This window comes from Belliella alkalica (assembly GCF_022549785.1).
GTDB lineage: Bacteria > Bacteroidota > Bacteroidia > Cytophagales > Cyclobacteriaceae > Belliella > Belliella alkalica.
Genome location: NZ_JAKZGO010000001.1, coordinates 519,044 through 576,714, shown reverse-complemented (window position 1 = coordinate 576,714; position 57,671 = coordinate 519,044). Strand labels below are relative to the sequence as shown.

The 57,671-nt window shown below is 35.1% G+C and carries 35 protein-coding genes (2 of these 35 running past the window's edge); 19 read left to right on the top strand and 16 right to left on the bottom strand.

Features of this window, described 5'->3' with window-relative positions; genetic code table 11:
• From MM213_RS02205 to trmB, 8 genes are all read left to right on the top strand, one after another.
• Nucleotides 1–2,096 carry the 3' portion of a tetratricopeptide repeat protein gene (locus tag MM213_RS02205; RefSeq protein ID WP_241409725.1) on the top strand. The gene continues 892 nt to the left of window position 1, outside the view, so 2,096 of the gene's 2,988 nt are visible here — the last part of the coding sequence; its start codon lies beyond the left edge, outside the window; it ends in the stop codon at nucleotides 2,094–2,096.
• A gap of 26 nt (nucleotides 2,097–2,122) precedes the next feature.
• Complete coding sequence (locus MM213_RS02200) at nucleotides 2,123–3,787, top strand: TonB-dependent receptor (protein ID WP_241409723.1); 1,665 nt, start codon at nucleotides 2,123–2,125, stop codon at nucleotides 3,785–3,787.
• A 92-nt stretch (nucleotides 3,788–3,879) separates the two neighbouring features.
• Nucleotides 3,880–4,632, top strand: coding sequence for an SPOR domain-containing protein (locus MM213_RS02195; protein WP_241409721.1), 753 nt, complete (start codon nucleotides 3,880–3,882; stop codon nucleotides 4,630–4,632).
• Between the two features lies 1 nt (nucleotide 4,633).
• Complete coding sequence (locus MM213_RS02190; RefSeq protein WP_241275955.1) at nucleotides 4,634–5,326, top strand: MotA/TolQ/ExbB proton channel family protein; 693 nt, start codon at nucleotides 4,634–4,636, stop codon at nucleotides 5,324–5,326.
• Between the two features lie 2 nt (nucleotides 5,327–5,328).
• Nucleotides 5,329–5,721, top strand: a complete 393-nt coding sequence (locus tag MM213_RS02185; RefSeq protein ID WP_241409719.1) for an ExbD/TolR family protein — start codon at nucleotides 5,329–5,331, stop codon at nucleotides 5,719–5,721.
• A 2-nt stretch (nucleotides 5,722–5,723) separates the two neighbouring features.
• Nucleotides 5,724–6,677 carry an energy transducer TonB gene (locus MM213_RS02180; RefSeq protein WP_241409717.1) on the top strand — a complete coding sequence of 318 codons (954 nt, stop codon included), beginning with the start codon at nucleotides 5,724–5,726 and terminating at the stop codon, nucleotides 6,675–6,677.
• A gap of 8 nt (nucleotides 6,678–6,685) precedes the next feature.
• Nucleotides 6,686–7,978, top strand: a complete 1,293-nt coding sequence (locus MM213_RS02175; protein WP_241409715.1) for a bifunctional folylpolyglutamate synthase/dihydrofolate synthase — start codon at nucleotides 6,686–6,688, stop codon at nucleotides 7,976–7,978.
• Nucleotides 7,979–7,980: 2 nt separating this feature from the next.
• Nucleotides 7,981–8,640 (top strand): tRNA (guanosine(46)-N7)-methyltransferase TrmB, encoded by a 660-nt coding sequence (gene trmB, locus MM213_RS02170; RefSeq protein WP_241409713.1) that lies wholly within the window; start codon nucleotides 7,981–7,983, stop codon nucleotides 8,638–8,640.
• A gap of 1 nt (nucleotide 8,641) precedes the next feature.
• On the opposite strand, the gene MM213_RS02165 is transcribed toward trmB, so the two are convergent.
• From MM213_RS02165 to MM213_RS02150, 4 genes are read right to left on the bottom strand one after another with little or no spacing between them, the layout of a single operon-like run.
• Nucleotides 8,642–8,935, bottom strand: coding sequence for an RES family NAD+ phosphorylase (locus tag MM213_RS02165; protein WP_241409711.1), 294 nt, complete (start codon nucleotides 8,933–8,935; stop codon nucleotides 8,642–8,644).
• Nucleotides 8,936–11,347 carry a hybrid sensor histidine kinase/response regulator gene (locus MM213_RS02160; RefSeq protein WP_241409709.1) on the bottom strand — a complete coding sequence of 804 codons (2,412 nt, stop codon included), beginning with the start codon at nucleotides 11,345–11,347 and terminating at the stop codon, nucleotides 8,936–8,938.
• Nucleotides 11,348–11,405: 58 nt separating this feature from the next.
• A complete protein-coding gene (locus tag MM213_RS02155) occupies nucleotides 11,406–12,284 on the bottom strand; it encodes a 3-hydroxyacyl-CoA dehydrogenase (protein WP_241409707.1) in 879 nt (292 codons plus the stop codon).
• 5 nt (nucleotides 12,285–12,289) lie between these two features.
• Nucleotides 12,290–13,057, bottom strand: coding sequence for an SDR family NAD(P)-dependent oxidoreductase (locus MM213_RS02150; protein ID WP_241409705.1), 768 nt, complete (start codon nucleotides 13,055–13,057; stop codon nucleotides 12,290–12,292).
• A 260-nt stretch (nucleotides 13,058–13,317) separates the two neighbouring features.
• Here MM213_RS02150 and MM213_RS02145 point away from each other — a divergent pair, with 260 nt between their 5' ends.
• Complete coding sequence (locus tag MM213_RS02145; RefSeq protein ID WP_241409701.1) at nucleotides 13,318–14,286, top strand: zinc-dependent alcohol dehydrogenase family protein; 969 nt, start codon at nucleotides 13,318–13,320, stop codon at nucleotides 14,284–14,286.
• Between the two features lie 393 nt (nucleotides 14,287–14,679).
• Here the strand turns inward: MM213_RS02145 and MM213_RS02140 are convergent, their stop codons facing one another.
• The 3 genes from MM213_RS02140 to MM213_RS02130 all read right to left on the bottom strand — a co-directional run bounded on the left by MM213_RS02140 (nucleotide 14,680) and on the right by MM213_RS02130 (nucleotide 18,469).
• Nucleotides 14,680–17,160, bottom strand: a complete 2,481-nt coding sequence (locus MM213_RS02140; RefSeq protein ID WP_241409699.1) for a S9 family peptidase — start codon at nucleotides 17,158–17,160, stop codon at nucleotides 14,680–14,682.
• 132 nt (nucleotides 17,161–17,292) lie between these two features.
• Entirely contained in the window at nucleotides 17,293–17,739 is a 447-nt protein-coding gene (locus MM213_RS02135; RefSeq protein WP_241409697.1) for a GNAT family N-acetyltransferase, read from the bottom strand.
• 28 nt (nucleotides 17,740–17,767) lie between these two features.
• On the bottom strand, nucleotides 17,768–18,469 hold the full coding sequence (locus MM213_RS02130; protein WP_241409695.1) for a TetR/AcrR family transcriptional regulator: 702 nt from the start codon (nucleotides 18,467–18,469) through the stop codon (nucleotides 17,768–17,770).
• Nucleotides 18,470–18,738: 269 nt separating this feature from the next.
• Between MM213_RS02130 and MM213_RS02125 the strand changes: the two genes are divergently transcribed.
• Entirely contained in the window at nucleotides 18,739–19,527 is a 789-nt protein-coding gene (locus tag MM213_RS02125) for a CRISPR-associated endoribonuclease Cas6 (RefSeq protein ID WP_241409693.1), read from the top strand.
• A 242-nt stretch (nucleotides 19,528–19,769) separates the two neighbouring features.
• On the top strand, nucleotides 19,770–25,616 hold the full coding sequence (gene proA / locus MM213_RS02120; protein WP_241409691.1) for an anti-phage protein ProA: 5,847 nt from the start codon (nucleotides 19,770–19,772) through the stop codon (nucleotides 25,614–25,616).
• Nucleotides 25,617–25,740: 124 nt separating this feature from the next.
• Here the strand turns inward: proA and MM213_RS02115 are convergent, their stop codons facing one another.
• The 8 genes from MM213_RS02115 to MM213_RS02080 all read right to left on the bottom strand — a co-directional run bounded on the left by MM213_RS02115 (nucleotide 25,741) and on the right by MM213_RS02080 (nucleotide 38,249).
• Complete coding sequence (locus MM213_RS02115) at nucleotides 25,741–26,148, bottom strand: response regulator (RefSeq protein ID WP_241409689.1); 408 nt, start codon at nucleotides 26,146–26,148, stop codon at nucleotides 25,741–25,743.
• Entirely contained in the window at nucleotides 26,145–27,158 is a 1,014-nt protein-coding gene (locus MM213_RS02110) for a PAS domain S-box protein (protein ID WP_241409687.1), read from the bottom strand. The genes MM213_RS02115 and MM213_RS02110 overlap by 4 nt, the downstream gene beginning before the upstream one ends.
• 6 nt (nucleotides 27,159–27,164) lie before the next feature.
• Complete coding sequence (locus MM213_RS02105; protein WP_241409685.1) at nucleotides 27,165–27,599, bottom strand: response regulator; 435 nt, start codon at nucleotides 27,597–27,599, stop codon at nucleotides 27,165–27,167.
• A gap of 449 nt (nucleotides 27,600–28,048) precedes the next feature.
• Nucleotides 28,049–28,483 (bottom strand): response regulator, encoded by a 435-nt coding sequence (locus tag MM213_RS02100; RefSeq protein ID WP_241409683.1) that lies wholly within the window; start codon nucleotides 28,481–28,483, stop codon nucleotides 28,049–28,051.
• A gap of 345 nt (nucleotides 28,484–28,828) precedes the next feature.
• A complete protein-coding gene (locus tag MM213_RS02095; protein ID WP_241409681.1) occupies nucleotides 28,829–31,909 on the bottom strand; it encodes a PAS domain S-box protein in 3,081 nt (1,026 codons plus the stop codon).
• A 12-nt stretch (nucleotides 31,910–31,921) separates the two neighbouring features.
• Complete coding sequence (locus MM213_RS02090; RefSeq protein WP_241409679.1) at nucleotides 31,922–33,910, bottom strand: ATP-binding protein; 1,989 nt, start codon at nucleotides 33,908–33,910, stop codon at nucleotides 31,922–31,924.
• Nucleotides 33,911–34,164: 254 nt separating this feature from the next.
• Nucleotides 34,165–36,693 (bottom strand): PAS domain-containing protein, encoded by a 2,529-nt coding sequence (locus MM213_RS02085; RefSeq protein WP_241409677.1) that lies wholly within the window; start codon nucleotides 36,691–36,693, stop codon nucleotides 34,165–34,167.
• A 485-nt stretch (nucleotides 36,694–37,178) separates the two neighbouring features.
• Nucleotides 37,179–38,249 carry a Gfo/Idh/MocA family oxidoreductase gene (locus tag MM213_RS02080; RefSeq protein ID WP_241409675.1) on the bottom strand — a complete coding sequence of 357 codons (1,071 nt, stop codon included), beginning with the start codon at nucleotides 38,247–38,249 and terminating at the stop codon, nucleotides 37,179–37,181.
• Nucleotides 38,250–38,324: 75 nt separating this feature from the next.
• On the opposite strand from MM213_RS02080, the gene MM213_RS02075 reads away from it, so the two are divergent.
• The 6 genes from MM213_RS02075 to MM213_RS02050 all read left to right on the top strand — a co-directional run bounded on the left by MM213_RS02075 (nucleotide 38,325) and on the right by MM213_RS02050 (nucleotide 53,088).
• On the top strand, nucleotides 38,325–39,182 hold the full coding sequence (locus MM213_RS02075) for a DUF4349 domain-containing protein (protein WP_241409673.1): 858 nt from the start codon (nucleotides 38,325–38,327) through the stop codon (nucleotides 39,180–39,182).
• 616 nt (nucleotides 39,183–39,798) lie between these two features.
• Nucleotides 39,799–42,198 (top strand): TonB-dependent receptor, encoded by a 2,400-nt coding sequence (locus tag MM213_RS02070; protein WP_439647561.1) that lies wholly within the window; start codon nucleotides 39,799–39,801, stop codon nucleotides 42,196–42,198.
• 1 nt (nucleotide 42,199) lies between these two features.
• The gene (locus MM213_RS02065) at nucleotides 42,200–43,036 is read left to right on the top strand and encodes a DUF4249 family protein (protein ID WP_241409670.1); all 837 of its coding nucleotides are present in this window, start codon (nucleotides 42,200–42,202) and stop codon (nucleotides 43,034–43,036) included.
• 44 nt (nucleotides 43,037–43,080) lie between these two features.
• Nucleotides 43,081–44,244, top strand: coding sequence for a THUMP domain-containing class I SAM-dependent RNA methyltransferase (locus tag MM213_RS02060; RefSeq protein ID WP_241409668.1), 1,164 nt, complete (start codon nucleotides 43,081–43,083; stop codon nucleotides 44,242–44,244).
• Nucleotides 44,245–44,345: 101 nt separating this feature from the next.
• Complete coding sequence (locus MM213_RS02055) at nucleotides 44,346–46,151, top strand: hypothetical protein (protein WP_241409660.1); 1,806 nt, start codon at nucleotides 44,346–44,348, stop codon at nucleotides 46,149–46,151.
• A gap of 448 nt (nucleotides 46,152–46,599) precedes the next feature.
• A complete protein-coding gene (locus MM213_RS02050; RefSeq protein WP_241409658.1) occupies nucleotides 46,600–53,088 on the top strand; it encodes an alpha-2-macroglobulin family protein in 6,489 nt (2,162 codons plus the stop codon).
• 247 nt (nucleotides 53,089–53,335) lie between these two features.
• On the opposite strand, the gene MM213_RS02045 is transcribed toward MM213_RS02050, so the two are convergent.
• Nucleotides 53,336–55,438 (bottom strand): M28 family peptidase, encoded by a 2,103-nt coding sequence (locus tag MM213_RS02045; protein ID WP_241409798.1) that lies wholly within the window; start codon nucleotides 55,436–55,438, stop codon nucleotides 53,336–53,338.
• 96 nt (nucleotides 55,439–55,534) lie between these two features.
• Between MM213_RS02045 and MM213_RS02040 the strand changes: the two genes are divergently transcribed.
• Nucleotides 55,535–56,626, top strand: a complete 1,092-nt coding sequence (locus tag MM213_RS02040; protein ID WP_241409653.1) for a 6-phosphofructokinase — start codon at nucleotides 55,535–55,537, stop codon at nucleotides 56,624–56,626.
• Nucleotides 56,627–56,710: 84 nt separating this feature from the next.
• A protein-coding gene (locus tag MM213_RS02035; protein WP_241409647.1) for an ABC transporter ATP-binding protein crosses the window boundary here: on the top strand, nucleotides 56,711–57,671 show its 5' portion. Its footprint extends 791 nt past the window's final position; only the first 961 of its 1,752 coding nucleotides appear in the window; the start codon lies at nucleotides 56,711–56,713; its stop codon lies off the right edge, out of view.

Genomic DNA, 57,671 nt, shown 5'->3' with positions numbered 1-57,671 from the left:
GTGCCACAGATTATTTCAAAGTTTCGGCAGTCGAAAATGATAAGATTGGACAGGTTTCTAGCTACTATCTCGGACATTCTTATCTGAAATTGAATAATCCCCAATTTGCTTCTACAAGTTTCAATGCCGCCTACAAAAGTGATGCAGATCCCAACATAAAGGAAGAAGCGTTGATCAATTATGCCAAGGTAAACCTCGAAAGGGGAAGTTTTCAAGAAGCAGTTACCGGGCTTGATACATATTTGGAGATTTATCCAAGAGGGCAATATGCTAAAGAAGCAGAGGACCTTTTGGCCGATGCATTGATCAATACTAGCAATTATTTGCGTGCTATTGAGCAAATTGAAAGAATGCCTAGCAAATCAACACGGATCAATGCAGCTTACCAGAAAGTTTCTTTTTATCAAGGGATTGTATATTATCGAGACAAAAGAAATGATTTAGCAACAGCGTATTTTGACAAGGCTATAAATACACCTGTTGATAAGGATTTGGTAAATCAGGCGCTTTTCTGGAAAGCAGAGAATTATGCAGCAAGAGAAAATCTTCCAGAAGCAATAAAGTCATATGAAAGACTACAAGCCCAAAGACCTCGATCAAATGACCCATATTTGATTAAATCACATTATGGATTGGGCTATGCATATTTTAACTCCCAGCAATATGTAAAGGCAGAATCACAATTTAAGCTTTATACAGACAAGCTTCAGAGAGCAGAAGATAAAGAAAATTATGATGATGCTATTATAAGATTGGGAGACACGTATTACGTTCAGAAGAAGTTTGCTGACGCTCTGAATACTTTCCAACGTGCTGTAAGGGAAGGTAATAATTACACTGATTATGCGCATTTTAGATCAGGAGTAGTTTATAATTTTCAAAACAATAATCAAGAAGCCATCAATCAACTGAATCGGGTGATTGATAACTTTCCATCAAGCTTATATTTGGAAGATGCAATCTTCCAAAAGGCTCAAATAAATATGGAGATGACAAGGTATGCTGAAGCAAAAAGTGGTTTTAGCAGATTAATCACGTCAAGGCCCAATAGCCAATTTATTCCATTTGCTTTGGAAGGTAGGGCTATCGCCAGTTATTCCCTACAGCAGTATGAAGAGACGATCAATGATTATAAGAAAATCCTAGAAAACCATCCAAACTCTTCCAATTCAGAATCTGCTTTGGTAGGTCTTCAAGAAGCTTTGGCTTTGCAAAACAGATCAGGGGAATTCTCCAACTATCTGTCTAGATACAGAAATGCTAATCCAGATAATAAAAGCTTACAAAATGTAGAATTTGAGGCAGCGAAAAATCTATTCTTCTCAAATTCAAACCAACAGGCCATACGAGCTTTTGAAGAATATTTGAAAAACTATCCGCAATCAGCCAACAGGGCAGAAGCGACCTATTTTATTGGTGACGCTCATTCAAAACTTGGTAATAAAACTGAAGCATTGAAGTTTTTCTATCAACTAGATAATTTGAAAGAATCTCCGCAAAGGCTTAGGGCGGTTCAAAGAATTGCAGCAATAGAAGTAGAGAATAAAAATTATGAGAAGGCGCTTCCATACTTGCGTGAATCTTCAAAAAGTGCGAGAAACAAACTGGAAGAGTACGAAGCTTTCAAAGGGTTGATGGATGCGCATTATTACACCAATAAATATGATTCAGCTGTTTTTTATGCTGACAGAATTATCAATTTGGGAAATGTAATGGCAGATGCAATCCCCTCTGCAATGTTGCTAAAAGCTAAAGCTTTTTTCCAAACAGGTAATGTGAACGCCGCTGAGGATGCTTTGATGACATTAATTAATGAATACAAAACGGTTCATGGCGCTGAAGGTCTATACCTTCTTGCAGAAAGCTACAATAAGAAGAAAAATTACAATCAATCTAACGATGCAATTTTCGATTTCTCAGCACCATTTTCTGCTCATGCTTATTGGTATGGCAAATGCTTTATCCTTCTTTCGGATAACTACCTTGCTTTGGGTGAAGATTTCCAAGCGAAAGCTACCTTGGAATCAGTAGTAGAGCAGGCCCAAGACGAAGGAATCAAAAAAATGGCTCAAGAAAAATTAGCTAAAATCAAATAAAATCCGAGAATTATATTTAAATAGTTATGAATAAGAATTTGATTTTCAGATATATACTTATTGTATTTTTCTTCGGATTGACTCTGCCAAGCTTTGCACAGCAAAGAGGTGAGGTTCAGGATCAAGAATTTGTGATAAGAAAGGATAGGGTTTTGACAGTGCCTGTTCAGCCGAGGAATTTCGAAAGAATTCCTGTATTGCCAACTCCTAAAAGCACAGCAAATTTCAACTATTTGGTCAAACCATTTTTTCTGAATTTACCGCCTTTAGAGATAGCACCAGAAGCTTCCCTCAAGCAATTTCCGAGAAGCAATGAAGAGTTGTTCCCAGGTTTTGTAAGAGTTGGTTATGGAAACTATTCTTCCCCAATTGTAGAAGCGAGATATAATCTATGGGAAGATGGAGATTTTAATATAGGTGCAAAAGTTAAGCATGAAGGTTTTTATACAGGTCCAATAGGTGGAAGGAACTCTGCAGAAAACCATACATCTGTAGGTGTAGATGGGACATTGTTCAAAGATTACTTTGAGTTGTACGGCCACGTAGATTACAATAGGGATTTGTACAATTTCTATGGATATGATCCAGAAAATGTGAATTTGCAGGAATTTGTTACTACCCAAAATATTTTCAATACATTCAAAATAAAGGCAGGAATTTCGAATTTGGAAAAGATGTCAGATTTGAATTATGATGCAAATCTAAACGTGAGGCTTTTTAATGATAGTTTCATGGCTGTTGAAAATGAAATTGGAATCAATGGGAGAGCGGATTTTTGGTATAATGAAAACCTCAGAACGGCTGTTGATGCAAATTTATCATTGACTACTCCTTCAGATGAATTTTATGGAGATATCAACAGAAATTATTTCAAGATCAAACCTTATGTGGAATACAGAAGACAGGGCTTGAGTGTTTTGGCAGGTGCAAATATTGTATTTGAAAATGACATTACGACTAATAAAAAATCAGATTTCCACATATTTCCGGCAATTTCAGGAAGCTACATGTTAGATGAAGCCTTTGGTGTTTATGCCGGAGTTGAAGGTGATGTGATTAGAAAAACCTATTATGATTTTGTAATGGAAAATCCCTTTTTAGGGCCTAGTGCCGAGTTGCTGAATACCATTCAGAATTTTGTCGCAAGTGCTGGAGTAAAGGGGACAATCAATGGTGAACTAACATATGAAGCGGGGGTGAATGTAGGCAAGTATGCAAACATGCATTTTTTCACTACTTCTCCAAGCGACAGTTTGAGATTCAATATGGTATATGATTCTGATACGAGAGTAATAAATTATACAGCTAGCGTTGGTTGGGAATATCAGGATTGGTACAAATTGACTGGCTCTGTCAATTACTATCAATATACACTCAATGACCTAGATGCAGCATTTCACAGACCGGAGTGGGAGTTAAGTCTGGGAAACACATTCAAACCAACCGAAAAATTCCTGATCAATGCCAATGTTAATGCAATGGGGGGAATAGTTGCTTATAAACCTACTTTGGATGTGAGCGAAACATTGCCTATGATCTTTGACTTGAACCTTAAACTTGACTATAAAATCAACAATCAAATATCAGTATTTGCAGTAGGCAATAACTTGCTCAATCAATCAAATCAAAGATTCTTGAATTACCCGGTAAGAGGAATCCAAGGAATTGGTGGCTTGACAGTTAAGTTTTAAGTGCATTAAGACAATCCTTGGATTCGATAATTTGTGAATTGATCCATTTGTCTTAGTTTCGTAGATTGAATTAGGAAAAGAATTGACAGACAATGAAGGAAAATAAAAACAACATAGATGATCAGGATAAGGACTATGGTTTTCCTTTTGTGGAATTAGTGCCTCTCAATGACTTAAGTGAAAATATTGATGAAATAGTTGGGCAAGAACAACAAATAGAATCAATAGAAGAGGTTGAAAGTCAACAGATACCAACAAAAGTAATTGAAAGTACAATTATTGAACAAAAGCCTGAAGCGAAAAAACAAATCAACGAACATAAGATCGTTGAGAAGAAAAAATCTACGACCCCGATGGTAATTGGTTTAGTTTTGCTGATGTTGGTAGTTTTGGGAAGTATGGCTTATTTCTTGTACTACGTCCCAAATTCAGATCAAGGTAAAGTTTCTGAATCAATAGAAGCAAACCAAGAGCCAGAAGAAGTTTCAAGCTTAGTTACAGCAGAAATAGATACAGAGGATAATGTAGAAGAAGAGACTGCTGAAGTTGAAGAAGAAGAAATAATCGCAGCAACTACAGAACCTGAATTGACAATAATCAATAGTAGGGAAGCAAGTCCAAGATATTTTATTGTAGTGGGAAGTGTGGTCGCTGAGAGATATGCAAGACAAGAAGTTCAGCAATATTTGGAGAAAGGTCATGATACATGGATCATTTTTCCTTATGGAGATATCAAAAATTACCGTATTGCCGTTGGTAAGTTTGACAATATAGAAACGGCCACTGAAGCTTGGGAAAAAGCAAAAGGTGAATTTGGAGATGCAATTTGGATTTTGAAATATTAATATGATTCTACTACAAACACTTTCTACTGACAACAACATGATGGTAGATAGTCTGGCAATTATGGATGCCGGAAATGGAGACATTGGTCTTCTAGATTTATTGATCAAAGGCGGCTACATGATGATTCCGCTTTATGCTTTGTTTGTTTTGGCTATTTTCATCTTTGTCGAGCGGATCATTACGCTCAGGAAAGCTGAGAAATCCCCAAAACATCTGATGGATCAAATCAAAATCCTAGTCCAAGGTGGACAAGTTGAAAAAGCTAAGATTCTTTGCCAAGGCGAAACTAGCCCTGTTGCAAATATGATTGCAAAAGGTTTGGAAAGAATCGGTAGTCCTTTGAAAAACATTGAAGTGGCTATAGAGAATGTAGGGAAAATCGAAATTTACAAACTTGAGAAAAACCTCAACCTTCTAGCAACTGTTTCAGGAGCAGCACCTATGATTGGGTTCTTGGGAACTGTTGCAGGTATGATTAGAGCATTTATTGGGGTAGCGCAAGAAGAAGGAATGGTATCCCCAAAATTACTTTCTACAGGTATCTACGAAGCGATGATTACCACTGCAGCAGGATTGGTTGTAGGAATCATCGCCTATTTGGGCTACAATTTCCTTGTTTCCCGAGTATCAAAGCTAGTTCACAACATGGAATACACGTCCATTGAGTTTATGGATATTTTACAAGATAAATAAGGATGGCACTACAATCCAAACACAAGGTAGAATCAGCATTTAGCATGTCTTCAATGACAGACATTATATTCTTGTTATTGATTTTCTTTATGTTGACTTCATCGTTTATTACACCATCAGGTTTGCCTGTAAATCTGCCTTCCAGTGAAGCTTCGGATATTGTAATGCAGGAAGTTACCGTTACCATAACCAAAGACCTTCGGTTTTCCGTTAATGATAAAGTAGTAGATAGAGAAGCTATCAAAGGCGAATTGACTAATTTATTGAAAGAAAAGAAAGGTCAGGTCGTTCTACATATAGATAAGGAAGTACCCGTAGAATATTTGGTAGAAATAGGAGGGATTGCTGCCGGCCTAGAAGCGAATGTTTCCATAGCCACTAAACCATACAAATAGAAATGCAAGTTTGGGAAGAAAATAAAGAAGAAGCAGATAGCAAGCGCAAAGCTTGGATCATTACCATCGTTGTAAACGTGCTGGTATTGCTATTCATTTATTTTATGGTAGTTTGGAGACAACCTATACCACCTTTGCCTCAATATGGTTTGGAGTTGAATCTGGGTTTTTCTGACTTTGGAAGTGGAAATACTCAAACCCTCTCTCAGCCTAATGATGTCAAATCTGAAGTGACAACACCACCTGCGCCGGGAGAAGTATCTACAACTCCAACAGAACGTGCTACACCAGTTGCACAGCCTTCTCAAGCTGCTAAGCCATCTACACCTTCGAAATCGACACTTGAAGCTAAATCAAAAACTGCAAGTCCTCTAAAAGGTGCTGAGAAAACTACTCCCGTCACCAAAGAATCAACTCCTGTCAAAAAAGAAGCTACTTCAGTAACCCAACCAGCAAAAGCAGAGGCAGAAAAAACTACCCCAAAAGCTGTGGAGCAACCAAAAGTTGATCAAAGGGCTTTGATGGGTGCTGGAGGTACTTCAGGAACAGGAACTCAAGCAGCAACAGGAAGTGCCCAAGGTTCTTCGGAAAAGGCTGGTGATGAAGGTAAACCTACTGGTACTGTAGATGGTCGGTCTTTGATGGGTTCTGGTACAGGACCAGGTGTAGCTGGACCAGGTGCGGGATACAACTTAGACCTTGCTGGATGGGATTTTGCATCAAAACCAAATATTCGTGACAATGTATCTTCCAGAAATGGAAGGATAGTTTTTAAGATCACAGTAGATGATTCAGGGAAAATCGTTCAAGCAATCCCATTAGAGTATAATGTTTCAAATGAGGTATTGGCATATTACAGAACAGTCGTAAATCAAGTTTCCTTCAAACGTCAGAGTGGTAATAGAACTGCTGATTATTCTTCTGGGAAAATTACTTTTATCATCAAAGTAGATTAATTTTGGGCATGAATTATTCGCAAACATTGGACTACATGTTCAATGCACTACCAATGTTCCAAAGAATTGGGGCAGCAGCATTCAAAAAAGACCTTAGCAATACTATTTCCCTTTGTAATCACCTCGGTAATCCTGAATCCAAATTCAAGAGTATCCATGTGGCTGGTACCAATGGGAAAGGGAGTACATCTCATTCCCTTTGCTCGATTTTGATGGAAGCAGGGTATAAAGTAGGATTGTACACCTCTCCACATCTCAAATCATTTACTGAAAGAATAAAAATCAACGGAAAAGACATTTCTGAAGGATTGGTCGTAGATTTTATAAATCAAAATAAGCCCTTTTTAGATGAATTGAAGCCAAGTTTTTTTGAAATGACTGTGGGCATGGCTTTTTGGCATTTTGCTAAAGAAGAGGTGGATATCGCAGTAATTGAAGTTGGTATGGGAGGGAGATTTGATAGTACAAATGTGATAGTTCCAGAAGTCTCTGTAATTACAAATATAGGCTTTGACCATGTTCAGTTTTTGGGTAATACGCTAGAGGCTATAGCGGGAGAAAAAGCCGGAATCATCAAAAAGAATGTTCCTGTAGTCATCAGTCAGAGGCAATCGGAAACAACTGCGGTATTCGAAATTAAAGCCAAGGAAAATAATTCTGAAATATACTTTGCTGAAGACACCTACTGTATAGAAAAAATCGGAGTTACCCCAGATTCGCAGGAAACGGTTTATCGAGTGGGAAAAGATTCTGATACCTTTAGGTTGAATATTGATTTGATGGGGAATTACCAGCAAAAAAACCTTGGTGGCATTTTGAAAACCATCGATGTGCTTATTGCAAAAGGGTACCATATCCACTTTTCGGATATTGAAAGAGGAATTTCACACATTGTCAAAAACACCGAACTAAAAGGGAGATGGCAGACAATTTCCGATGAGCCAAAAGTCATTTGTGACACAGGACACAATGAAGAAGGTGTAAAGTACATCGTTGATCAGATCAATCAAGTTAAATACAACAAGTTGTTTATGGTCATCGGAATGGTCAATGACAAAGATGTTTCAAAAGTATTGTCCGTGCTTCCTAAGCATGCATATTACTATTTTGTACAAGCAAATATTCCAAGGGCTATGAAAGCTAGTGACCTTTTTAGCAGCGCTATTTCAGAAGGTCTGAATGGAGAGGTAGTGGAAGATGTGAATGATGCTATTTCTTTGGCTAAGAAAAAGGCAGGAAAAGATGATTTAATATTTGTTGGAGGTAGTACCTTTGTGGTCGCTGAAATTAATGAGTTATAAAGATGGGTAGGAACAAGCTACAAAGATTTAAGGAGAACGAAGAGAACAGAAATGTTGTCCAAGATGGTAAGGAGATTTTTAAAAGTGTAAAAGGGAATTGGAATAAGCTTCAATTTGAGAACTCACAACCTCTGGTAGTCGAGCTAGCATGTGGAAGGGGAGAGTTTACTGTAGGATTAGCTAGAAAATATCCTGAACAGAATTTTATTGGTGTTGACATCAAAGGATCCAGAATTTGGAAAGGGAGTAAAATCGCAATTGCTGAAGGTTTGGAAAATGTTTCATTCCTTAGAACCCAGATTCAATTGCTGGAAGATTTTTTTGAAGAGGGGGAAATCTCTGAGCTTTGGATTACATTTCCTGATCCATTTCCTCGAGATGGAGATGAAAAAAGAAGGCTAACAAGTCCTAGGTATTTGGATATGTATAAGCCACTGATCAAAAATGGAGGAATTGTAAATTTTAAAACCGACAATACAGGCTTGTTTGACTATACCTTGGAAGTGGTATCAGATCGGGATGATTGTGAAATATTAGCCCATACCCATGATTTTTACCAATCCGAATTCAAAGATGAACATCATGGCATCAAAACTCGCTATGAAGGGATCTTTAGCGAAAAAGGGGAGAAGATTAAATATTTGAAATTCAGATTTAGATAATTCAACGGTATGCTCTTGGATCGAATATGAATGGCTCGGCTGATAGCAATTTCACCTTCTTGAAATACTTGGAGTTTGGATTGATCAAGAAATTGTAATTTGAATGTATGATAGCACTGTGTACCCTCAGTGCTATATAGTTTTCTTCTCGAAAATACTTTTCAGCGATTTTAGCCAATGATTTGGGGTAGGGGTACTTGAACCAATTTTCGGGAAGTTCATGAAGTGGAAGATTTGAACATGCTGATCCGGAATTTCCAATGTCAATAAATTCATTTGAGGAGTACCTTTGCAATCATATGACATCTGACAAATCAACATTTTGCAAGTAAAAGCATTTTTTGATTTTACTATAAAGATCTTCAGAATCTATTGGCTTGGTCAAATAATCATCCATTCCTACTTCAATTACTCGATTTTTGGCTTTTTCGGTTGCATCGGCAGTGACAGCTATAATTGGGATGTTCTTATTATCTTCTCCACATACACCGTTTCTGATCGCTGTAGTTGCTTCATATCCATCCATTTCAGGCATCTGCAAATCCATAAGGATCAAATCGATTTTTTCTTTATTTAGTATTTCTACAGCTTCTAATCCATGATTTGCAATGATGAATTTAGTATTCGCCCATTTTTTTAAGATAGACTTCATTACAAGTTGATTGACTGGGTTATCTTCCACAATCAAGATAATTTTTCCTCCAAGGTCATAAGTGCCGCTTTGATGTGTAAGCTTGTCTATTTCATATGAATTTATCTGCGGCAATTTCACTTCTATTTTGACTTGAACTTCAGTTCCTAATCCTGGCCTACTGGATATTTCGATTTGCCCTTTGTTCAATTCTACTAGTGCTTTTACGATACACAATCCCAATCCAAAACCTCCAAACTTCCGTTTATCGTCGATTTGTTCTTGAATAAATGATTCAAATATTCTGTCCAGCTTGTTTGTATTAATTCCCACACCAGTGTCTGAAACATTGATGCTGAGCATAAACTTTTTGTTATTTAAAATTTCTGATTTTATGCTAAGTTTGACCTCACCCAAATTTGTGAATTTTACAGCGTTGTTTAGTAGATTAGCAAGAATCTGTCTCAACCTATTTTTATCTCCAAGGACCAGTTTTGGCACTTGATTGATTTCTTCATAAATAAAGTTTAAGTTCTTTCCTTTTGCTTGATTCTCTGTTGACACTCTTAGTTCTTGAATCAGTTTCGGTAATTCAAATTGTTTTTCTTCCAATTTAAGTTCTCTTTTTTCAATTTTTGAATAATCAAGAATGTCATCAATGGCTGATAACAAGCCAAGTGATGAATACTGAATAACCTCCAAATCATTGGTTATCTTTTCATCATTTGTATATGCTTGAATTGATTTAGATAATCCGATTACAGCGTTTAAAGGAGTTCGTAGTTCATGGCTGATATTTGATAGGAAAAATGATTTGATATCATTTGATTCTTGTGAGCGCACAAGAGCTGTGCTTTGCATTTCTTCTTTTTCTGATTTTAACTTTCTAATTCTATTTGCCATTGAAAGTGAAAGGAAAATCATTTCAAATCCAGTTCCAAGTTTTGAAGAATTTTCTGTGAAAAACGAATTTGGAACCAAACTAAAATTATTCAGAATGAAAAACACAAACCCTATAAAAAACGCCAAAATACCTAAGCTAAAAAATACATCAGGCGCGGATTTTTTGATATAAGAATTTGACAATGCTATTACAATCAAAATCAATAAGATGATCCCAAGAATATTGACAATAGGGTAGTACAAATGCTTTATTTCATCAAATGCAATGACTGCAAATATTAATAAGAATGTAATTAGGTGTAATACATTATATGCTTTGTGAATACTTAAATTGAAGGATTTTACATTCATATAGACTTGAGTATACCTACCAAAAGCCAAAGTAGATAGAGCTGCAGCAAGCAATATGCTATTTCTTGAAATCCAGCCTGCATTGGGTGCAATGTATTGAATAAAGTATCCATCTAAAGAAAAATGAAGGAGTGCAATCGATAGCACATATGCAGAATAAAGAAGGAAACTTTTCTCTTTTATGCCAAAATAGAAAAAAAGATAAATTGCTCCTGCCAAAAATAAAATTCCGTAGAATATTCCAAAGATAAATTGGTCTAAATATGACTGTAAAATTAGAGAATTTGAACTGTGAAAGTTTAAAGGTAAGTTGATAACTTCTCCATCACTTTGATATTGTATGTAGAATTGTTGGGTGGAATTGGCAGGAAGATCAATGGGGAATATTATTTTTCTATGATTTAAAGGTCGTTCAATGAACGGAACCAAATCACCACTTCTTTGAAAAGAAATCTGATTGTTTTCAGCTAGTTGATATAGTTCTACAATATCTGTAATTGGTCTTCCTGTTTCAAAAAATAGACTCAGATTAGAATTAGAGCTGTTTTTGATTGAAAATTTCAACCAATAATTATCTTTTGTAAAGCCAAGATTTGTGTTTTTACCTTCAATTTTTTCAAAGTCTAGTTTTGGTGAGGATTTGATGATATCTTCTATAGAATAAGCTTCATCACCTACATTAGTGATTTCAGAAAATTCAAACACAGAGACCGGTTTCAAAAAATTATCGTCATCAAAAACTTTTTGAGCTTGGGTTTTTAGACTAAAGGAAGATAAAAATAGGATCAATATCAAAAAGGCATTAGGTAACTTTAGCTTCATTTTTGTGGCTTTGGGGTGATAATCGGAGCTAATTACGTATAATTTTTGATAATTGGATTTATCTAATAAAATTAATTTCACGAAATGCAGGATTCGGGTATTTATAAAAACCTTCCCCAGACTTTTCTCCCAATTTCCCTTTGTCTATGTATTGCTTCAAAAGGCCTGCAAAAGCCTGAGAGGATCGATCTGGCATCTTTCGTGTAACATGCCATGCAGTGTCTAAACCGACATTATCCAATATCCCAAAAGGCCCCATTGGCATATTGAAATTGACCATCCATGATTTGTCAATATCTTCTATGCTAGCTACTTCACTGGTCAGTAATCTCCCTGCTGCACCAATAAATGCCATTAGCATGGAATTGAAAATGTATCCTGGGTTTTCTTTTTTGACCAAAACAGGGACTTGGTGCAATGATTTCCCGAAATCCTCTAACATAGGAATCATTTTGGGATCAGTGCCGGGATGTGGCATAATATCAACTATTTTGCTGTAAAAAACATCATGAAAATGAAAAGCACAGAATTTTTCGGGACGTCCAGAAATTTCCGCAAATAAAGAAGGTAAAAGGTAAGAGGTATTTGTGGTAAATAATGTTTTTTCAGGCGCTAAACTCCCGAAGAGTTTCCATACTTTTTCTTTTGTATCTATATCTTCCAGAACACTTTCATTGATGATATCTGCATCATATACAGCTTCCAAAGGGTCTAAAGTGAAAGTTATTTTATGAACAATTTCAAGTGCTGATTGATCCTGAATTTGATTTAGTTTTATGAGCTGTCTCAAGATTTTTTGCATTACCTTCACAGATGAATCCAATGCCTCTTGTTTGATATCATAAACGCTCACTTGATAGCCTGACAGCGCAGCCTGAAGTGCTACTCTACTCCCCAAAGTGCCAGCTCCGAGAATACATACTTTTACTATTTTCATATTCTTCAAATCGTAAATCCGCCATCGGCTGTTAATACTGCACCTGTAGTGTAAGAGGCACTGTTTCCTGCTAAGAAGAGAGCCATTACACCAATCTCCTCTGGGTTACCGATTCTTTTGATTGGTAGCATTTTCATCATACCTTCCATGATTTTTTCATTGCTCCAAAGTGCTTCCGAGAATTTGGTTTTGATCAAGCCCGGACAAATTACATTGACGCGGATTTTATGGTCTCCCCATTCTTTTGCAAACCCTTTGGACATCGAGATCAATGCTGCTTTGCTCGCAGAGTATATTCCTAAACCTGCTTCAGGAGAAATCCCTCCAATTGAACTGATGTTGATTACTGAAGGGGAGGAGGATTTTCTTAAAAATGGAAAACATAGTTTCATCAATTCAAAAGGGGCTTTCACATTTACATTCATAATCTTATCAAAAGCTTCTGTACTTGTTTCATGAATTGGTCCGAAAACAGGATTAGCAGCGGCATTGTTCACCAAAATATCTATTGTACCATACTTTTCAACTGTTTTGTCAACCAAACTCCTTAGTTCCTCAATGTTTCCAACATTACAGGAAATTCCGCATACTTCATATCCTTTGGCTTTCAACTTATTTGCTAATTCATCCAAACTGTCTTGCTTTCTACTAGATATGACAACCTTTGCACCTGCAGCGGCAAAAACTTCCGCTATACTATATCCAATACCTTTGCTGGCTCCTGTAATCAATGCCACCTTATTGTCCAATGAAAAAACGTTTGATAAATCCATTTTTCGAAATTTTTAAATTTTAGAGTTAATTAATTTGTGGTATTTCATTTTTATAATTTTACTTTAATAAGTTTCCAAAGGTTATATTAAATGACGGAAAAATATTTAATATACAATTAAATATTTGAAATATACATTTTCAATTTAATCAAAAGCACCTTAAATACTAAATTTTATATCAAAAAAGTGAGGCCTACCAAGTAATATTTGTACTTTGGGTTTCTATGATTTTCTCTTTAATTCAATAAACCTTATTTGATATGAAACAAGTAGTATTTCACAAAACAGGACAACCTGCTGATGTTTTGAAGCTGGAAGAAGCACCAATGCCAAAGTCAAAACCAAATGAAGTCTTGATCAAGGTAAAAGCAAGAAATATCAATCCTTCTGATATTATGTTCATTAGGGGAATGTATGGAATTACACCTAATTTTCCAAGCTCAGCAGGATTTGAAGCAACTGGTGTAGTCGAAGAAGAAGATGAAAAAAGTACTTTTAAAAAAGGTACCAAAGTGATTTTTACAGCTATTGGAACATGGAAAGAGTATGTAGTTGTACCGGCCCATTTACTGATACCAGTGCCCGAAGGTATGTCTGATGAGATAGCCTGTCAAGCCTTTGTCAACCCGCTGACAGCTTATGGAATGATTGAAAAAAGTGGTTTGGGGTCTGGAGATTGGTTGTTGATCACTGCTGGAGCATCGGCATTTGGCAAACTCGCAATTCAGATGGCGAGTCAGAAAGGTATCAATGTGGCTTGTACCATCAGAAATGATAAGCAAAAAAGCCTTTTGGAAGGTTTGGGAGCAAAGCTTGTGATCAATACTGAAAAAGAAAAACTTCAAAAAGTAATCGCTGAAAAAATAGATGGAGGAATTCATGTCGTATTTGATGCCGTTGGGGGAGTCCTTGGAGCAAGGGCACTTGCTAGTTTGAGGGCAAATGGTACCATGATGGTTTTTGGGCTATTGAGCCTCGAAAATATCCCACTAAACTCAGGTTTGTTAATATTCAAAAATCTTAAAGTAGAAGGGTTTTGGTTAACGACTTGGATAGAAAGTTTGGATAGAACAGCTAGGGAAAAAGCATTCAAAACCATATTTACTTATCTACTTTCTGAAAAAGTAAAAGTAGATGTTCAAGCAACCTATCCACTTGATCAATTCCAGGAAGCTTTGGTAGAATATGAAAAGGCTGGTAGAAATGGAAAGATAATTTTGGTTAGTTGAGTGGATTGGTGGAAGTGGTAAATTATGGATTTTGAATCCCATTTTAATCCTCAAACCCTCCTAAACTCTAGAGAATAGTTATTGAGTTGATTAGGTTATTGAGTGGATTGGTGGAAGTGGTAAATTATGGATTTTGAATCGCATTTATACACTTCTAATCTGCAAAATGAATAAAAAAAATCCCAACCAAAATGGCTGGGATTTTTTGTTTTAGATCATTTAATTGTGGTGCTTCTGTATGACTTTCCGCTTTCTTGTAATAGATAAGTAATAGATTCTAAATGAACGATTCATGGTTTGTAGACAATTTGGGCAGTTGTCGGTAAATGAATGTTCACAAATTAGAGTACTTATTTATAATGAAGGTGCAAAATTGCGGATGCTCATAATATTTTACTTCGTCAAGGCCTTTTCCCGCTGAACCTCGAGCATATCAGTAGGAGGAGGGGTGTTATCTCCCAATAAGTGTTGAACAAAATAATCTCCCATTCTCCAGAAGAAGTACTCTGTCATATCACCAAATCCATGTCTCTGACCTGGTAAGATGATAAAATCAAAACGCTTGTTGGCTTTAATCAATGCATTGGCCATTCTGATAGTGTTTGCAGGATGTACGTTGTTGTCAACATCTCCCGTGACCAATAGAAGTTTGCCTTTTAGGTTTTTTGCCAAATCTGGATTTTTTTCAACTTTATAAACGAATGATGTATCACCTTTTGGAGAAATCAATTCCTGAACACCATGATGCTTCTCAGACCACCATCTGTTGTAAATATTATTTTCATGATTTCCTGCTGAAGAAACCGCTACTTTGAAGAAATCTGGATAGACTAACATGGCTGCAGTGGACATAAATCCACCTCCAGAATGTCCGTGGATTCCAACTCTATTCCTATCGATATATGGATGACGATCTGCCAATTGTTCTACTGCTGCTTTTTTGTCTGCCAAACCGTAATCCCTAAGATTTCCATAGCCATAGTTATGATACCATTTTGACCTTCCAGGATGACCGCCTCTGTTGCCTATGGTCACTACCACAAAGCCAAGTTGTGCCAAGCGGTCTGTTCTGTCAAAACCTCTGCTAAAAGATTTGTTCACTGCTTCGGTTTGAGGTCCTGGATATACATACTCTATGATTGGATAGATCTTTGTAGAATCGAAGTCAAAAGGCTTGTACATCACACCATACAAGTCTGTGATTCCATCATCAGCTTTGAATTTGAATGTTTCAGGAAATTTATATCCTGCAGCAAAAAGATTGGACAAATCTGCTTCTTCCAAATCCATGATTTTCTTTCCGGTATTGTCATGCAGCGATGAGGCAGGAATTGTATTTACTCTTGAATAGTTATTCACAAAGTAATTCCCTTTGTCATTGGTTGAGGGGCTGTGATTGAAATCACCAGGATTCAATAAAGTAATAGCTCCACCGTTTAAGCTGACTTTGTAAAGATGCTCGTAATAAGGATCTTCACCTGTTTCTTTTCCGTTGGCTATAAAGTATAGAAACCTACCTTTTTCATCTATAGTAGCAATCCTGTCAGAATGAAAAGGGCCTGATGTAAGCTGTCTCTTTAGGTTTCCATTTTTATCATAAAGATAGTAATGTCCCCAACCGTCTCTTTCTGACCAATGGATTATTTCATTTCCATTATTAATAAGCTCTGGTTTGTTGATGTCAATATATGTGTTGCTTCTTTCTTCAATTACGACGGTTTTTGACCCTTCAGAAATATTCCAACGGACAATATCTATCTTCTTGAGATCTCGGGAAGTTATAGAGAAATAAAAGCTGTTTTCGTCCCCCAACCATGTGATTGGCGTAAAGTCATCATCTCTACTGACCTTGAGTCTGGATGCTGTATACAACCCAATCGTTTGATCCTTAAAGGTGTTCACATCTAGCTTGGACATTTCCTTGGAATCAAAAGAGTAATGCATCAGATCTGTGATAGGCTGTTCTTTCTCACCTGGCATGGCATACTTATAGGTTTCCAAAGTAGGTCTTGGGTCTTTTGTGTTCTGAATTACCCATAGATCTTTCACTTTTCTTACATCTGATCTTGTAAAAATAAACTGTTTGCTATTTTCAGACCAAATTACACCTGCGCGTTTTCTTTTGTCTTTATTCTTTTCTTCATCTACATTGTCTTCTCCACGACCACCTCCATAAGAAAAGTCTTTTTCTCCATCTTCTGTCAGTTGATTCTCTACGATGGTGCTGTCTTTTTCATCTTTTACTGCCTTCAGGAAATTTTCCTTGTCCATCCAAAAAAGGTTGTCATGTTTGGCAAACACAACTTTGGAAGAATCTGGAGAAATATTTGCCCAAGCCAGTCGCTTAGCATCTTCTTCAGGATCTTCGACCTCAATCAACTGCTGATTTTGCAAATTGTATCTGAATACAAAAGTCTTTTTCTCAAGAGAATCCTTGGCACTCTTGTTTTTCTCTTTGATTTCATCCCAATCCTTCTTTAATACATCTTGGGTGCTTTTGATTTTGAATTGAATAGTGTTTTCGTCTTCCAGAAACTTTAAGCTCGTAATGTTCAGGTGTTGTCCATCAAATGGGTCTTTAACAATTTTTGTTAGCTCAGCTGCTAATTTATCTTTGTCAAAAAATTCCCTTTTGGTCTTAGCAGCTGGGTCTACGATATACCAATTTTTGCCATTAGAAGTTTCGTAGGTGTACCAAAACCGATCGGATTTTTTTAACCAATGTGGATCCACATCAGTTGTGAATACCATCTTTCTGACTTTTTCTGGAGAAAATTTTGATGCGAGTTCATAATTTCCTTTTGTGGGTGATTCTTGTGCTTCTGCAATTCCTATAGAAATGAAAAACACGAGAAAAGCGTATATTTTCTTCATAAAGTGTATTTAATATTTACGTAAAAATATTAAATCATCCCACTAGGATAGAACCACTTATGTAAAACTTAAAATAGCCTATTTTTTCCTTGAGCAAGGATATGTGAAATTGAATGAATTCAGCTTCAATCATCACTTCTTTTCCATTCTCAAAATTGGAAAAGGATTCCCTTGATCATCCAGTTCAGATCTTTCATACTCGACAAATCCAAATTTCTGATAAAATCCCACTGCATGAATATTTTGTTCGTTGACATCTACTTTATTAGCTTTCAATTCAGTCAATGCATATTCAAGCAGCATCCTTCCTAAGTTTTTGCCAATGTAATCGGGTGACAAAAATAGCATTTCAATTTTGAAGTCATAAATTCCAATAAAACCTAGCATTTCTTCTTCTTCGGTTAAACAAAAAACATCAAGTTCACCAAAGTCCATCGTCTGAACCAATATCTTAATTGATTCAAAATCTGATCGTTTTAAAAATGTATGTGTGGCCAGTACAGATTTTTCCCAAACATCAATCAATTGTCCTCTCAAGTCACTTGAGTAAGGGATTATCTTAAAATTATGATTTTCCAATAGTTTGTAATCTGTTTGTTAATTGTTTCTAAAATAAGCTACCCTGAACGATGTTTGGTTTTGTTGCTTGGATAGTTCCCTTAAGCATATCTTGCATCAACCTAATGAACCCAGGTTTCCAATTGTCAATGTGGATTTTTATTTCTTTGTTTTCATAATTTACAGGTCCACTTAGTCTTTCATATCCTATAAGCATGCTCCAAATGGTGTAAAATGTAATTTCAGGTTGTAATTCGGGCCTTATACTTCCGTCCTTAATGCCTTGGGAAACCATTTGAATTCCAAATTTTCCGCAATCATGATGGATATCTAGCAATTTTTGGAAGTGAACACTTTCAAGGATTTTAGGATCGATTTTTTCTCTCGTATGTTCATCATTGTATAGACTTAATACACCCAAGAAATTGAGAATGGCATCATAGTACATTCTGTTTTCGAGACTATAGTCCAAATATTTTTGAACCAAATCAATCAGCATTTGCATCCCGTTTTTACCTTTTGAACGAAATACATCTCGAAATACATCCTTTAGTCCTTCGAAAGCTTTTCTAGTGACAGCCATATATAGATCTTCTTTGTTTTTATAGTAAAAATAAGTGAGCCCTTTGGATATTTTGGCACCTTTGGCAACATCATCCATTTTGGTCGCATGATACCCTTTTTCTTTAAAAAGTCTTATTGCAGATTCAAGTATTAACTTTTCTTTTTGCGTTCTTTCTTGTGCACCCATGATTTAAAGAGTTTCTTTTGAATTGAGTTCAAAGATATTAAACAAAATTCAGGTTTGAGCATTGTCAATATGGTAATTGTCATAAAATGGTGGTAGTGAGCTTCAAAATTATTACTGTCATAATTCAGAATGTCCATAATCTAATCTATACTTACAAAAGTGGATTATTATATTAAAAATCTTCTTTCTAATGTAAAAAATACCCTGTAGTTGGTATTTTATATCAGCATATTTGTACCTAAGTTGCATTCTCATTTAAAAAGTGAATTATGCAATTTTTAATTAAACTAAAAAGAGGTAGTTCGAATAACAAAATTTCTCGAAGTTATCAGTATCAGTTGTCTGCCGCCTTGGAAAATATACTTGAACAAGCTGATAAATCTTCTATGCAGAGTATTTATGGGGATCAAGCTTGTTCGAAGCGCTTCTATCCTTTTACTTTTTCAAATTTGGATTTTGATTTTTTTCTCGAGGATATCGAAAGTGAGCTTTTTACGCATATAGGTGAAAATGCTAGCTTAGATATGAGGATTTTAGTTGATTCCAGTACATGTGATTACATTGTAGATTTACTAAAGGGACAAAGAATCAACTTTGTAAGCTCTAATGAGATTGTGGAATATAGTATTCATGATTTAGAGGAAATACCCAAAGTAGATTTTAAAGATGAAATGATTTATAAAGCAGTCACACCAGTATTTTTGGTAAATAAAACCGATAAAGGTGAAATGGATTATGTTTCCCCTAATGATATCAAATATGCGGGTTTATTTAAAAATCAATTATTGAAAAAATTTTCGAGCTTTTTCCCTGAGCTCAAAAAGCTTCAAAAATTAGAAGATTATTGTCCTGAAATTGTTTTTGAACCAATTTCTGAAATTCAAAAGCGTGGAGTTGTATTCAATGATTTTGAAACGGATCCTATCAAACTTACAGCTTATCAGTATGATTTTAAACTTATAGCTTCACCATTATTACAAGAATTAGGATATTATGGTGGGTTTGGTACTCAAAATTCTCTAGGGTTTGGTTGTGTTTCCGTAAAAAACCTCAGTTAAAGTCAAATTTTTATTGTCATTTTTATTCGGTTTTTTATTTTCTTTAAGTTACTGTTTTTTTATTAGTTAGATAAGATTAGTTTAGGAGGTTGATTTTATTCAGACAATCTATTTGTTGGAATTTTTCACTTTATATGAAATCTAGCTTGGGGTAATTGGTATTCAAATATTCAAGCAGCATTCTCTTATTTCATTATCTATCTCAGTTAATTGGGAACAATTGAAAGACAAATTTTCATCATATGAATGGGCAAAATAATTTTGTAATACACAAAGAAGTGCTTCCTTTTCTGAACATTTCCATGTATTTGAATAATAAAAAACTAATCAGAAATTTGATAATAGAAAATACTTCTGATATAGACTCGGGCAGCATAGTAATTAGGATATCAGCAGATCTTGAATTTATCAAACCTTTTGAATTTTCTGTTCCTTACATTCCTGCTGAAAGTGACTTAGGTATTCCATTGGAAACATTGAGTATCAACAGAGATTTCCTTTCCAAGTTGTCAGAAACAGAAAAATCGGTAATCACAATAGAGGTTTTGGAAAATGACATCCTCTCTCAAGTTGACACTTTTGCTGTAGAAATTCACCCAATTGAATTTTTTGGTGGATTCCAAGTACTCCCTGAGTTGATTGCATCATATGTGACACCCAACCATCCATTTGTCTATCAGATCAAAAGAAAAGCAATTGCAATATTGGAAAAGCAGGGTTTGATAACTGCATTTGAAGGATATCAGTCACAAGATGTTGAGCGCGTATTGCAGATAATCTCTGCTATATATTCAGCTATACAAAGTGAAGAAATTGCCTATAGTGCTTTGCCCCCAAGCTATGAAGAGAGGGGACAAAGATTGAGGCTTCTGAGTACTATTCAGAAAGAAAAATTTGGAAATTGTATTGATTTGACTTTACTCTTTGCGGCTTGTTTGGAAGCAGTAAATCTTAATCCGATTTTGATTTTAGTAGAGGGGCATGCCTTCGTAGGATGCTGGCTTCATGATGATAAATTTCCTGAGATCATTAATGATGATAAATCGGCCATCACCAAACGTCTTTCGAAGGGTATTCGTGAAATAGTTGCTTTTGAAGCTACAAGTGTCTGTCTGGGTACAGCTATGAAGTTTAGTGACGCATTGGCTTCAGGAGAATCACAATTGATTCAAAAAGAAGATTTTCAATTGTCAGTAGATATTAAGAGAGCGAGAACTGCCTTCATTCGTCCTTTGCCTTTGATCAATGAATCGGGTGAGGTGATATTAGACCAAGGGGAATTGATAAAAGATGCTTACAGCAAGTCTGATAAAAAATTTGATATTGGGACTATCTACAAGGATGACTTGCTAGAAGACAATACTGGTAAAACCAAACAAAAAATATGGGAGAGAAATCTTCTGGATTTATCTCTTCGAAATAATCTGCTCAACTTGCGGATGACACGGAATATGCTGCAATTGGTAGATGTAGATATCAGTCATTTCGAAGATACATTGTCAGAAGGTAAGACCTTTTCCATTATGCCAAATCAGCAAGCGGAAGTGCAGCGCAAATACAATTATTTTTCTCCACCATTGCATAGTTCTTCTCCTCTTTTTCAATTGGCTAGTGAAGAACTGAAATCTAATCGCTTGTTGACGCATTATCATCAGCAAGACCTTGATAACATTCTGACCTATATTCATAAAAACGCAAAGCAATCTATTGAAGAAAATGGTTCAAGTACTTTGTATTTAGCTGTAGGGTTGCTAAAGTGGTATGACCGAAAAACGCCTGATCAACCACGTTTTTCTCCTATTTTATTAGTGCCAGTAGAGCTACAGCGAAGATCTATCAATAGTAAGTTTACACTCAAAAGTCGAGAGGAAGAGACTATGATCAACATTACCTTGGTAGAATTTCTTCGCCAAGAATATGAATTGAATTTAGGGGCGTTGGAGCAGTTGCCATATGATGATAAAGGGGTTGATGTAGCCAAAGTCATGGGGTTATTGAGAAGATCTGTGATGCAGATGAAAGGCTGGGACGTAGAGGAGCAATTGGTATTGGGGAATTTTTCATTCAACAAACTTATTCTATGGAAGGACATAGTTTCGCATTCAGATGATATTCTGAAAAGTGAAATAGTCAGGAGTTTAGTAGAGGGAAAGTTAGTTTTTAGTAGTGATAAGGAAGGTATTGAAGGAGTAAATATCGACGGCATCGAGTCCAAGTCCATTGCATTACCGATTCCTGCAGATGTATCCCAAATGGAAGCAGTATTGACAGCAAGCAGAGGGCATAGTTTTATACTGCACGGACCTCCTGGTACAGGCAAATCTCAGACCATTACCAATATTATTGCAGATGCTTTGTTTAATGGAAAAAGAGTGTTGTTTGTAGCGGCAAAAAAGGCAGCACTTGATGTAGTTCACAAGAGGCTAGAGCAGATAGGTTTGGGGGCATTTTCTTTGGAGTTGCATTCCAATAGATCAAGGAAATCAGACGTTTTGGAGCAGTTATCCAAATCTTTGGAATCAAACAGATTAGCTAAATCTGCTGATTATATTCAAGAATCAGAAAGACTTGATACTGCCAAGCAGGCTATAAGCAAATATGTCGATGTACTTCACGAAATTCAACCTATTGGCTGGAGTTTGTATGAAAGTATTACTGCATTACAGGATTTTGAGGAATATAGTTTTGGAAGGAATTTGATTCCACAGCTGATTCTAGAAAAATTAAATTTTAAGCAATGGCAAGAATGGACAGATTGGTTGCCCCAGTTCCAGTCTTTGGCAAAGATAGTTGTTCATCCCAGTGAGAATCCACTGGAAGATCTAAGAATAACTCAATATTCCCCGTCAATTAATGAGTCTATTTTATCTCAAAGTCAGTTTTTGATAGAGATAATGTCAGATCTAAATAAGAAACAGGACGCAGTGGTGGATGCTATTAAGTTCCCATTTTCTGTGAATTCAAAAAAGGATTTCTTGCAATTTAGACAAGTAGTAGAAGTTGTTGGAAGTTTGCCAGATATGCCATTGGAATTATGCCGTTTTTTAGCCAACAAGGATAATTTTGATTGCTTTGAAGAATGGATTAATCATTACTTGCATTTTCAAAAAGCACAATTGAGTATCCTTAGTGAATACAATAGAAGTGTTTTAGACTTAGACTTGACGAGCATAGAGTTAGAATGGAAACAAGCAAAACAGCGTTGGTTGCTTGGACAATGGTTGCAAAAAAATAGGATAAAGAAACAAGTTGCAATACATAAAAATACAGTAATAAAAAGTGATTTGGAAATTGAGAAGCTGTTTTCTGAAAACCGTCAGCTCAAAGAAGTACAAAGGATATTACAGCAAAATAGATTTTTGGAAGTGACCAAATCATTAAAAAATCTATTCAAAGAGGATCAGACTGATATAGACCAAATAAAGGGAAGGGCACATTCATTTAGAAACTTAGCACAGCATATGCGACATTGGGGAGCACATGCGCTAAGCCAATGGATGCATGTTTTCAATAATTTGGAATATCAATATACAGGAGAAGTGTTTTTTCCAAATTCAAAGTTGTGTAAAGATTTTTTGCACCAATCTGAAAAGTTTGAAAAAGCAGAAGATGATTTTGAGGCTTTGGTTGGGATAACCTTTGAAGATGAATTAGACTGGATCGATCAAGCTAAGGGTCAGTTAGCTGAAATACAGAAACATTTGCCTGAATTAAAGACATGGATGAATTTTGTTCAAGTATCTAATCAGGGAAAATCAATGCATTTGCAATGGTTGATTGATGCCTATTATAATAAATCCTGTGATCATGATAGCTTGCATGCATATTTCCATTATACGGTACACCGATCTATTGCTGAGCAGGTAATTTCAAAAAGTGAAACCTTGAGCTTATTCAATGTGAATTTATTTGAAAGTAAGATTGAGCAATATAAGAAGATTGCTATTGATTTCAGGAATTTAACAATATCAGAACTAAGATCCAAGTTGGCCTCGAACCTTCCAAGCACTTCAATAGAGGCCATGCAAAGTTCTGAAATAGGGATACTACAGCGAGCTATCAAAAACCGTGGAAGAGGAATGAGTATTCGTAAACTTTTTGATCAAGTTCCCAACCTATTGCCGAGACTAGCTCCATGTATGCTTATGAGTCCAATTTCAGTTGCTCAATATTTTGATGTTGACTTGAATCATTTTGACTTAGTAATATTTGATGAAGCATCCCAATTGCCTACTTGCGAGGCGATTAGTGCATTGGCGCGCGCTAAGCAGGCGATTATTGTAGGAGATCCTAAGCAGATGCCTCCAACTTCATTTTTCAATACGATAAAATTAGATGAAGAGAACATGGATGTGGAAGATTTGGAAAGTATATTGGATGATTGTTTGTCTTTATCTGTTCCTTCAAAGTACCTTTTGAGGCACTATCGTAGTAAACATGAAAGTTTGATTGCATTTAGTAATGTTAATTTTTATGAAAATAAGTTGCTCACATTCCCTTCTGCCGATGATTTAAACCGAAAAGTCCAGTTTCAGCATGTAAAGGGTTTTTATGATAAAGGAAAGACACGGACAAATGTAAATGAAGCCGATGCAATAATTGACTATTTGCGATCACATTATAATGACCCCTTAAGGAGAAAATTAAGTATTGGTGTAGTCACATTTAGCCAAACCCAGCAAAATTTGGTAGAAGATAGACTACAGGAATTATTTATGTCAGATATCAAATTAGAAGAATATGCGAATGAAAGTTCAGAACCTTTGTTTGTCAAAAATCTTGAAAATGTCCAAGGAGACGAAAGGGATATAATCTTGTTTTCTATAGGATATGCGCCTGATAAAGACGGTAAATTGAGTATGAATTTTGGTCCCCTAAATAGAAATGGTGGATGGAGAAGATTAAATGTCGCTATCACTAGGGCTCGTAATGAGATGCTTGTTTTTGCGACACTAAAATCTGACCAAATTGATTTATCAAGAACTTCATCAGAGGGAGTTGCAGGGCTTAAAGCTTTTTTGAATTTTGCAGAAAAGGGTCATTTGATGATTAGGCCTGAAGATATCTTGAGCAATCAATCCAAAAAACATTTGTCAAAAGCCATAAGCAAAAAATTGATAGCTAAAGGTCTTAGCGTAAAATGTAATGTAGGTACTTCAAATTTTAAAGTTGATATAGCGATTGTTCATCCTGAGAAACCTCAAGAATATATATTGGGAATAGTTTTGGATGGACATCATTATTTGAATGCTCAAACCACCAATGACCGTGAAATGGTGATGCCTTCCATGCTAAAATCATTAGGATGGAATATTCACAGACTATGGACCATGGACTGGTATGAAAATTCATCAAAACTGGTTGATGGAATTATTGAAAAAGTCGAAATTTTACAAAAATACAAGGGAAATATTCCAACAGAGAATGATTTTCAAAGTAAAGAATCCAATGAAATAAATATAGATAGGTCTTTGTCTATTGATGAAGAGGATTATTCAGAGGAAATCATTATTGAAGAAAATTTATTACGAACTCCTTATGTATCTCACAAGATTACACCTATGTCATTCGCTAATATTGAAACAATCTATGATGATACCTACAGGGACAAAATCAAGAAACAAGTATTGGAAACTGTAGAGGTTGAATCTCCGATCAGTAAAGCATATTTATTCAAAAAGATATTGCAGGTATGGAATATTGGAAGATCAAGTTCAAAGTTAGACAACCACTTAGAAAGTATTATCAATGAATTAAGTATCAATAAAGTCATGCATCATCAGCCTTTTTATTGGAATTCAAGGCAGAAGGAAGGGTTGACTCACTATCGTATTTCAGAATCTGGAAAACGCAACATGGAAGATATCGCGCCGGAAGAGATTTTGGTAGCGCTGGAAGAAGTAGTAATACATAACTTAAGTATAGAAGAAGAGGAGTTGCTACGCTATTTGTCAAGAACTTTTGGTTTTGCAAAAGTTGGAAAACAAATTGAAGTTCTTTTAAGGTATGTAATTGATATGGCAATTAGTAATGGTAAAGTCAAAAGAGAGTCAGGAAGGATTTTGTTATCAAAAAAACATATAGATTAATTTATGATGTAGCGTTTGCCCAACTGAGATGTTTTATGGAATTAGGATTTGACAGGAGTTTGGTGATTTTTGTCAAATACTCGAAGGTATTTATAAGTCTTGATGTGTCAGATGATTTCTGGAATCAATAATTTTCAGACAATGATTTGAGAAATTTCAATTCTTTGATTTGTTCCATGTTCTGCATGCTTACAGGTTTTTCGATGTAACTTGATACCATTTTGAATAAACTGGCTTTTTCTTTGTCGGATTTATTTATTGAGGATGTTATGATAATCACATGGATAGGCACATTTATTTGTGATTTTTCCAAAATCCCCAAAAAATCCCATCCGTCAAAATTAGGCATGTTTATGTCTAATAATATGATCTGTGTAGTATTGGAATTATTTAGTGCATTTAAATATTCTAAGGCATCAATTCCGCCAATAAAGCCTTTTGGATTTGAATGTAGTCCACTTTTAATAACAAGGTGTTTGACAAGCTTTATGATGATTTCCTCGTCATCTACAATTAGAATGTCGTATTTCATTGTATATCGTCAATATTAATTTGTTCTGTTTTATTTGTGATGTTTCTGATGATCATATCTAACTCCTGAGTAGAGTTTGCAATATGTTTGATAATATCTTCTTTGCTAAATCCAGGATCTTCACCTTCTAAGCTAATTAAGTTTACCAATCCCATTAGTCGTGCTAGGGGAGCCCTTACTACATGTGACTGAATCCATGCAATTTCTTTCAATTTTGTATTTTGTGTTTCAATCGCATCAATGTATTGATACTTTAAAGTGACATCATTAGCTAGCACCAACAAGGCTTTTCTACCTTTGAATTCAATTTCATTGTAGCTGATTTCCACATCTATCAATTCCCCATTTTTTTTGATATGTTTGAAAGTGCCTGGATTTTTCATCTCTGGACCCTCATTGGTTCTTGATATTATATCCAGTGCTCTAGCTTTTTCATTTTCGGGTCTGATGTCAAATACTGTCATATCTAAAAAATCTTCTTTTGAGTAACCATAATGTGAAATGGCGGTTCTGTTTACATCTAAAAATTTAAAGCTGGTCTTGTCAAAAACATACATTGGGAGCGGGCTTAAATGGAAAAGTTCCCTATATCTTTTTTCTGAATCTTCTAATTGGTTGAAAACTTTCTTTCTTTCAATAGCATATATTATGCTTTTTTGAAGGATATCGGGTTTGATTTCGTCTTTCAATAGATAATCAGCAGTGCCTAAGCTTATTGATTTTATTGCAAAAACTTTGTCAGAATACCCTGTAAGTACGATTACGGGAATATTTTCTGCAAATTTTAGTACTTCATTTACCAAGTTCTCACCATCTTTGTCTGGCAAGCTTAGATCTAATAAAATGATATCATATTCATTTGAAACTTTGCTGAGAAAATCTTTGAATGTTTTTGCTTGATCAATTATCAATTTTTCAAATACCTCTTCCAGGTACTCTGATATGAGAACAAAATCTCCAATATTGTCTTCAATTATTAGAATTTTTTTCGAACTTTCAGTATCAGTCATAAATAGCTAATTCTTAGTTGGTAGTTTGACAAGAGAAAACCAAAAATCTTCAATCTGAGTAATGACTTTTAAAAATTCCATTCCTTCCACCGGTTTTGTTATGTAACAGTTAGCATGCTCTTTATACGCGTCCAATACATCCTTAGGTGTAGAAGATGTAGTTAGCATAATTACTGGAATCTGCTTCAATTCTTCTGAGGTTTTGATGTGTTTCAAAACCTCGTGTCCATTTTTTTTTGGTAGATTGATATCGAGTAGAATTATATCAGGTTTCATTATTTCAACACCATATTTCTGATCCTTGTTGAGATACATAATTGCTTCATGCCCATCTTTTACCACTTTGAGATCATGGAGGATTTTACCATCTTCTAATGCCTCTCTAATGAGTAGAATGTCGCCTTCATTGTCTTCTACTAAAAGGATTTGAATTTTTTTCATATTTAAGTAATTCATAAAGATGATAAATACTCTTGTACTTTAACATCTATTTATAAGAAATTATGTAAGTATGGAATGATACCAGTAATTTAAGGTGAGTGTTCTTTTGATTCATTTCGATCCAACAGAGGCTGACAAGTTATTAATTGATATTGATCTAAAGCAAACATTAATATTATATTTTAATCTACTGGAAAAGTTGCGCATAACCATATTTAAGTATTGTTTTTCGAAATTTTTCCCGTAAGATCAATTCATATGATTGATAGTAGATGATGTGTCTCAATTGCTGTAATCATTGTGAGTTATTTGAAAATCTATTTTTCACCAATGACGGGTTTAGTTTCGATTATCATTGGGTTTGATTCAAACTTACTTATTGGTTTTATTAGCGATATTATGCTTGCTACACATATAATAAATCATTTTCTATTTTAATTGTTCATAAATCAATTTTCCAATTTTTCTTGAGATAAGATATTTATCCAAAAGTCTTTTAATTTATTCACCATTTGTATAAAATCATCTGTAGTGACTGGTTTAGTTATAAAACAATTCACCTGATTTTTATTTGATTTATCAATGTCGTTTGGGGATGAAGATGTGGTAAGTATAATGATAGGTACCTCTTTATGTTTTTCGCTACTTTTCAGGTGTTTTACGACTTCATGACCACTTAATTTTGGTAGGTTTATGTCTAATATAATTAAATCTGGATAAATTACATTTTGAAAATCACCTATTCTTTCGATATATTGAATTGCCTTCTCTCCATTTTTGACTATGCTTATAGAGTTTTTGATTTTGGCTTCCTCTAGAGCTTCCATAGTCAAGACTACATCCCCATCATTATCTTCTACTAATAGTATATGTATATTTTGCATAGTAAAATTTGAAACAATAAAGAAATCCAAGATTACTAAATAGAATTTTCAATTACTTTAGTTCTAATATACTAAAAATCTTTATTTATCGAATAGATAATTTTGCCTTTATTACAATTTTAATTTCTATAAAAAATTCTAGTCTTTCTTATATTTTACATGTAAAAGTTTTTCGAAATTTTTCTAACTATACAATATGATTTTGAATTTATATTTTTTTTAGAAAACCCAAAAAAAATTTATGATTATCTTAATAGAATTACTTAATGATTTCCACATTAATACTATAAGTTATAATACGATGATATAATTAAATGATGGATTTTAAGAGTTGAATAAGATATGTTAAAGTTCTTTTTTTATTGTGAACTTAAAATTACTACCAAAGTTTATTTCACTTTCTACATAAATAATTCCTCCCGATCTTTCTATTATTTTTTTACAAATAGCCAAACCAATCCCTGTCCCCGAATACTCTTCTTTTTGATGTAAGCGTTTGAATATCTCAAATATTTTTTCGTGATATTCTTTTTCGATGCCTATTCCATTATCTTTTATTGAAATTATCCAATAGTTTGAACAATCTTCATAAGTTACATGAACTTTGGGCAGATTGCCTGCTTTTTGATATTTGATGGCATTGGAAATTATATTTTGAAAAATCTGATAGAGTGGTCCTTTTCCGAACTTTACTGCGGGTAGCTTATCCCATGTTATCGCTGCTTTTGTTTTTTCTATGACATCTTGATTCATATGTTTGATATCATTCATCAGTTCATTAAGGTCTACTATTTCAATAGAATGGTTGATTTTGCCAATTCTTGAAAACTCCAAAAGATCTAGAATAATCTGCCTCATCCTTATGGCGCCATCAGTAGCATAATGTAGGTATTGTAAGCCTTTAGCATCAAGTGCATTTGCATATTTGTTTTCAAGTTTATTAAGAAAACTCGTCACCATCCTTAGCGGTTCTTGCATATCATGCGAAGCAATGAAAGCAAATTGTTCAAGTTCAGCGTTAGATTCTGCTAATTCATTCGCTTTTTTGGCTAGTGAATCGTTCAATTCAATCATTTTGATTTCGGAATTTTTTCTATCAGTTACATTTTTAAAATGCACAGAAACACCTTCTTCGGATGGGAATGCAGTAATCTCATACCAAGATTTTAAAGGTGGAAAATATTCTTCAAACCTTACAGGTATGTTTTTAGCTTTTGCTTTAGAATAGTTGGGGTAAAATTTGAGGTTAACTGCTTCAGGGAAGATTTCCCATAAGTTTTTTCCCAAAACATCTTCTCGCTTTTTTCCCAATAATTTTTCAGCTTCATTGTTCCAATATGTGATTATTGAATCGTTATCAATAGCATAAAAGCCATCTTGTATACTTTCCAAAGTATCAGACACTTTCTTGTTTGAGATTTTGATGGCTTCCTCTTGCTGTTTTTTTTCTGTGATATCCTTACCTATAGCAAAGATTAATTTTTCTTCGATTATTGGTGTTGAAGTCCATGCTAACCAGACATAGTGCCCTGATTTTGTTACATACCTATTTTCAAAATATGGGATAGGTTCGCCATCATCCAACAATTTTAATATATCCTCTGTTTTAGCTTTATCATCTGGATGTGTGAATTTGAAGAGGTTTTCATTGAGTAACTCTTCTTGAGTATAGCCCAATGTTTTACAAAATGATTTGTTGATTTTCTTAAAATATCCATCAAAACCTGCAATGCAAAGAAGGTCTGGGGACAACTCAAAAAATAAGTTTAACTCATTTTCAGCTCTCTTTCTTTTGATCATAGAACCTATTTGTGCCAAAAAATCGAAATCTAGTATAGGTGTTGTTTCGAAATCAACATGTCTTGCTATACTGCAAAGGACTATCCCAGCGATAAATTGACCATTGTAATTAATAGGGTAGGCGATTGTACTTCTAACATCATGCTTAATTATAAAGTCATTTCTTACAATTTTGGAATGGGTTTTTAGATCTTTTATCAAAATTGGTTCTTTACTTTTACACAATTCTGACATCAAGCCGCTTTCACCTCCATTAATTCTGATTTCTTTTTTTGGTTGAATATGCTCTGGACCTTCGAAGGCGGTGAGAATTATATTGTCAGAGTCAATACTTTGAAGCCAAGCTTCTGCATAATCAAGATTGCTGTATTGTAAAAATAATTTTAATGCCTTTTGAATTATAATTTCGAGCTTAAGGTCTTCTGAAAATATGGAATTGATTGCTATTCTCAATTCATTGTTGAGCTCTGTTTTCTTCTTTTCAGACCCATCTTTGGCACAGCAATAGAAAATTTTGTCTCTAATATCCCATTTTATAGACCAAATGGTTGGTGCCATTGAACCATTTTTTTTGATGATTCTAATTTCAAGATTAGTTCTACTTTTTCCGTTTCTTATTTTTCTGATTGCATCATTTATTTTAGAAATATCTTCTTCTAATACATAATCTAGCAGTGGCTTACCTACCATTTCAGATGGTAAATATCCCCAGAGTTTTAGTGTAGCAGAACTCACTTCTTGAAAAAGTCTATTTTCATCCAACGTACAAATCACATCCAAAGACCGATCCATGATGTTTTCAAGCTTAGACCTGCTTTTGTCTCTCTCTAGTTCTGATTTTTTTTTATCAGTTATATCAGTCATAATACCTCTTAGGAGGATTGGCTTGCCATTTTCCAAAATGACGCTGACAACATCATTTAGCCATACTGTATTACCATTTTTTGCTAAAAACCTGTATTCAAAGAAATGGTTTTTGCCTTGTTGTACTTGATTTTCACAATAGTTGATAGTAAACTCTTGATCGAATGGATGAATTCTAGATTCCCAAAAACCGCTAGTTTCCCATTCCTTAGGGTGAAAGCCAAGAATTTCATATGATTGAGGGCTTACAAATGTGAACTTTAAAGGATTGATTTCAGCTTCCCAAAATATGCCATCAATTGAGGATATCAAGTCATTAAGTTTTTTGTTTGACAAACTCAGTGCTTTTTCGGCTTGTACTGCGATGGAAACATTTTCTGTTGTATGTAATATATGGCTTACTTCTTTTTTTTCATTTAAAATTGGTATGAACACCGGGTCCCAATATCTAACTTCAAACTGATCTGTTCCTCTGATGGGAATATCATATTTTTGAATAGGTGCATTGTAAGTTTCTTTGGTAACCATTACAGTCTTGATAGCATCAAGGAGTTTTACTGTAGCGCCAGAGTTTTCGTTAGGATTTTGAGGAAATGCTTCAAATAGGCCTTTACCAATCAAGTCCTCTTGAGTACTATTGGAAATTTTGTAGTATGATTCATTCGCATCTACCAAAGTAAAAAATGGGTCATTTGCCCTTATGAGGAGTGAAGGAAGAGGTGATGCATCAAATATTTTTTTTAGTATTATGTGATCATTCATCTTAATGTTGGTTTATTTTCTTTTAGGTATTGAAAAATAAAAAGTACTTCCTTCGCCATATTCAGATACTACCCAAATCTTACCATTATATTTTTCTATGATTTTTTTGCATATAGTCAATCCCATACCTGACCCTTCATAGAGATCATTGGAGTGGAGCTTTTGGAAAAGGATAAATATTTTTTCTAAGTGATCCGATTCTATTCCAATTCCGTTGTCCGAAATAGAAAATATCCAATTTGTAGGATCTTCAATGTATTCAATTTTTACTTCAGGGTTTACTTCAGGTTTACTATATTTCAGTGCATTGCTTATCAGGTTTTGAAAAATTTGATTGATGGGAGTTTTTTCCATTCTGATTATTGGCATTTCAGACCAACTGACGTTTCCTTTTTTTTCTTTAATTACTCTTTTAAAAAGGACTAAAATATTTCTTAAAACTTGATCTATCGCTACATCCTCAATTTTTTCATCATAATTCCCTACTTTCGAATAATCCAATAGGTTAAGTATGATTTGTCGCATTCGTTTTGCGCCATCGATGGCGTAGAAAATATATAAATTTGCCTTCTCGTCTAATGCATCATTATACTTTTTATGAAGCTGATTCAGAAAGCCAGTAATCATTCTCAATGGTTCTTGTAAATCATGAGAAGCACAATAGGCAAATTGCTCAAGTTCTGTATTGGAAACTTCAAGTTTTTTAGCTCGATCGGCAAGCTGTAAACTTAACTGTATCAAATCATGTTCTGACTTCTTAGCTGTTGTAATGTCTTTTGTGGCGCCAATCATCCGTATAGGTTCACCTGTTTTATCACGGATTAAAATCGCCTTATCCAACACATATGCATACTCTCCATTTTTCTTTTTGAACCTGAAAGCAGATTCCCAAAATTCGTTTGTACTATTTTTTATTGCTATATAATCTTCTTGTACCTTATCCCTGTCTTCCGGATGTATGTGTTCTTTCCAAAAATTGAAATTTGAAGAACTCTTGTCGATTGGATATCCAAACAAATTTGTGAAATTTTCTGATCTATATACCTGCCCTGTTTTGATATCTAAATCCCAAATAGCATCTGTAGTGGCTTTAGACACAAGTTCAAATCTTGTATTACTTTCTTTTAATTCGCGTGTTCTGGAATCTAAAGTGTATTGCAGTATGGATGGTAACTTGGTTAGATAGTATGCCACATATCCCAAAAATGCAGATAGTAAAATTCTTAAGATGAAAAATGGAAGGACTTCTTTTAATGCTTTTGATTCCTTTAGTTGTACACACAATCGCCAATCACCTTCTTTTAAAATCACCTCGTTTTTGAAACCTGTGTAGGACTTGTCTGGTTGAGGTAAGAAGAATACTTCTCTATCGCTTTTTGGGTCTATTTTGGATATTTGGACATAAAATGGACTTTCTACATCAAGATTGATGTCGGCGATTTCTAAAATAGCATCAAACTTAATTATGACAGCGGAGAATCCCCAAAACTCACCATTTTTGAAAATTGGGTTTCTGCCAACTATACCAATACCTCCTTGTTTAAGTGCCAAAGAGCCAGCAAAGTACAATTGTTTTTTTTGAATTGCCAACAAAGCTTCATCTCTAGTTTCTGGATTGTCAAGTATATTGTAGCCAATTACTGCTTGGTTTCCCTCAAGAGGATATACATACTTAATTGTTCCTCCTTCGACAAGTTGAATTGCATCTATAAATCTGTTTTCTTTTATCAATTCTGATGCTATTGTTTCAAAATCCCCGTCAATTCCATAGGTGTTTTCAATGTATTCTAGAACTCTTGTTGTGGATAAACTATTGCTTAGCGCATCAGAGATCTTTTTTTCTATTAAGTTAAGCTGTGCATTTACAAATTGACTTTCTTTATCGAGTTTTAGATCATAATCTTTGACTGTAAAATATTGCAATCCTGTGATCAGTAAGAAAACCATTATGCCGGAAACAATCGGATATTTTAAGAATAGATTATCTTTACTTATACTCATTTGTTTTCGGTTATTTTTATTCTCTGGATTTATCCTTATATGATTATATGCTACTTTGCCAGTAGATTTTAATTCTAGTATTAATGTTTGTATTAGATCAATATCTAACAATACCTAATACCAAATTAATAACTTATCCGCCTCTACTGGATCGTAATGAATCAAAGAGAGGTCTCTTTAAATATTACTGATTCATTCCGTATACATTTATCCTTATTTTATAATTGATATTTGATTCTGTGATATAGATATGATTATTGTACATAATTGCTTTTTGGGATAGTGAAATAGAAAGTGCTTCCTTTATCTATATCTGATTGTACCCAGATTTTTCCTCCTAGGTAATCTACTATTTTTTTGCATATAGCGAGACCAATACCAGAACCCGAATACTCGTTTTCATCATGAAGTCTTTGGAAAATGACAAATATTTTATCATGATATTCGGGCGCTATTCCAAGACCATTATCTCTTACTGAAAATAGCCACTCGTGCTTATGATCTTCACAATCTATATGGATAATAGGTTGAATATTAGGTTTTTGGTATTTTATTGCATTCGATAATAGATTTTGGATCAATTGCTGAAATGCAGATTCTTTAGAAACAATCTGAGGGAGCCTGTTTTTTATAATCTTGGCCTCACTATTTACAATTTGAGTTTTCAAGAGTTTTTCTACTTCTGATACGGCTTCATTAGAATTGAAAAGGTGATTTTCTATCTTACCGACTTTTCCTACTCTGGAAAATTCCAAAAGATCCAGTATAATGAAGCGCATTCGTTTTGCCCCATCTTTAGCAAAATGGATATAGGACTTACCTTTTTCATCTAGTTTGTCATGGTACTTTCTTTCAATTAGTGACAGAAAACTCGTGATCATTCGCAGTGGTTCTTGTAAGTCATGTGAAGCCACATATGCGAACTGTTCCAATTCGGAATTGGAAAGTGCTAGATTCTTATTACTATCATTTAATTCAGAATTTACTTTTCTCAAAGAATCCTTAAAAGCAGCTTTCTCGATTGCTACTCCAAAATTTGAGGTTATTGTTTGTAAAAATGAAATTTCTTCTTCTGACCAAATTCTCTCAGTAGTACAATCATCAAACCCTATAGATCCATAAAATGTGTCTTTGAAATATATTGGGATTTTGAGAATCGATTTAATTCCCTGCTCGGACAGGATTTTATATGTGTGACCTGATGTTTGGGAGGTGATGGCAGAATATGGAGTTTTTTTCAAGGCTTTTTGTAAAAAATCTTGATACAATTCTAGTGGTATTTCTTGATAATTTTGGTTGTCAATTTGAGAAGAAATCCCCTCTCTGCACCATTCATAAATCTGTCTTGCAATCAAGTAACCTGTTGTTTGATCTTTTTTGTTTTTTAAAAAATACACCCGATCTACATTTACGGTTTTTCCAATTTCACCCAAACAGTTTTTTAATACATTTTCCCAATCTTCGTCTATGAGTAGTGATTCTACAATCCTTGATATGTTTTCTAGATAGTTTGTTTTCCTTAAGATCGAAAGCTCTGAATTTTTTCTCGATGTAATGTTTTGCATAGCACCGACTATTCGAGTTGGTTTGTTCTTTTGATCTCTAATTATTAATCCACGATCGGATACAATGACATATTGACCATCAGCTTTCATAAACCTGTACTCTTCTTGCCAATTGTCTTGAGAACCTAATGTGGCTTGTTCTAAGCTAGATGATACTCGCAATCTGTCAACAGGATGGATTAGTTTGATCCATTTTTCTCGGCTACTATTCAATTCAGAAAGCTTATATCCAAAGATATTATGATATCCCTCTCCCCAACTAATATTATTGTTTTTTAAATCCAAATCCCAAACTGCATCAAAAGTAGCCTTTGTGACATAATGATACTTTTTGATCAAATCTCTCAAAGATTGTTTTAGATTTTCATCTTGAGTAATATCTTGTACCGTGCCTGTAAACTTTACAGGTTTTTCTTCATTATCTTTTTCGATATTGGAAATAATGTGAACCCATTTATAAATACCACCTTTTAATTTCAACCTCCTCACAGTATCCAATGGTAATTTAAGTTTCATCAAATCGTCGGGATTGCTTTCCAGGCTTTCAATGAATTCTGGGAATAAGGAGCCCAAAAAATTAATTGAATTTGAGCCAATCTCTTTGTTTTTATCCTCCCAGATTCTATAAATTTCATTGGAACAAACCAAATCTCTAGTTAGTAAATCAATTTCCCAATTTCCAATCTTTGCAATACTCTGCGCTTCTAGGAGTTTTTTTTCATTTTCATGTATTTTCCTGCTGGTATTTACATGGTTTGTAACATCAATTGTGGTAATGATGATGCTACTCAAGCATTTTTCAAATCCTGGGACAACACACCATTTAAATTGAATGTCTTTTATTTCATCTGTTAGTGTTCTTGTTTTTGTGGTCAATTCAAATGACAACTTTTCTTGGCAAATGCAGATGATTTGTTCTAAAACTGTATCAATAGACTCCTCTGTAAAAATACTTGGAAAGTTATCGATCAATTCCTTTTTGGAACTAGCATTATGTAACTTCAGACAAGCATTGTTGATATTTATAATCTTGACTTTCGATGTACAATTTGTTAATTCAGATTTGTTGTTTTTGAAAAATTCTCTAATCATATCCTCCTCTTTTCCAAATAGGCCAATTTGGATCAGATATGACTTTAGCTCAGAAAAATCCTCTTCCCAAGCTGGAACTGGCAAAATCTCAAAAATGGACTCAAACCGAGTATCATTTTTACTCATATACGAAAATCTTAAAGGTAATTTTGGTAAGAACTGTCTTAGGTGAGAGATTGATATCAGTTTATTTCAATAGTCTGGTGAACTATTACATAACTTGATTTATCAATATCATAATTAATATTTGATAAGTGAAATTTTTTTGGGTAAATTATTCTGGTATTTGAAGAAAAAATCATGATTTAGACTGATTTTTACATATTTTGAGAATCTTAGTCAACCTTTACAAATCAAAATTCAGTAATATCTTAAAATTGACTTTATATCTGAAATCATCACACCATCAATAGCTATTAATCCTCAAAAAGAGTCTAGAAGAAGATCTTTACGAACTCTCTTTTCCTACGGGAATATGTCAAACGATGACAAACATGTTTTTGATGATTTAGATTCAGACATAGAAATTATCAAATATTACATGTATTCTAATGTCCTATTGTGCTTACTCATTGTAATTGTAGATGGTTGAATGAAAGATATTTGTAAAGTTATAAATTGATCATTTTTCCTGATTTTACAGATTCATCACAAGCAAAAGCGATTTTTAGGCTGTTGATTGCATCTTCTAGATGATCAGTCAAATCAATATTGTTTTGAATGCTTTTGAGGAAAAAAACTTGCTCCCTGTTACAAAGTTCCTGGTGACTTGGTTCATCCTTCATCTCTACCCATTCATCTTCAAAAATAAATTTGTTTTCTTTGTCAAGATCAGCTTTATGTATTTTGATTTTTTCTGTTTGTGTGTGTGAATCAATATTGTCGGATTTTCCTTTTCCAGAAGCACTATCAGCTACAATTGATACTGACCCTTTTGGTCCAAAAACATCTTTTATAAAAAAGGCATTGTCTGATACCATAGGCCCCCAGCCAGCTTCATACCATCCTACAGAACCATCTTCAAAACGGATTTGGAGCTGACCATAGTTATAATTGTCAGTAGGGATCTCATCAGATAGTCTAGCACCAATCGCAGATACAGCAGTAGGTTTGCTTCTTGTCATCTGACACATCACATCTATATAGTGAACTCCACAATCTACTATTGGGCTGAGGCTTTGCATCAAATTCTTGTGCACATCCCACATGTATCCTTGAGATTGTTGATTGAGATTCATACGCATTACGAGTGGCTTGCCGAGGTTTTGGGCTTCAAGGATAAATCGCTCCCAGGATGGATGATGTCTTAATATATAGCCTACCACCACTTTTTTGTTGGCTTTTTTTGCTGCTTCTACGATTCTCTCTGATCCGATAACAGTATCTGCCAAAGGTTTTTCTATGAAAACGTGACAGCCATTTTCAAGGGCTTTGATAGCCATAGATTCATGGGTGTCAGGATAGGTAGATATACATACAGCGTCAGGATCGGTTTTCTCTAAGGCTTGCTCAAAATTGTCAAACAATTGGTAACTATTACCCAAATCTTTGTTTAAGATTTCTTTGCTATTGCCTCGAGCGACAAGACCACAGATCTCAAACTCTTCCATTTGGTGATAGGCTTTTGCGTGAGAAGCACCCATATTTCCACATCCAACGATCAGTATTTTTATCTTGTCCATATTTTTTAGTTTATACTTTGCTTTTTTTGATTTAAAAAATCAATATATTTATTTGTATTTAAATTCTCAACCAAAATGACCCATTTTAGAAGTGTAGCAATTACGACTTTCCACTGTTTTTTGATTATCCTTTTTTTTTCCTGTGGAAATAAGGATAATGATGCTTTCTCTTATTCTGGTAATGACACAAGTGATTTTGAAGAGCTTTTAGACATTCCAATTACAGAACAAGTTGCTCCACAGACTGATGGAGAAGCATATTCAAGTGATATAGAGTTGAGGAAATTTATCAAGACAGGAGGGATTGAATTTGAATCTGAAGATATAGATAATGATTTTGATAAAATCAGGAAAATCCTCCCCAAATATAATGCTTACATCGAGTCGGAGAACTTAGTAAATAACCATCGTCAAAAAACTGTAACGATTATTGTTAGAGTGCCTTTGGATGCTTACGATACGATATACAATCAATTGACGAAGATTGGGCTGAAGGTCGATAACGTATATTCAAATATAGAAGATGTAACATCTAGGTATAGTGACCTTGATGCTAAGATTGAAAACAAGAAGCTTCTAGAGGTAAGGTATAGAGAATTGTTACTCAAAGCTGTAAATATCAAAGATATGCTAGAAATAGAGAGAAGTATGAACGATCTTCGCTCTGAAATAGACATGTTTGAGTCACGTTTCAAGTTGCTTAAACAACAAATTAGGTTCAGTACCATCAACATTAGATTTTATGAGAACCTGCCAGCCAAAAACTTTGATCAAAATGGTGGGAAATTCTTACCGTCAATTAGAACTGCCATAATGGACGGGCTTGTTCTCCTTCAAAATTTCATTGTCTTCCTATTTAAGTTATGGCCATTTGTTTTATTAGCTTTAGTTGGTTTTTTCTTTTGGAAAAGAATAAGAAAAGTCAAAAATTAGAAATTATATCTGCAGCTTCTAGACAAGATTAATTTATATGATTTTCCGCAATAAAATCTGAAGTTATAAGACTGGCTCATGGGTTTACCGTTATTTACACCACGCCTGTGCCCCTCCTAAGCGTAGCACACAAGGGTTACTAGTAGAAAAGTTATCAGTGTATCAATTGATTCAAAATATGTCATTTTGTTTGGCTGATGTAAGAAAGTGGATTTATATTTATTTATATGACTATCCGCTTTCATTCATGTAGCCAAACAATACATTTTCGGATGATCGATTTGTGGTTCTTTTGACTGTAAACTGTTGATAATGAATAGTATCTGCAACTTACCAAGTTACTTTTTATCCAATGTGCAACATTGCGGATACTTATATTAATTTATCATTAAATCATGCGGATGATTTTAAGTACAAAGGTTATCTTTTGGTTATGGTAACATGATCTTCTTGACTTTTACCGTAAAAATGCTAATTAATGCACTCTAGATTTTAGAAAATTGCAAGGTCTAATTTGCAGTAGGCACTCTTTATTTTATCCATGTTCATATTTTTTTCAGATATTCGCAATCTATAATGGCCAAAATGTCGTTATCCTTTGAAAGCAAATCACTTTATGCGTTTTTTCTTGATTCTATTCATTACTTATCCTTTGTTCTTTTTGGCAAATCCTCAGGCTGTATTGGCTCAGGAAGATTCATTCTTAGAAGGACAAGTCTTTGAAGTTGCCACTAACAATCCCTTGCCCGGAGCCAATGTTTATTGGGAAAACCAACCACAAAAAGGTGTTGTCACTGATTTGGATGGAAACTTCAGAATTCCAAGAATAGAATTGCCTTCTAAGCTGATCGTTTCCTACATAGGTTTTGAAGAATCCATAAGGGTCATAAATCAAAAAGATCATAATAAACCATTGCGATTTTTCCTTCAAGAATCCCAAATGGCATTGGAAGAGGTGATCATCAGAGATAGGAGACCTGATGAAAATGTAAAGAGTTTGGATATGGGCAAATCAGTCGTTGCGATAGAAACGATCAAAAACATCCCAGCCCTTTTTGGAGAAGTGGATTTGTTGAGGAGTTTGCAATTATTGCCTGGAGTACAGACTGCTGGTGAAGGCACTACTGGATTGTTTGTGAGAGGGGGTTCTGCAGATCAGAATTTGATCCAAATAGATGGGGCGCCGGTTTACAATCCTTCCCATTTCTTTGGTTTTTTCTCAGTTTTCAACCCAGATGCATTAAGTGGTGTTGAATTTTATAAAGGAAACATTCCTTCAAATTTTGGTGGAAGGATCTCCAGTGTGATAGATATCTCCCTAAAAGAAGGAAATTATGAAAAGGTGAGAGGTGAAGGAGGGATCGGTACCATAAGTTCTAGACTGACAGTCGATGGACCTTTGTTTTCAGAAAATTCCAGTTTTGTTGTATCTGGTAGAAGAACTTATGCAGATATGTTTCTACGCCTTTCTTCTAATCCAGAAATCAATAGCAATGATCTATACTTCTATGATTTGAGTGGAAAGTTTACTTTCAAACTCGGAGAGAAAGACAAATTGTCGGTATCATCATATTATGGATCTGACTTTCTTGGGCTTTCATCTCAGTTTGGACTTGGATGGAACAACTGGGTTACGTCTATCACTTGGAATCGCAATATTTCCGAAAGGTTATTTTTTGACCTGAATGCATATCATAGTGCTTATCAATACAATGTTAATTTTGATGATCCAGACAATGGCTTCAAATGGGGGAATCGGCTCTCTGAATCAGGGGTGAAAGCGGAGTGGAATTTTAATGTAACTGAAAACACACTGATCAATTGGGGTGTGCATTCCCAATTGTATAACTTTGCACCTATAAGCTTGGATCCAGCTCCAGGAAGTGCTATAGAACCTATTGCTACCAATCCAAGAAATGGAATGCAAAACAATGTTTTCATTGGAGCTGCTACAGATGTTACAGATAGACTTCGTGTAGATGCAGGACTTAGGTGGGCTATTTTTCAACTTCATGGAAGGGGAGTAGATTACATTTATGCAGAAGGTGAACCTTCACCTGATGCAGAAATCACAGATTCTTTGGTATTCAGACCATTCCAAAGGATCAAAGGATTCAATGGTTTGGAACCAAGACTTTCATTCAGGTACTTGATACAAGATGACCTGTCTATCAAAGCTTCCTACAACAGAAACTTCCAATATCTCCAGGTAGCTTCAAGCAGTTCGGCTGGTCTTCCGATAGATAGATGGATATTGGCTGGTACTTATGTTCCACCGATCAGGGGAGACCAAGTTTCGGTAGGGGTATTCAAAAATCTGGAGGGGAACAAATGGGAAGTTTCTGGCGAGGTTTATTATAAAGACATAAAAAATATCATTGACTTGAGACAAGGAGCGAATATCCTATTTACGGACAATGTAGAATCTGAAATCCTAACTGGAAATGGATATGCTTATGGAACCGAATTTTTGCTTAGGAAAAATACAGGTAGAACTACAGGTTGGTTAAGTTATACCTATTCGAGAACATGGAGGCAGATTGATGGGATTAGTTTCGATCAATGGTACAATCCACGATTTGATAGACCGCATGATTTGACATTGGTACTGAATCATGAATTCAACAAAAGATGGTCTGCAGGGTTGACTTTTGTATATACTACAGGACAGGCTGTAACTTTCCCTGTGGGATCCTATGAAGTCGATAATCAAAGGCTTCCATTGTACAGTGGTGTAAGAAATGATGACCGATTTCCTGATTATCACAGAATGGATGCCTCCGTCACCTGGAAAAATGTAGATAAGGGAAGAAAATGGAAAGGAAGCTGGAATTTCAGTGTTTACAATTTGTATGGAAGGAAAAATCCATTTGCTTACCAATTTACAGAGATCTATAATGATCAGATTAATTTCACACCGACCCAGACAGATGTAATTGAGTCGAGAAGGCCTGGAGTAGTAATGACTTATCTGTTTACTTTCCTACCTTCAGTTACTTATAACTTTAATTTCTGATATGAAATATATTTACTTCTTATTGATTACTTTGACTTTCTTTTCTTGTCAAGAAGAGGTGGTTTTAGACTTACGTCAGACAAGTCAGATCCCCGTGATAGAAGGTATATGGACAAATAGCAACGGATTGAATCAGGTTCATGTTAGTTATTCAAAAAATTACTATTCTGAAGAGCAGAATCAAGTAATCAATGATGCTGAAGTATTCATTATTAATCAACGAAATGGGCAAAGGGTATCATTCGTCTTCAATGAACAAATACAAAGCTATCTTCCTTTCAATAATAGGTTGGGTACTGTAGGTGAGAGTTATGAATTGCATGTAATTATCGATGATAAAGAATATATTTCCATAGGTAAAATGCTCCCGCCCCCAACTTTAGATTCTTTGACTTTCAAATACAATGAAGATCGTGTTTTTAGAGAGGCTGGATATTATGTTACCTTGTATGGCAAAATCCCCTTTGTAGAAGAAAATAATTATAGATTGAAAATCATTAGAAATGATACATTGCTAAACAGAAGATCCGATTATTTGCTTTTTGATGATACTTTTGGCACCAGTATTTTAGAGAGAGGTTTTGAGCTTGGTGGATTTCCATTCCAAGAAGGTGATAGGGTTAGACTTGAATTATATCGTCTCAATGACGATGCTTACAACTATTTATCACAATTGGTAAGTTTGTTATTTAATGACGGTGGTCTATTTAGTCCACCACCCCAAAACCCTATTTCCAATATTAAACCTGTAGATGGAGTTGGAGAAGTTTTGGGTTATTTTATGGTTAGTCCTTTTATCAGTGCTACTATAAATATTACAGAAGATGATTCTGATTGATAAAAAAGAATCAGGGTGTCGTTCATATTTCTTACTTTTGCGGTATGTTAGATTTCACGCAAAAAGGCAAAGTAGTCATTACTTTTAAAGATAGGTTTTCACCATTCGTAGAGAAAGAGCTTATAGATCTTGGATTTAAGCCAAAAAATGTATTTAGAACTTACATAGAATTGTATGCTTCTTTGAACGAATGTATGTATCTAAATATGCATTTGAGGGTAGCTAGTCACGTTCTTTTTGAGATCAAATCATTTTATCTGCACCATGCAGATGATATATATAGAAGAGTTAAGACACTTCCATGGGAAGAATACATTACTAAGGATACTTATTTTTCAGTAAATTCTCATGTAGAAAATGATAGCGTTGACAATCCGCTTTTTGTGAATGTCAGGATAAAAGATGCGATCGTAGATAGATTTAGGGAAAATACAGGAGTAAGACCTGATACTGGCTCTGCTTACGAAGGGGCAGTTTTTCAATTATTTTGGAAAGAAACCCAAGCGACACTTTATGTCAACACTTCTGGTGAGACTATTGCGAAGCATGGCTATAGGAAAATCCCAGGGAAAGCTCCAATGCTGGAAGCTTTGGCAGCAGCCACAATTTATGCAAGTGGTTGGGATAGAAAAAGTCCATTTATCAACCCAATGTGTGGTTCTGGTACGTTGGCAATAGAAGCTGCTTTAATTGCTACTAATAGATTCCCAGGTCTTTATAGAGACCATTATTCATTTATGCATATCATTGGATATGATGAAGCCATCTATCACAAGATGAAGGCCGATTTAGAAGAAAAGATAACACCAATTGGAGATATTCAAGTTTTTGCATCTGATATAGCAGAACAGGCTGTGCTATTTACCAAAGAAAACGCAGCAACAGCTGGAGTTGAGGATCTGATTTCTTATGAAGTCTGTGATTTTGAAGATACTACGATTCCAGATAGTGAAGCGGGTATCATGATGGTCAATCCAGAATATGGAGAGCGACTGGGTGAAGAAGATGAACTCGAAGCTACCTATAAAAGACTGGGTGATTTTATGAAGCAAAAATGTGCAGGTTACACAGGTTTTGTATTTACTGGAAATTTGGATCTTGCAAAGAGGGTAGGACTAAGGCCTTCAAGAAAGATGGAGTTCTACAACGGTACTATCGATTGCAGACTTCTTAAATATGAATTGTACAAAGGCAAAAGAGAAGAATAGCACTTTTCCTGATTTTTATCAGGAAATGGCTTGATAGATATTAGTTTTTTGGCGGTTTTATAGCAGTATTTTTGAAACTTATTACTGAAATAAAATCGAAAATGACTTTCTTAGATATCAAGCCACATAGTTTTCATATACCTGTAATGGGTCTTGGCTACACTTTGGAAACACCCCTAAAAGTAGCAAAGTATGGTATTTCATCGGTAGTGTCCATTATGGATGACACGCTTTTGGAAAATATGCGACGAATCAAGAGCCGCCATAATAAAGTGCCATATCTTCCAATTGAAGATAAAGTACCCGATAGTAGAGCAAAAAGGATAACAGCCTATCTTAATTTTCTTTCAGAACAAGTAGATGCAGATTTAGAAAATCTTAAATCACAGGAGTTTGGAAAAGGAAATGAGATAGATACTTATTTTGAGCTTCTTTCTGATTCCCATCCAGCATCAGAGATCTACAAATCAATGCTTTACATGAATGGGGATTCCAGGATTTTGGTAGAAAACCAATTGAGGAAATTTATCAAAGCTGGAAAGATTGATGTCAATATAATGACAAAAGTCGATAAGCTCAATTATGATGCAAACGGAGACGAATTGCCTCGAGAGGATTCGGATGCTTTGTCTGCACTTCGAGGATTTGCAAATAGTAGGTTGATTTCATCTGTGATTTTTTCGGCAGGATTGAATCCTGCTTTGTTCAGCTACATGGAAAATTTCAAGGATTTTTTTCCAGATTCCAAAGGAAACATCACAAAGCGGATCATTCTAAAAGTGAGTGACTACAGATCTGCCCTCATTCAAGGAAGGTTTCTTGCCAAGAAAGGACTTTGGGTGTCTGAATTCAGGATTGAATCAGGGCTCAACTGTGGAGGTCATGCCTTTGCGACTGATGGGATTCTGCTAGGACCGATTTTGGAGGAATTCAAATCGAACAGAGAAACGCTGAACCAAACCTTGTGGGAAGCTTGCAATCAAACGCTACTAGCAAAAGGAAAACATCTTTTACTCTCTGATGAAAAAGTCTTGATTACTGTGCAGGGAGGAATTGGTACAGCCGACGAGGATGAGTTCTTGAGAAATCACTATAAGCTCGACGGAACAGGATGGGGGAGTCCTTTTCTAATGGTACCTGAAGCAACGAATGTAGATCAAGAAACATTGGAAAAGTTGATATATGCTAAGAAATCCGATTATTATCTCAGCCATGCATCCCCGTTGGGAGTTCGATTCAATAATCTAAGAACGAGCAGTTCCGAAGATCAAAGAAGACAAAGGATAGAAAAGGACAGGCCTGGTAGTCCTTGCTACAAAAAATTCCTTTCATTCAATACCGAATTTACCGAAAAACCAATTTGCACAGCTTCGAGGCAATACTTAAATCTGAAAATGAAGGAAATGAAAGCAAAGTTTGCAGATGCTTTAGACTTTGAGAAGAATACAGCAAAAATTCTTGAAAAAGACTGTCTTTGTGAAGGATTGGGAGCTCCGGTTTTGCTTACAAATGGAGAAGCACCTGCCAGAAACCTTGAAGCAGTTACTATTTGCCCTGGGCCTAATTTGGCATACTTCTCTGGTGTGTTTAGCCTAAAGGAAATGGTGGGGCACATCTATGGTAAAATTTCAATCATGCGAGATATGGAACGTCCACATGTTTTTGTCAAAGAACTTCAACTATACATAGATTACCTCAAAGAAGAAATGGCTAATTACCTTTTGGAACAACCTTCCAAGTTCGAAAGCTACGTTAACAAGTTCAAATCAAACCTTGAACAAGGAGTGTCTTACTACAAAAGGCTTTTGGAAGAGGTTCCAGTAGATACAGAAGAAAAGATTGTAAAGATGAAAGAGCAATTTGAAGAAAAGCTAATGATGCTTGAAAAGTTGTTGATTCCTGCTTAAAAAAGTTTTATCCGCAATTCTAAAAACCGAAAGAATTCTAAAAAGATTCTTCGAAATAGAATTGCGGATATTTTTTTATGATTATCCGCTTTTACACCGGTAGCCATTTAATAGTATTGCTTGAAGTTCATTTCAATCAACTTTTGTCGGATGACTAAGGACAATTGAGGATTATTCACTTAATTATAAGTGAAATATGCACTTACTTGTGTCATTGTGGATAATCATTTATTTTTTTTTAGCAAATACAATATGTTTGCTAAGTTGAGAATTAAGTATTGAGGCTATTCAAAATTAGCTTTTTAAGCAAATCAATCATTGTTATTGTCTTAAAAAAATTCGAATTTTTGTCAGATTTTTTAGCTAGTCAATCAAAAACAAGTTACTACCGTAAAATTTAAGTTATATTGATAATGTAAAGTTTAATTCATCGCCTAAACTAACAACTATGAGGAATATCTATTGGCTAATCTTATTTATTTCTTTAATTCTATATTCCCATAATGTCAACGCATCCATTTATTTTGACTTTGAAAAAAAGTGGAAACAAGTAGAGATTTTTGAGCTAAAAGACCTTCCTAAATCAGCATTGCTGCTTGTTGATTCCATTTATCATCAGGCAAAAGAGGAAAACAATCGGGATCAAATTGTAAAATCTCTAATCTATCAAAGCAAATTCACATTGGTTTTGGAAGAAGATGCAGAATTGAAAATTTTCAAAAGGTTTGAAGAAGAAATAGATCTTGCTGATGGCTATTATAGAAATATATTGCAAAGTGTATTTGCCAATTTGCTACAGGAATATTTTTCTAGATATCGTTGGCAATATTTGAATAGAATGCAAATTTCAGGAGAAGACAAGGGTAATGATTTCAGGATTTGGGATGCTGCTAGTTTCATGGGTTACATCACAGATCTTTACTTAAATTCTCTTAAAAATAAGGACTTACTAAAGGAGATTCCCCAATCTGATTTGAAATTCTTTATCTTGGATTCAAATAAAGAGTTATCTGTATCTTCATTTTTTGAACCAAGCCTTTTTGATATTTTGAGTCAAAATGCACTTGATTTTTTTAAGAAGTACGAAAAACCCGGTAGTCGTTCATTTGATAGTTTCGCCATAAATTCAAAAAATCATTTTTTAAATTATAAGATTGAAAGAAATCAAACTGAAGATGAACAATCCTATAAAGAAATTGCATTGAATCTTTATCAAGATTTAATTGATTTCTATTTCAATGTAGGCCAAGAGACGGCAAGTGCGTATTGGCTAATCGATAGGTTAGATTATGTGGAAAATAGTTCGGAAGGGTTAGAGGTTTTTCCCAATTACAACCGAGCTTTGTTTTTGTTGATTGATAAATTTGAAGGATTAGAGATCGAGTCATTTCTTCGCTATAAGCTAGCGTATTCATATTATGAATATGCTAGAATGAATGAAAAATTGAATGATTTGGGCTTAGAGAATTATTATGTTAAATCAATTGAGTCATGTGACAAAGCTATTTTTACTTTCCCTGAAAGCATAGGGGCGAAGTTTGCGGTTGAGTTGAAAGAAAAAATTTCAGCTCCTTTTTCAGAACTTGATTTTAGTGGAGTAGTTCCAAGTCAGACTCCCACAAGAGTAGTTGTCAATTATAAAAACTTAGATAGTTTGACATTTAAAATTTTCAGGTTGACTCCCTCAAACAAAAGTGCTCTTAGATCAGCTTTCAAAAGAGAGGATAAAGATCAAATAATCAATCAGCTAAATGAAATTCACCAATGGACTGAAGGGTTTGTTAACCCAAAAGACCATACTTTTAAAATGATGGAGACGATGATTCCAGCCCTTGATTTCGGTTCTTATTTAATGCTTTCACTACATCCAATTGATGAAGTAATTCATGGATATTCATTTTTTGATGTTTCAGATATTTCATTTTTCAAGCAGGATCTTGAAGGTAAAAGTATATTGAAAATTCTCGATAGAACGACAGGAAAGCCAATCTCAAATGTGGAAGTGAACTTAAGCACTTCGAATATAAATGCCAAAGGGATCAATTTTGGAAAAAAGTTTTATTCAGACGAAAAGGGTATTGTCTCAATTGACTTCTTAGAAAATGTTTATGGTCTTAAGATTGATCTAATTAATGCAAATGATAGTATCCGATTTGAAAATTTAAGTTTGTATAAAAACAATAATGTTATTGATGATGACGAGATCAATGTCAAAGCTTTCATTTTTACGGACAGGCAAATCTACCGACCGGGACAAAAGATATATTTCAAAGGGATTTTGGTAAAAAACAAAGCAGGGATAAGTGAAATTGTGAAAAGGGAATCACTTGTGGTTTCTTTGATAGATCCTAATGGTATTACAAACAAAGAAATTAAAATTTCAACAAACAATTATGGTAGTTTCTCAGGTGAGTTTGAAATCCCAACATCAGGATTGACAGGTGAGTATGAAATAGAAGTGGAGGAAGATTATGAAGTAGAGAGCAAGTTTTTTGACCATGAGGATGTTTATTTTGATTATTCTACCAAGCGAATCGATGTAGAAGAGTATAAGCGTCCGAGATTTGAGGTTATTTTCGCCGAAATCAAAGAAAGATTTGAATTAAATGACTCCGTGAAATTACAAGTTTATGTACGTGCATATTCAGGAAATTACATTTCTTCTGGAGAAGTCATTTACAGAGTTTTTAGAACTACAAAAATGTATCCTCGGTATGATGCTAGGAGAGGATCAAGATATTATCCCATTGGGACAAGACAAGAGATCGTGTATGGAAAAACGAATACCGATTTAGAAGGTAATTTTGAAATAGTATTTCATGCTATTCCAGATGAAAGCTTTGATAGAAAGGATTTGCCGGTTTTTGAATACGTTGTGGAAGTAGAAGTGACTGATATAAATGGAGAAACTAGGGCTTCCCAAAAATCAGTAAATATAGGCTATCATTCGATGATTCTTGAGGCGAATGTTTCAGATGAGATAACAAGAAATAGCACCGAAGAAAAAATTGTGGTTTCGGCGATGAATTTGAATCAACAAGAAACCAAAGCAAAAGGAACAATTGAGGTTTTCAAAAAAAGCTATTCAAACCGTGTTACAGCCATCCCAAACCAAATGGTTGTTCCTGATTTTCCAAGATGGTCAGCTAATGAATTCGAAGAGTTGTTTCCTATCGAACCTTATGCATTTGATGAGTCAATTGCAAATGCTACCAATGCTAAGAAAGTGGCATTTATGGAGTTTAATACTGCAAACTCCAAAGAAGTCGTTTTCAAAGATTATCGAGATTGGGAGCCTGGAGCTTATTTTGTAAAGATCACTTCCTTTGATAGTTTAGGTACAGAAATAACTATTGAGAAAGATTTCGAATTAATTGATTTCAATCATTCAAAAGTATCTGATAATAAGTTGTTTCAAATTTTTACAGATAAAAAAAGTTACCAAGTAAACGATAAAGTACACCTAAGATTAGGTTCTGCTGCAAAGGATCTTACTGTTTACCTTCAGGTGGAAAAAAGAGGAAAGATTGTTATGGATCAAGCTTTCAATCTTTCAGAGGAAATAAAAGAAATCAAAATCCCAGTGGATCAATCAGATGAAGGAGGTTTTGTGATACATTATTTTTATGCGTATGGAAACAAATCAGTTTCTGATTACTTGCGTGTACCAGTAGAAGGTCAATTGAAACCAATCAAGATTGTTACCGAATCATTTAGAAATTTACTGTCACCTGGAGCAAAAGAAACCTGGTCATTTAAAATAGTTGGCCAAAATAAAGATAAATTCGCCTCTGAAGTTTTGGTAGGAATGTATGATCTTTCACTTGATCAATTGTCATATTTTCCAAATAGATGGGCCTTTGACCCAAATAAGACTTTACCATATTACCCTAGTTGTGATATTTCTAATGGAAACAGTTTTTTGGGAGCATCTTTCCATAGTTTCCTCGGTTCAACTTATTCATATTTGAACGAAAACAGGCTTCCCTCCATCAATCAATTTGATCAATTTGGGTTTAGTCTTGTGCCAAACAGTGCTATTGGAAGAGGCTACCTTTCTTCTCTGAAGGCGAAATTTTTGGAATCAAAAGTTATCTGGACTTCAGATTCTAAAATTCCTGCTGGTTTTGTGAAAGGCTTAGTTACTGATGTTTTTGGCCTTCCACTTGAGTTTGCAGTAGTGTCTGTAATTGGCATCGATAGGTCTGTCAACACAAACGCTCAAGGTGAGTTTTATATACAAGTAGAAGAAAAAAATGAAATTTTGGTAAGATTTCCTTTTTATAAATCTGAAATAATTAGGATAGGGAAGGATAATAAGCTCCATGTCATGCTCGTGGAAGAAATTAATGAGCTTGATCAAATAACTGTGACAGGTTATGGTTCAAAAGAAAAGAGGAGTATTTCGATTAGAGGAGCTTCAAGTCTAACAGGGTCAGTGAGTGAAGTTTCAGATGATGCACCAGTCTTGGAAGCAAGGGCAATGGGTGTTAATGTCGATTACAACGTCCCACCTCCATCAATTATTGATTTCGATCAATCTGTTTCAGATAAAATGATAATCAATCAAGTGAAGATAAGGTCTGATTTCAAGGAAACGGCCTTCTTCTATCCGCATTTGGAGACCAATAAAAAGGGTGAGTTTGGTTTTTCCTTTGATGCCCCAGAGTCACTTACAACTTGGAAATTGATGCTCCTTTCACATAGTAAGAATCTAAGGACTGCTTACAGTGAAGCAGAAGTGGTAACACAAAAAGAATTGATGATTACGCCTAACTTTCCGAGGTTTTTGAGACAGGGTGATAAGGTGGTTTTAGCTGCCAAGATCAGCAATCTGAGTCCTAAAAACCAAAAAGGAAAGGCTCAGTTAAGTTTTGTAAATGAGCTGACAGGTCAAAATGAAATAGAATTAGAAAAAATTCCTGTTTTTGAATTTGAGGTAAAACCATTCGAAAGTATAACTGTAGATTGGGAAATCGAAGTTCCTGATGATCTACAGCTATTGCAATATAAAGTTTTGGCGCTGACAGAGGATTTCTCTGATGGCGAGCAATCCATTTTGCCTGTTTTAGAAAAAAAGATTCTTGTTACAGAGACGATGCCGGTATGGGCAAATCAAGGAGATAATAAGCGTTTTAGCTTTGACAAATTAAAAAATCCCAATTCTGAAACAATAAAAAACCACAAGTTGTCCTTTGAGTTGACTACCAATCCTTTGTGGTATGTATTGCAGACAATACCTTACATTGACGATCTGTCAGACGAAAATTCAGAGCAATTACTTTCTAGAGTTTTTGTAAACGCTCTAGGACTACAACTAGTCAGTACAATTCCAGAATTGAAATCAATTTTGGGAAATTGGGCAAATGGAAACATTCCAGAAGATCAGTTTGCCAAAAATAAAGATTTGAGATCTATTATTTTGGAGGAAACTCCTTGGCTCAAAGAAGCAGAAAGTGACGAGAACAAAATGAAAAGATTGGTTCAACTTTTGGATTCAATTAAGTTGAAGAACTCCATTGCCGAAGACCTCCAAAAGCTGAAAAGCTTTCAAATGTCAGATGGAGGTTTTGTTTGGTACAAAGGTTCCAAATACTCTAATTTTCAAATGACAAACCATATTCTGCAATCATTCGGAAAACTGAAAAGAATGAATGTTGAATTTTCTTCCGTTGAATTGGATCAAATGATTGAAAAAGGGTTGAGTTTCTTGCAGGAAGATTTGATCAAAAAGTTTGACAAACACCAAAAGGAACAAGAATTGAAAAGTAGTGGAAATGCTTCAAACTATCTTTCAGGTTATGAATTAGGATCCAGAGAACTCGATGTGATGTATACATTGTTGGTAAATGATACTTCCATAGATTCAGAAAAATTAATTGAAGTTATAAATTTCTATACTATCCAATTACAGTCTAATTGGGTAGCTTTGGACATGTCCGATAGGATCAAAGCAGTTAGGATTTTGGAGGCTTTTGATAAAAATGAATATAAGTCAATCCTAGAATCTATTTTGGAAAATAGCATTAGTTCAGAAGAGATGGGGAATTATTGGAAACTAGAAAATACAACAATGTCTTGGGCAAATTCTCCAACAGAAATTCATGGCCAAATGATAGACTTGTTTAAGGAATTTGGTGAGCAGGTTCATTCCAAAGAACAAAATGGTAAATTCATTGATGACTTAGTCAAATGGCTCTTGAAACAAAAACAGACAAATCATTGGCCAACATCTAAATCTACAGTAAGTGCTGTTTCAGCTATTTACAATAACTATAGCTCTTGGTCTGGAAAAGATTTTGAAGGGGAAGTTATAATTGGGGAGGAAATTTTCCTTGAATCAAATTCAAACGCAAAATATTTGGATGCTGGTTATTTGAAAAAAACTTGGAACCAAAAAGACATCACTACGGAAATGGCAGATGTTTCAATTGTAAATAACGGAGAAACTGTATTTTGGGGAGCGCTCTATTGGCAGTATTTTGAAGATATAGACCAAATTTCAAAGTCAAATGGAGTTGTGGAAATTTCAAAGGAATTATTCACCAAGATCAATACACCGACTGGAATTCAATTCGTGAGGATTTCTGAAGAAAATACGATCAAAATAGGTGATTTGGTCAAAGTTAGGATAGAGGTGAAATTGGATAGAGACATAGACTTTGTTCATCTATCAGATCAAAGGGCGTCCGGATTGGAGCCTATACAAGTCCTATCTGGATACAAGTTCCAAAATGGAGTAGGGTATTACGAAAGTCATAAAGATGCAACAACCCACTTCTATTTTGATAGCTTGAAGAAAGGTATTTATGTTTTTGAATATGAAGTTCGGGCTAGCCAAGCAGGAAATTTTGCCAACGGCATTACAAAAATTGAGAGTGTTTATGCACCAGAGTTCAAAAGTCATACCCCAGGACAGAGGTTGAAGATCAAATAGCTGAATATTTACAGTCAATTGGAAAAAAGGTTAATGCATGTGTTTATTGTCAAGAGTATCGATTCCATTAGCAATGAGTATTTCAATTAAACCAAGATGTAGATAGCTATTTAATCAATTTTGTAAAGCTCAAATATGTCGACAGCCAAAAGAAATGGGTTTCGAAGACTCTAGATTCTACAAAATAAAAAGACCGACCTCCAAGCTTATTGAAGTCGGTCTTTTTTTAATTTTACAATTTGGGATGTTACAATTTCCCAATCAATTCATCCATCTTCCTTTTCAAATCCAATATTGCAGCACTGTATCGCTCATCCCATTCTTGAAGTCTATCAGAAGATTTAAGTTCGACTTCATATTCAATTCCTGGCAATATCCAAGATGCATAGCCACTGAATGGATCATTTGCAGCATAAAGAGATCTATACCATGAACCAAAATACATACCTTTGGTATCAATAAAACTTTTCTCCATGCTGATCAAAGCCTTGTTTATTTCTTTCAATTTTTTCTTCTCAAAACTTCCATTTGCCAATGAATTTGCAATTTTTTCATCCAAACTATTGGCACTCATCTTCAATTCACTGATGGCTTCTGTTACTTTGGTGAAGCTTTCAAAATCTTTATCATATGCTTTCACCTTTTTTGTTGCATTCCCAAAATGTATCTCCAAATCTTGTGCATATCGACTGTTGTGATAGGGGATGATTTCGGCATTCGCTAATCTTAAACTCATAATTCCTACTAATTGCTCTACTGCTCCTCCCATTTTGAAAGTAGGGTCTGCAAATTTTTCGTAGAAATGTAGGTTGTCATAATTGGTGTGGTACAAAGTCGGGCCGCTAGCACCTCCGCTCAAAGATGGAATTCCCGCATGCATATAGAAGGCAATATGGTCTGAGCCACCACCAAGATTGCCGATAGTTGGTTCAGGTTGGCTTTTTGCCCATACTTCAAAAACAGTCTTGGCTGAATCAGGAAATACTACAGCTTTGGCAGATTCCATGATGATTTTCTTCAAAGTAGGAGAGGATGAAGCACCAAAATTCCTACCGGATACTGCCGCATCTAAGTTGATATACGCAACTGCCTTTGCTCCCAATTCATCTCTGAACTGCTCCACCCATTCCGTAGATCCAATTACTCCATGCTCTTCAGCATCCCAATGCGCTATCAAAATTGACCTTTTTGGACTTTTTCCATCTTTGGCTAATTGGCCTAAAGTTTCACTCAAGCTCAAAAGCATGGCAGTGCCACTATTTGGGTCTGTTGAACCGAAACTCCAAGCATCAAAGTGGCATCCAAGTATGACCCATTCATCTGGTGTATCGGATCCTTTTAGAGTTCCTACGACATTGTTGGCCCTTACGAATTCTCTTTTTTGATCTACTTTTAGTCGGACCTTGAGATCTTTACCACCCTCCAGTCTGTAGGTGAATGGCAACCCACCTTGCCATCCAGTTGGAACAGGAGATCCTTGCATCAACTCAATGATTTCCTTCACAGATCCATAAGGAAGAGAGGTAACGGGAATTGTATGTAAACCTACTTCACTTTCTTCCAGTCTTTTTACTTTCTTTTTTCCATCCAAAGGCAAAGCGGGCTCAAAAGGAGTCAATGCATCCCCAGTCCAGTCCACTGTCAACAATGAACCTCTTTGAATAGAAGATTCGTTATAGAAAATCCCATCTGGGTAAGTCAAACCGCGCATATAGCCTGAATCTCCCGGGTCAGTAAATATCAATAATCCTGCTGCACCATTTTCTTCTGCAAATTTGGCTTTGAATCCACGGAAATTTCCTCCATATCTTGCAAGTACGATCTTTCCTTTGATGTCAATCCCTAAGGATTTCAATTTTTCAAAGTCAGCTTTTGTACCATAATTTGCGTAAACAACTTCTGCTGTCACATCCCCACTTCCTGAGAATGCATTCCACCCCTTCCAAAGATCTGGATGGGCAGAATAGGGATCATCCTCTAGAATAAATTCTTGTTGGTTCAATGGCTTTCTGATTGGCCTAACTATCTCTACTAGCGATTCTCCAGGCTCCTTGGAAAGATATACATCATAAGGATGTACTTGAACATCCCAGCCAGCAGCCTGCATCGTTTTGACCAAATATTCTTTTACCTTTTCATTTGCCTCTGAACCTGCTGGATGTGGATCTGATGTGATGGCTGTAAGGTGCTTTTTGAACTTCGAAAAGTCAACCTTTTCTAAAAACTCCTTCTCCGTTGCTAGTTGCTTATCGGAGGAAGATTTTTGGAATCCGTCTAATTGTTGTCCCTGTAAGTTGATAGAAAAGACCATCAAAAGGCAGATTTTAAATAAAAGTAAATTTTTCTTCATCATAAATTTATTTTGATCGTAATTAAACAAATATATCTAAGCTATCTTTATAACAAAGAAATAATTGTTTGATCGGAAGATATTAAATTTAAAAAGATGAAAAAATTACTAGTTTGTACCGGTGGAGGAGATTGCCCAGGATTGAATGCCGTGATTAGAGGGATTTTTAAAGCTGCAAAAAAAACCAAAGAATGGGAAATTTATGGAAGTATTGAGGCATTTAATGGTGTAATGGCAGAGCCTACCCACATTGTAAAGTTGACAAAATCAAAAGTCGGAGGAATCCATGTAAAAGGTGGTACCATTTTGAAAACGACTAATAAAGGAAACCCTCTTCAATTTCCAGTGCAAGATGAAGATGGAAATATAGTTTTTGAAGATAGAACGGATACATTAGCAAAGAAGATCAAGTCACTTGGTTTTGATGCAGTTATCAATATCGGTGGCGATGGTTCCCAAAAAATATCCAAAGCCCTATTTGATTTGGGTGTCCCAATAATTGGTGTTCCCAAGACGATTGACAATGATTTATCAGCTACCGATACTACTTTCGGTTTTCAGACAGCTGTTCAAATAGCTACTGACAGTTTTGACAAATTAGTTACTACAGCGGAAAGCCACCATCGTGTAATGATCATGGAGGTAATGGGTCGTGACGCCGGTTGGATAGCGCTTCATACGGCAATAGCAGGAGGAGCAGAGATCTGCCTTATTCCCGAAATTCCTTACGACATAGAAAAAGTCAAAGAAAAAATAGATAGTAGGTATGAAAAAGGTCGTGGTTTTGTCAATATAGTGATTGCAGAAGGAGCAAAAGCAAAAGATGGTAAAGTATTCGGATCGGAGAGAGAGATGGTGTCAGAACACCTTAGATTGGGCGGTGTAGCTTTCCAACTTTCCGCAGAACTCAAAGCTGCGGGATGTAAGCCAGAAATAAGAGAAACCGTCCTAGGGCATATCCAAAGAGGAGGTACACCTGTAGGCTATGATAGAGTTTTGGCCACCATGTTTGGAGTTAAGGCTTTCGAATTGGTCCAAAATGAAAAATTTGGTGAAATGGTATCATTTAAGAACAACAATTACTGTTCTGTCAGCCTTGAAGAAGCAGTCAAGGATTATAATTTTGTAGATAAAGAAGGTTTTCTAGTGCAAGGAGCAAAAGCAATGGGAATGTCTTTTGGAGATTGAGAAATCAAGATCAAATCAAGGATCCTGATTTAGAGTGAAAAATTCAGGCTATCTCACTCAAAGTAATATTTCGTAAAAATTTATATGTCAAAATCAAAAAGAGGTGAAAACAGGGTCACTATGTCCCATGTTTTCAAAACAATAATTTGGCCGAGGAGAAAGCAATTGTTCTTTGGACTTTTTCTTATCATCATCAGTAGACTCTCAGGCTTGGTTTTGCCTGGAGCGAGTAAAATTCTTATTGACGATGTCATTCCATCTAATAACATCGACACCCTCAAATGGCTTGTACTAGGTGTCACAATCGCAATTACCATTCAAGCTGTCACATCCTATGCTTTGACGCAAATCCTTAGTGTCGAAGCACAGCATTTGATTTCAAAATTGAGGGCAAAAGTTCAAAGACATATTATCCAGCTTCCAATAAGGTTTTTTGACAATACCAAAACAGGTGAATTGGTGTCAAGAATCATGACTGATGTGGAAGGTGTTAGGAATTTGGTGGGAACAGGTTTTGCGCAAATGATCGGTGGATTATTGACAGCAGTGATTTCCTTGGTCTTGTTGATTTACATCAGTCCATTGATGACACTTTATGTATTGGTTCCTGTGATTATTTTTGGACTGATTTCTCTTAAAGCTTTTGGTAAAATCCGACCAATTTTTAGAGAAAGAGGAAAGATAAATGCAGAAGTAACAGGTAGATTGACCGAAACTTTGGGTGGTATAAGAGTGATCAAGGGATTCAACGCAGAAGAACAAGAAATCAAAAGTTTTGAAATGGGTGTTGAGCGCTTGTTTTTGAATGTAAAACAGAGTTTGACCACAACTAGTATAGTGACTTCATCAGCGACTTTTCTTTTGGGTCTAGCTTCTGCAGGGATCATGGGAATCGGTGGGTATATGATCATGGATGGGCAAATGACTTTTGGTGATTTTCTTGCATTTACATTGTACTTGGGATTTATGATAGCGCCGATTTTGCAGATGAGTAATATTGGTAGTCAGTTTACAGAGGCCTTTGCAGGGCTAGATAGGACTGAGG

Excerpts from the sequence above, each read along its gene's own strand:
- MM213_RS02200 (WP_241409723.1), top strand. The coding sequence starts at position 2,123 with ATGAATAAGAATTTGATTTTCAGATATATACTTATTGTATTTTTCTTC.
- MM213_RS02195 (WP_241409721.1), top strand. The coding sequence starts at position 3,880 with ATGAAGGAAAATAAAAACAACATAGATGATCAGGATAAGGACTATGGT.
- MM213_RS02190 (WP_241275955.1), top strand. The coding sequence starts at position 4,634 with ATGATTCTACTACAAACACTTTCTACTGACAACAACATGATGGTAGAT.
- MM213_RS02185 (WP_241409719.1), top strand. The coding sequence starts at position 5,329 with ATGGCACTACAATCCAAACACAAGGTAGAATCAGCATTTAGCATGTCT.
- MM213_RS02180 (WP_241409717.1), top strand. The coding sequence starts at position 5,724 with ATGCAAGTTTGGGAAGAAAATAAAGAAGAAGCAGATAGCAAGCGCAAA.
- MM213_RS02175 (WP_241409715.1), top strand. The coding sequence starts at position 6,686 with ATGAATTATTCGCAAACATTGGACTACATGTTCAATGCACTACCAATG.
- trmB (WP_241409713.1), top strand. The coding sequence starts at position 7,981 with ATGGGTAGGAACAAGCTACAAAGATTTAAGGAGAACGAAGAGAACAGA.
- MM213_RS02160 (WP_241409709.1), bottom strand. The coding sequence starts at position 11,347 with ATGAAGCTAAAGTTACCTAATGCCTTTTTGATATTGATCCTATTTTTA.
- MM213_RS02155 (WP_241409707.1), bottom strand. The coding sequence starts at position 12,284 with ATGAAAATAGTAAAAGTATGTATTCTCGGAGCTGGCACTTTGGGGAGT.
- MM213_RS02150 (WP_241409705.1), bottom strand. The coding sequence starts at position 13,057 with ATGGATTTATCAAACGTTTTTTCATTGGACAATAAGGTGGCATTGATT.
- MM213_RS02145 (WP_241409701.1), top strand. The coding sequence starts at position 13,318 with ATGAAACAAGTAGTATTTCACAAAACAGGACAACCTGCTGATGTTTTG.
- MM213_RS02140 (WP_241409699.1), bottom strand. The coding sequence starts at position 17,160 with ATGAAGAAAATATACGCTTTTCTCGTGTTTTTCATTTCTATAGGAATT.
- MM213_RS02130 (WP_241409695.1), bottom strand. The coding sequence starts at position 18,469 with ATGGGTGCACAAGAAAGAACGCAAAAAGAAAAGTTAATACTTGAATCT.
- MM213_RS02125 (WP_241409693.1), top strand. The coding sequence starts at position 18,739 with ATGCAATTTTTAATTAAACTAAAAAGAGGTAGTTCGAATAACAAAATT.
- proA (WP_241409691.1), top strand. The coding sequence starts at position 19,770 with ATGAATGGGCAAAATAATTTTGTAATACACAAAGAAGTGCTTCCTTTT.
- MM213_RS02115 (WP_241409689.1), bottom strand. The coding sequence starts at position 26,148 with ATGAAATACGACATTCTAATTGTAGATGACGAGGAAATCATCATAAAG.
- MM213_RS02110 (WP_241409687.1), bottom strand. The coding sequence starts at position 27,158 with ATGACTGATACTGAAAGTTCGAAAAAAATTCTAATAATTGAAGACAAT.
- MM213_RS02105 (WP_241409685.1), bottom strand. The coding sequence starts at position 27,599 with ATGAAAAAAATTCAAATCCTTTTAGTAGAAGACAATGAAGGCGACATT.
- MM213_RS02100 (WP_241409683.1), bottom strand. The coding sequence starts at position 28,483 with ATGCAAAATATACATATACTATTAGTAGAAGATAATGATGGGGATGTA.
- MM213_RS02095 (WP_241409681.1), bottom strand. The coding sequence starts at position 31,909 with ATGAATGATCACATAATACTAAAAAAAATATTTGATGCATCACCTCTT.
- MM213_RS02090 (WP_241409679.1), bottom strand. The coding sequence starts at position 33,910 with ATGAGTATAAGTAAAGATAATCTATTCTTAAAATATCCGATTGTTTCC.
- MM213_RS02085 (WP_241409677.1), bottom strand. The coding sequence starts at position 36,693 with ATGAGTAAAAATGATACTCGGTTTGAGTCCATTTTTGAGATTTTGCCA.
- MM213_RS02080 (WP_241409675.1), bottom strand. The coding sequence starts at position 38,249 with ATGGACAAGATAAAAATACTGATCGTTGGATGTGGAAATATGGGTGCT.
- MM213_RS02075 (WP_241409673.1), top strand. The coding sequence starts at position 38,325 with ATGACCCATTTTAGAAGTGTAGCAATTACGACTTTCCACTGTTTTTTG.
- MM213_RS02070 (WP_439647561.1), top strand. The coding sequence starts at position 39,799 with ATGCGTTTTTTCTTGATTCTATTCATTACTTATCCTTTGTTCTTTTTG.
- MM213_RS02065 (WP_241409670.1), top strand. The coding sequence starts at position 42,200 with ATGAAATATATTTACTTCTTATTGATTACTTTGACTTTCTTTTCTTGT.
- MM213_RS02060 (WP_241409668.1), top strand. The coding sequence starts at position 43,081 with ATGTTAGATTTCACGCAAAAAGGCAAAGTAGTCATTACTTTTAAAGAT.
- MM213_RS02055 (WP_241409660.1), top strand. The coding sequence starts at position 44,346 with ATGACTTTCTTAGATATCAAGCCACATAGTTTTCATATACCTGTAATG.
- MM213_RS02050 (WP_241409658.1), top strand. The coding sequence starts at position 46,600 with ATGAGGAATATCTATTGGCTAATCTTATTTATTTCTTTAATTCTATAT.
- MM213_RS02045 (WP_241409798.1), bottom strand. The coding sequence starts at position 55,438 with ATGAAGAAAAATTTACTTTTATTTAAAATCTGCCTTTTGATGGTCTTT.
- MM213_RS02040 (WP_241409653.1), top strand. The coding sequence starts at position 55,535 with ATGAAAAAATTACTAGTTTGTACCGGTGGAGGAGATTGCCCAGGATTG.